The organism is bacterium (assembly GCA_035295165.1).
Taxonomy (GTDB): Bacteria; Sysuimicrobiota; Sysuimicrobiia; order Sysuimicrobiales; family Segetimicrobiaceae; genus JAJPIA01.
The window spans coordinates 1-55441 of sequence record DATGJN010000104.1 but is presented as its reverse complement, the minus strand read 5'-3'; the positions used below and the strand labels follow the sequence as shown (position 1 = coordinate 55441).

At 68.8% G+C, this 55441-nt stretch carries 61 protein-coding genes, 1 pseudogene and 1 riboswitch (1 of these 63 cut by a window edge); of the genes and pseudogenes, 21 read left to right on the top strand and 41 right to left on the bottom strand.

The features are described 5' to 3' along the window. From fabD to recG, 8 genes and pseudogenes are all read right to left on the bottom strand, one after another. Positions 1–385, bottom strand: partial view of an ACP S-malonyltransferase gene (gene fabD / locus VKZ50_18270; protein HLJ61674.1) — the 5' portion only. 575 nt of this gene lie to the left of the window's left edge; the window shows 385 of its 960 coding nt (coding positions 1–385); the start codon lies at positions 383–385; the stop codon falls past the left edge of the window. 88 nt (positions 386–473) lie between these two features. Beyond that, positions 474–1493, bottom strand: a complete 1020-nt coding sequence (gene plsX / locus VKZ50_18265) for a phosphate acyltransferase PlsX (GenBank protein ID HLJ61673.1) — start codon at positions 1491–1493, stop codon at positions 474–476. 41 nt (positions 1494–1534) lie between these two features. After that, complete coding sequence (gene rpmF, locus VKZ50_18260) at positions 1535–1735, bottom strand: 50S ribosomal protein L32 (GenBank protein ID HLJ61672.1); 201 nt, start codon at positions 1733–1735, stop codon at positions 1535–1537. Positions 1736–1738: 3 nt separating this feature from the next. Further along, complete coding sequence (locus VKZ50_18255) at positions 1739–2335, bottom strand: DUF177 domain-containing protein (GenBank protein HLJ61671.1); 597 nt, start codon at positions 2333–2335, stop codon at positions 1739–1741. A gap of 52 nt (positions 2336–2387) precedes the next feature. After that, positions 2388–2903, bottom strand: a complete 516-nt coding sequence (locus tag VKZ50_18250; GenBank protein ID HLJ61670.1) for a hypothetical protein — start codon at positions 2901–2903, stop codon at positions 2388–2390. A 6-nt stretch (positions 2904–2909) separates the two neighbouring features. Further along, positions 2910–3407 (bottom strand): pantetheine-phosphate adenylyltransferase, encoded by a 498-nt coding sequence (coaD, locus tag VKZ50_18245; GenBank protein HLJ61669.1) that lies wholly within the window; start codon positions 3405–3407, stop codon positions 2910–2912. Beyond that, positions 3407–3964: a 16S rRNA (guanine(966)-N(2))-methyltransferase RsmD gene (gene rsmD / locus VKZ50_18240; GenBank protein HLJ61668.1), complete on the bottom strand. Its 558-nt coding sequence runs from the start codon at positions 3962–3964 to the stop codon at positions 3407–3409. Before rsmD ends, coaD begins: the two co-directional genes overlap by 1 nt. Further along, positions 3964–6168 (bottom strand): annotated as a pseudogene (gene recG, locus VKZ50_18235) (ATP-dependent DNA helicase RecG). The gene rsmD and the pseudogene recG overlap by 1 nt, the downstream one beginning before the upstream one ends. Before the next feature lie 130 nt (positions 6169–6298). On the opposite strand from recG, the gene rpmB reads away from it, so the two are divergent. After that, positions 6299–6490 (top strand): 50S ribosomal protein L28, encoded by a 192-nt coding sequence (gene rpmB / locus VKZ50_18230; GenBank protein HLJ61667.1) that lies wholly within the window; start codon positions 6299–6301, stop codon positions 6488–6490. Positions 6491–6515: 25 nt separating this feature from the next. On the opposite strand, the gene hslO is transcribed toward rpmB, so the two are convergent. Next, on the bottom strand, positions 6516–7403 hold the full coding sequence (gene hslO / locus VKZ50_18225; protein ID HLJ61666.1) for an Hsp33 family molecular chaperone HslO: 888 nt from the start codon (positions 7401–7403) through the stop codon (positions 6516–6518). Between the two features lie 347 nt (positions 7404–7750). Between hslO and VKZ50_18220 the strand changes: the two genes are divergently transcribed. After that, complete coding sequence (locus VKZ50_18220) at positions 7751–10150, top strand: molybdopterin-dependent oxidoreductase (protein ID HLJ61665.1); 2400 nt, start codon at positions 7751–7753, stop codon at positions 10148–10150. A gap of 177 nt (positions 10151–10327) precedes the next feature. Here the strand turns inward: VKZ50_18220 and VKZ50_18215 are convergent, their stop codons facing one another. From VKZ50_18215 to VKZ50_18165, 11 genes are all read right to left on the bottom strand, one after another. Next, complete coding sequence (locus VKZ50_18215) at positions 10328–10684, bottom strand: hypothetical protein (GenBank protein ID HLJ61664.1); 357 nt, start codon at positions 10682–10684, stop codon at positions 10328–10330. A 186-nt stretch (positions 10685–10870) separates the two neighbouring features. After that, complete coding sequence (locus tag VKZ50_18210; protein HLJ61663.1) at positions 10871–11482, bottom strand: isochorismatase family protein; 612 nt, start codon at positions 11480–11482, stop codon at positions 10871–10873. A gap of 244 nt (positions 11483–11726) precedes the next feature. Continuing rightward, the gene (gene thiD, locus VKZ50_18205; protein ID HLJ61662.1) at positions 11727–12521 is read right to left on the bottom strand and encodes a bifunctional hydroxymethylpyrimidine kinase/phosphomethylpyrimidine kinase; all 795 of its coding nucleotides are present in this window, start codon (positions 12519–12521) and stop codon (positions 11727–11729) included. 24 nt (positions 12522–12545) lie between these two features. Beyond that, positions 12546–13544, bottom strand: coding sequence for a thiamine-phosphate kinase (gene thiL / locus VKZ50_18200; GenBank protein ID HLJ61661.1), 999 nt, complete (start codon positions 13542–13544; stop codon positions 12546–12548). Between the two features lie 13 nt (positions 13545–13557). Further along, positions 13558–14199: a thiamine phosphate synthase gene (gene thiE / locus VKZ50_18195; protein HLJ61660.1), complete on the bottom strand. Its 642-nt coding sequence runs from the start codon at positions 14197–14199 to the stop codon at positions 13558–13560. Next, positions 14196–15014, bottom strand: coding sequence for a hydroxyethylthiazole kinase (gene thiM / locus VKZ50_18190; GenBank protein HLJ61659.1), 819 nt, complete (start codon positions 15012–15014; stop codon positions 14196–14198). Before thiM ends, thiE begins: the two co-directional genes overlap by 4 nt. Then, positions 14999–15517 carry an energy coupling factor transporter S component ThiW gene (gene thiW, locus VKZ50_18185; protein HLJ61658.1) on the bottom strand — a complete coding sequence of 173 codons (519 nt, stop codon included), beginning with the start codon at positions 15515–15517 and terminating at the stop codon, positions 14999–15001. The genes thiM and thiW overlap by 16 nt, the downstream gene beginning before the upstream one ends. After that, positions 15514–16182 (bottom strand): thiaminase II, encoded by a 669-nt coding sequence (tenA, locus tag VKZ50_18180; GenBank protein HLJ61657.1) that lies wholly within the window; start codon positions 16180–16182, stop codon positions 15514–15516. The genes thiW and tenA overlap by 4 nt, the downstream gene beginning before the upstream one ends. A gap of 36 nt (positions 16183–16218) precedes the next feature. Then, positions 16219–17193, bottom strand: coding sequence for an ABC transporter substrate-binding protein (locus VKZ50_18175; protein HLJ61656.1), 975 nt, complete (start codon positions 17191–17193; stop codon positions 16219–16221). Between the two features lie 83 nt (positions 17194–17276). Then, positions 17277–18146, bottom strand: a complete 870-nt coding sequence (locus VKZ50_18170; protein ID HLJ61655.1) for an ABC transporter permease — start codon at positions 18144–18146, stop codon at positions 17277–17279. Then, entirely contained in the window at positions 18143–18949 is an 807-nt protein-coding gene (locus VKZ50_18165) for an ABC transporter ATP-binding protein (GenBank protein HLJ61654.1), read from the bottom strand. Before VKZ50_18165 ends, VKZ50_18170 begins: the two co-directional genes overlap by 4 nt. Before the next feature lie 41 nt (positions 18950–18990). Next, a riboswitch (TPP riboswitch) is annotated at positions 18991–19104 on the bottom strand. A gap of 395 nt (positions 19105–19499) precedes the next feature. Between VKZ50_18165 and VKZ50_18160 the strand changes: the two genes are divergently transcribed. Beyond that, on the top strand, positions 19500–20426 hold the full coding sequence (locus VKZ50_18160) for an ABC transporter ATP-binding protein (protein ID HLJ61653.1): 927 nt from the start codon (positions 19500–19502) through the stop codon (positions 20424–20426). Further along, positions 20416–21204 carry an ABC transporter permease gene (locus VKZ50_18155; protein HLJ61652.1) on the top strand — a complete coding sequence of 263 codons (789 nt, stop codon included), beginning with the start codon at positions 20416–20418 and terminating at the stop codon, positions 21202–21204. Before VKZ50_18160 ends, VKZ50_18155 begins: the two co-directional genes overlap by 11 nt. Here the strand turns inward: VKZ50_18155 and VKZ50_18150 are convergent. Then, complete coding sequence (locus tag VKZ50_18150; protein HLJ61651.1) at positions 21201–22208, bottom strand: AIR synthase family protein; 1008 nt, start codon at positions 22206–22208, stop codon at positions 21201–21203. The genes VKZ50_18155 and VKZ50_18150 overlap by 4 nt on opposite strands. Positions 22209–22285: 77 nt before the next feature. Between VKZ50_18150 and VKZ50_18145 the strand changes: the two genes are divergently transcribed. Next, the gene (locus VKZ50_18145) at positions 22286–22522 is read left to right on the top strand and encodes an Lrp/AsnC ligand binding domain-containing protein (GenBank protein HLJ61650.1); all 237 of its coding nucleotides are present in this window, start codon (positions 22286–22288) and stop codon (positions 22520–22522) included. A gap of 24 nt (positions 22523–22546) precedes the next feature. Here the strand turns inward: VKZ50_18145 and VKZ50_18140 are convergent, their stop codons facing one another. The 4 genes from VKZ50_18140 to VKZ50_18125 form a co-directional block, all read right to left on the bottom strand. Further along, complete coding sequence (locus VKZ50_18140) at positions 22547–23476, bottom strand: Gfo/Idh/MocA family oxidoreductase (GenBank protein ID HLJ61649.1); 930 nt, start codon at positions 23474–23476, stop codon at positions 22547–22549. A 10-nt stretch (positions 23477–23486) separates the two neighbouring features. Beyond that, positions 23487–24605 carry a DegT/DnrJ/EryC1/StrS family aminotransferase gene (locus VKZ50_18135; GenBank protein HLJ61648.1) on the bottom strand — a complete coding sequence of 373 codons (1119 nt, stop codon included), beginning with the start codon at positions 24603–24605 and terminating at the stop codon, positions 23487–23489. A gap of 157 nt (positions 24606–24762) precedes the next feature. After that, positions 24763–25206, bottom strand: a complete 444-nt coding sequence (locus tag VKZ50_18130; protein HLJ61647.1) for an SRPBCC family protein — start codon at positions 25204–25206, stop codon at positions 24763–24765. Positions 25207–25242: 36 nt separating this feature from the next. Next, positions 25243–26217: a TGS domain-containing protein gene (locus VKZ50_18125; protein ID HLJ61646.1), complete on the bottom strand. Its 975-nt coding sequence runs from the start codon at positions 26215–26217 to the stop codon at positions 25243–25245. A gap of 257 nt (positions 26218–26474) precedes the next feature. Between VKZ50_18125 and VKZ50_18120 the strand changes: the two genes are divergently transcribed. The 10 genes from VKZ50_18120 (at position 26475) to VKZ50_18075 (ending at position 36085) form a co-directional block, all read left to right on the top strand. Next, positions 26475–27704: an amino acid ABC transporter substrate-binding protein gene (locus VKZ50_18120; protein HLJ61645.1), complete on the top strand. Its 1230-nt coding sequence runs from the start codon at positions 26475–26477 to the stop codon at positions 27702–27704. Positions 27705–27776: 72 nt separating this feature from the next. Then, positions 27777–28646, top strand: coding sequence for a branched-chain amino acid ABC transporter permease (locus tag VKZ50_18115; GenBank protein HLJ61644.1), 870 nt, complete (start codon positions 27777–27779; stop codon positions 28644–28646). Next, entirely contained in the window at positions 28643–29668 is a 1026-nt protein-coding gene (locus VKZ50_18110; protein ID HLJ61643.1) for a branched-chain amino acid ABC transporter permease, read from the top strand. The genes VKZ50_18115 and VKZ50_18110 overlap by 4 nt, the downstream gene beginning before the upstream one ends. Next, positions 29665–30468, top strand: coding sequence for an ABC transporter ATP-binding protein (locus tag VKZ50_18105; GenBank protein HLJ61642.1), 804 nt, complete (start codon positions 29665–29667; stop codon positions 30466–30468). Before VKZ50_18110 ends, VKZ50_18105 begins: the two co-directional genes overlap by 4 nt. A gap of 13 nt (positions 30469–30481) precedes the next feature. Next, positions 30482–31162, top strand: coding sequence for an ABC transporter ATP-binding protein (locus VKZ50_18100; GenBank protein HLJ61641.1), 681 nt, complete (start codon positions 30482–30484; stop codon positions 31160–31162). 159 nt (positions 31163–31321) lie between these two features. Next, entirely contained in the window at positions 31322–32221 is a 900-nt protein-coding gene (locus VKZ50_18095; protein HLJ61640.1) for a fumarate hydratase, read from the top strand. A gap of 2 nt (positions 32222–32223) precedes the next feature. Beyond that, positions 32224–32829, top strand: a complete 606-nt coding sequence (locus tag VKZ50_18090) for a FumA C-terminus/TtdB family hydratase beta subunit (protein ID HLJ61639.1) — start codon at positions 32224–32226, stop codon at positions 32827–32829. After that, complete coding sequence (locus tag VKZ50_18085; protein HLJ61638.1) at positions 32819–34546, top strand: FAD-binding protein; 1728 nt, start codon at positions 32819–32821, stop codon at positions 34544–34546. Before VKZ50_18090 ends, VKZ50_18085 begins: the two co-directional genes overlap by 11 nt. Further along, on the top strand, positions 34543–35247 hold the full coding sequence (locus tag VKZ50_18080; GenBank protein ID HLJ61637.1) for a succinate dehydrogenase/fumarate reductase iron-sulfur subunit: 705 nt from the start codon (positions 34543–34545) through the stop codon (positions 35245–35247). The genes VKZ50_18085 and VKZ50_18080 overlap by 4 nt, the downstream gene beginning before the upstream one ends. Positions 35248–35254: 7 nt before the next feature. Beyond that, positions 35255–36085 carry a hypothetical protein gene (locus VKZ50_18075; GenBank protein ID HLJ61636.1) on the top strand — a complete coding sequence of 277 codons (831 nt, stop codon included), beginning with the start codon at positions 35255–35257 and terminating at the stop codon, positions 36083–36085. Between the two features lie 80 nt (positions 36086–36165). Here VKZ50_18075 and VKZ50_18070 read toward each other — a convergent pair whose 3' ends face one another. The 5 genes from VKZ50_18070 to VKZ50_18050 form a co-directional block, all read right to left on the bottom strand. Beyond that, complete coding sequence (locus tag VKZ50_18070; protein ID HLJ61635.1) at positions 36166–37131, bottom strand: hydroxymethylglutaryl-CoA lyase; 966 nt, start codon at positions 37129–37131, stop codon at positions 36166–36168. Continuing rightward, a complete protein-coding gene (locus VKZ50_18065) occupies positions 37128–37640 on the bottom strand; it encodes a biotin/lipoyl-containing protein (GenBank protein ID HLJ61634.1) in 513 nt (170 codons plus the stop codon). The genes VKZ50_18070 and VKZ50_18065 overlap by 4 nt, the downstream gene beginning before the upstream one ends. Beyond that, positions 37633–39183: a biotin carboxylase N-terminal domain-containing protein gene (locus tag VKZ50_18060; protein ID HLJ61633.1), complete on the bottom strand. Its 1551-nt coding sequence runs from the start codon at positions 39181–39183 to the stop codon at positions 37633–37635. The genes VKZ50_18065 and VKZ50_18060 overlap by 8 nt, the downstream gene beginning before the upstream one ends. 5 nt (positions 39184–39188) lie before the next feature. Further along, complete coding sequence (locus VKZ50_18055) at positions 39189–40796, bottom strand: carboxyl transferase domain-containing protein (GenBank protein HLJ61632.1); 1608 nt, start codon at positions 40794–40796, stop codon at positions 39189–39191. Positions 40797–40896: 100 nt separating this feature from the next. Further along, positions 40897–41064, bottom strand: coding sequence for a YciI family protein (locus VKZ50_18050; protein ID HLJ61631.1), 168 nt, complete (start codon positions 41062–41064; stop codon positions 40897–40899). 120 nt (positions 41065–41184) lie between these two features. On the opposite strand from VKZ50_18050, the gene VKZ50_18045 reads away from it, so the two are divergent. Next, positions 41185–41673 (top strand): DinB family protein, encoded by a 489-nt coding sequence (locus tag VKZ50_18045; protein ID HLJ61630.1) that lies wholly within the window; start codon positions 41185–41187, stop codon positions 41671–41673. 48 nt (positions 41674–41721) lie between these two features. Here the strand turns inward: VKZ50_18045 and VKZ50_18040 are convergent, their stop codons facing one another. Further along, a complete protein-coding gene (locus VKZ50_18040) occupies positions 41722–42612 on the bottom strand; it encodes a dihydrodipicolinate synthase family protein (protein ID HLJ61629.1) in 891 nt (296 codons plus the stop codon). A gap of 192 nt (positions 42613–42804) precedes the next feature. Between VKZ50_18040 and VKZ50_18035 the strand changes: the two genes are divergently transcribed. Beyond that, entirely contained in the window at positions 42805–43776 is a 972-nt protein-coding gene (locus VKZ50_18035) for a PrsW family glutamic-type intramembrane protease (GenBank protein HLJ61628.1), read from the top strand. An 84-nt stretch (positions 43777–43860) separates the two neighbouring features. Here VKZ50_18035 and VKZ50_18030 read toward each other — a convergent pair whose 3' ends face one another. Beyond that, a complete protein-coding gene (locus tag VKZ50_18030; protein HLJ61627.1) occupies positions 43861–44064 on the bottom strand; it encodes a hypothetical protein in 204 nt (67 codons plus the stop codon). Positions 44065–44210: 146 nt separating this feature from the next. Continuing rightward, positions 44211–44669, bottom strand: a complete 459-nt coding sequence (locus VKZ50_18025) for a hypothetical protein (GenBank protein HLJ61626.1) — start codon at positions 44667–44669, stop codon at positions 44211–44213. 221 nt (positions 44670–44890) lie between these two features. Here VKZ50_18025 and VKZ50_18020 point away from each other — a divergent pair, with 221 nt between their 5' ends. Continuing rightward, positions 44891–45196: a hypothetical protein gene (locus VKZ50_18020; protein ID HLJ61625.1), complete on the top strand. Its 306-nt coding sequence runs from the start codon at positions 44891–44893 to the stop codon at positions 45194–45196. A gap of 178 nt (positions 45197–45374) precedes the next feature. Here the strand turns inward: VKZ50_18020 and VKZ50_18015 are convergent, their stop codons facing one another. Then, entirely contained in the window at positions 45375–45737 is a 363-nt protein-coding gene (locus VKZ50_18015; GenBank protein HLJ61624.1) for a hypothetical protein, read from the bottom strand. Positions 45738–46260: 523 nt separating this feature from the next. On the opposite strand from VKZ50_18015, the gene VKZ50_18010 reads away from it, so the two are divergent. From VKZ50_18010 to VKZ50_18000, 3 genes are all read left to right on the top strand, one after another. Continuing rightward, positions 46261–46413 (top strand): hypothetical protein, encoded by a 153-nt coding sequence (locus VKZ50_18010; GenBank protein HLJ61623.1) that lies wholly within the window; start codon positions 46261–46263, stop codon positions 46411–46413. 46 nt (positions 46414–46459) lie between these two features. Then, complete coding sequence (locus VKZ50_18005) at positions 46460–46717, top strand: UBP-type zinc finger domain-containing protein (protein HLJ61622.1); 258 nt, start codon at positions 46460–46462, stop codon at positions 46715–46717. Between the two features lie 206 nt (positions 46718–46923). After that, positions 46924–47628, top strand: coding sequence for a methyltransferase domain-containing protein (locus tag VKZ50_18000; protein ID HLJ61621.1), 705 nt, complete (start codon positions 46924–46926; stop codon positions 47626–47628). Between the two features lie 197 nt (positions 47629–47825). Here the strand turns inward: VKZ50_18000 and VKZ50_17995 are convergent, their stop codons facing one another. From VKZ50_17995 to VKZ50_17965, 7 genes are all read right to left on the bottom strand, one after another. Continuing rightward, positions 47826–48014, bottom strand: coding sequence for a hypothetical protein (locus VKZ50_17995; GenBank protein ID HLJ61620.1), 189 nt, complete (start codon positions 48012–48014; stop codon positions 47826–47828). Between the two features lie 16 nt (positions 48015–48030). Continuing rightward, on the bottom strand, positions 48031–48204 hold the full coding sequence (locus tag VKZ50_17990; protein HLJ61619.1) for a hypothetical protein: 174 nt from the start codon (positions 48202–48204) through the stop codon (positions 48031–48033). Between the two features lie 265 nt (positions 48205–48469). Beyond that, entirely contained in the window at positions 48470–49081 is a 612-nt protein-coding gene (locus tag VKZ50_17985) for a LysE family translocator (GenBank protein HLJ61618.1), read from the bottom strand. A gap of 1193 nt (positions 49082–50274) precedes the next feature. After that, positions 50275–51141: an ABC transporter permease gene (locus VKZ50_17980; GenBank protein ID HLJ61617.1), complete on the bottom strand. Its 867-nt coding sequence runs from the start codon at positions 51139–51141 to the stop codon at positions 50275–50277. Next, a complete protein-coding gene (locus tag VKZ50_17975) occupies positions 51138–52115 on the bottom strand; it encodes an ABC transporter permease (GenBank protein HLJ61616.1) in 978 nt (325 codons plus the stop codon). The genes VKZ50_17980 and VKZ50_17975 overlap by 4 nt, the downstream gene beginning before the upstream one ends. Before the next feature lie 82 nt (positions 52116–52197). Continuing rightward, positions 52198–53826, bottom strand: a complete 1629-nt coding sequence (locus VKZ50_17970) for an ABC transporter substrate-binding protein (protein ID HLJ61615.1) — start codon at positions 53824–53826, stop codon at positions 52198–52200. An 82-nt stretch (positions 53827–53908) separates the two neighbouring features. Beyond that, positions 53909–55255: a serine hydrolase domain-containing protein gene (locus VKZ50_17965; protein HLJ61614.1), complete on the bottom strand. Its 1347-nt coding sequence runs from the start codon at positions 55253–55255 to the stop codon at positions 53909–53911. Between the last annotated feature and the right edge of the window lie 186 nt (positions 55256–55441).

Sequence of the window (55441 nt, the reverse complement as noted above, 5' to 3'; positions counted from 1 at the left end):
CCGCCATCATCGTGTCACGTCCCGCACACGCCTCCTGCATGTAGATGCCGCGCAGGCGCACCAGCTTTACTGCGTCCTCCATCTCCAGCGCGCCGGCGCAGACGAGGGCTGTGTATTCTCCGAGGCTCAGTCCGGCGGCACAATCCGGCTGGAACGGCATCGCAGCCAGGCACGCGAGGCTGGTGACGAGGATCGCGGGTTGCGTATTCGCGGTCGCGCGAAGTGCCTCCTCCGATCCGGCGGCGCACAACGCCAGCACGTCGAACCCCAGCGCCGCGCCCGCACGGTCGAACACCTCGCGCGCCGGCGTGCACCGCTCCGCCAGCTCCCGCCCCATGCCGACGTACTGCGCGCCCTGTCCGGGAAACACCGCGGCGAGTCGCACCGGCTAGGCCACCCCGCGAGTGCGCGGGGACACTGCGCGCGCTTGGGGACCCCGGGCGGGTTCGGAGGGGAAGGTCACCGATGCGCTCCTAGTCCGCGCGAATGCCCTGAGAGACCGCGGGCTCCGCGAGCCGGCCCACGTCCTCGCGAATCGCGTCGACCATCCGCGCGCGCACCGACTCGGCGGCCAGCGCGACGGCGTTGCGGATCGCCTTCGCCTTCGAACTGCCGTGGCTGATGATGCAGACGCCGTTCACGCCGAGCAGCGGGGCCCCCCCGTACTCGGTATAGTCCATGCGTCGTCGCACCGCCCGCAGCCCGGGCGCCGCGAGCAGGACGCCGAGCCGCACGCGCACCCCGCGGGTGAGCTCCTCCCGCAGCAGCGTGAAGATCCCCAGCGCCAGCCCTTCCCCGAACTTCAGCACCAGGTTCCCGACGAACCCGTCGCACACCACGACGTCGGCGACCCCGTCGAAGAACTCCCGCCCTTCGACGTTCCCGATGAACCGCAGGCCGGATTGCCGGAGGAGCTCGCCGGCCCGAATCACAAGATCGTTGCCCTTCGTCTCTTCGGTGCCGTTGCTGAGCACGCCGACCCGAGGCTCCGAGATGCCGAGGACGCGCGCGTAGACGCTGCCCATGACCGCGAACTGTACGAGATGCTTTGGCCGGCAATCGACGTTCGCACCGACGTCCACGAGAATGGCCCGTCCGCGGGTGGTGGGCAGGGCGGCCGCGATCGCCGGGCGGTCGATGCCCTCGACGCGGCCCAAGCCGAACAGGGCGGCCGCCATCGCCGCGCCGGTGTTGCCGGCGCTCACCATCGCGTCGGCCTCCCCGCGATGCACGAGGTCGACCGCGACGGGGATCGACGCCCGCCGTTTCCGACGGAGCGCCATGGCCGGCGCCTCGGCCATCTCGATGACCTCGGGCGCCTCCTCGATGCGCACTCCCTGCGATCCGCCCGCGTGGCGGAGCTCCTCCTCCAGCAGACGGGTCGGCCCGACGAGGGTCACGTCGACCCCGAGGGTCCGCGCTGCCTCGACCGCGCCCGCCACGATCTCGCGCGGCGCGTGGTCGCCACCCATCGCGTCGACTGCCACCCGCATTCCGCGTGCCCGCGTATTCATCGAGTCGACGGCCCGACCGCTCAGGCCTTCGACTTCTCCTCGTCCTCCCGCACCTCGAGGACCTGTCGCCCGGCGTACGTCCCGCACGTCGGGCAGACTCGGTGCGGCACCATCGGCGCATGGCACTTCGGACAGCGCACGAGGGTCACCGCGTGCACCTTGAAGTGGGCGCGCCGCTTGGCCGTCCTCGACTTGCTGAACCGCCGCTTCGTCAGTCCCATCGGTCACTCTCCTTCTCCGCGCCGGCGCTCGGTCCCGCGCGTCCGCTTCTTGTTGCCCGGAGACGAGCTCTCTGTCGTCCCCGCCCACTCCCGCAGCGCCTGCAACCGAGGGTCAATCTCGTCGGCCTCGCAGCCGCACGGTCCGGTGTTACGGTCGGCGCCGCACGTCGGGCAGAGCCCGCGGCAGGCCGGCGAGCACCGCGGGGCGATCGGAAGCGCGAGCGTCAGGTGCTGGCGGATCACCTCGGTCAAATCCACCACGTCGCCCGGTTCGATCGGGGAGACGAAGTCGTCCGGTCCAAGCGCCTGCTCGGCCGCGAGGTCGCGGTCCGCTCGGGCGGGGGGACGGGCAAACTCCTCATCGACCTCGACGTCGAGCGGCAGCGCAAACCGGGTCAGGCACGCACCACAGATCAGCCCGGCGGTCGCTTGCACCCGACCGTGCACGCGTACCGTGCGCCCGGTCCCGCTCACCACGAGCTCGCCCCGGACCGGGTCCGGCAGCGTCACCTCGTCGGACGGTGGATGCAGCCGTTCGCAGAACACCACCGTCCGCGCCGCGCCCGGCTCAACGAGCACGTCCCCGACGTACGCGCGCACGCCCCCACCTCACGCCGCGTGCCCGGGTATCGCTCCCGGGCACACCGGCTCATTATACGGACGCCATTTTCTCGTTGTCAAGGCGCCCCGACGCGGGACCGGCTCCGTTGCGGTCGCCCAGGATCGCCTTGCCGCGCTTGATCGTGGAGAGGACGCGCGACACCTCGGCGTCGAGCCGCTCGAAGATCTTGAGTGCGTACAGATCGGCCTGCCGCCGCACATCGTCCGCCTCGCGCCGCGCCTCCGTGCGGACCTCCTGCGCCTCGAGCTCGGCGCCCCGCACCACCTCCGCGTCCACCCCCCCGCGGGCGCGCTCCTGGGCCTCGAGGACGATGCGCCGCGCCTCGTCTTGGGCGCGCCGCAGCACGGCCTCGGCCTCCGCCTGCACCTGCTGGGCGCGCGCGGTCCCCTGAGACACGAGCGCGCGGAGCTCGGCGACCAACTGGCGCGCCTCGTCGGTGCGCGACCGGCGCCCGAAGATCGAGCCCCCGGACTCGAGCAGCGCCTCGAGCGCATCAAGACACTCGGTCGCGGACCGGGGCGACGGCGTACTCTTGGAAGTGGCCATGCGTCCTCACCTCGCGTGCGAAGATGTGATCCGGCGCAGGCGCCGCACGACGCCGGCCGGGACGAGTCCCGCCACAGATCCCCCGAACGCGGACACCTCGCGAATCAGCGTGGAGCTGAGGTATGCCAGTTCGGGGCTCGTCATCATGAACACGGTCTCGATCTCCGGACTCAACCGTTTGTTCATCGCGGCCATCTTCAGCTCGTACTCAAAGTCCATCATGGCCCGCAGCCCTCGCACAATCACGCGCGCTCCGACGCGCCGGGCGAACTCGACCGTGAGGCCGTGGAACGGCCGCACCTCGATGCCCGTCGGCCGGGTGATCGCGGCGCGCAGCATCGCGACCCGCACGTCGGCCGGAAACAGCGTGTCCTTCTCGATGTTCGTCAGCACCCCGACGATGACCCGCCCGAAGATTTGCCGGGCGCGCACGATGATGTCGAGGTGGCCGTTGTGTACGGGATCGAAGGTGCCCGGATAGAGCGCCGTCTGGGTTCGCGCCATCACGCGCCTCCGTCGGGTTCGTAGAACCACACGCCGGTTTCCCCGTAGCGCGCCGTCCGCGTCCGCCGCAACCCTGCGATTTCGCCGGGATCGTCGCGCCAGTGCCCCTCCGCGACGGCCACCGCGCCCTCGGCGAGCACGCCCGACGCGGCCACGGCCTCCAGCGCGCGCGCCTGCAATCCCTGCCCGTACGGCGGGTCCAGGACCACGACGTCGAACCGTTCCCCCTCGCGCGCAAGCGCCGCGACCGCGGTCAGCGCGTTGGCCCGCCGGACCGACGCACGCGCCTCGAGTCGGGCGGTGCGCAGGTTCTCGCGGATCACCGCCGCGCTGCGCGGGTCGCGTTCGACGAACACCGCGTCCTGCGCCCCACGGCTCAGTGCCTCGATGCCGAGCCCTCCGGTGCCGGCAAACAGATCCAGCACGCGGGCGCCCTCCAAACGGGGCGTGAGCGCGTTGAACACCGCCTCTTTGACCATGTCCGACGTGGGGCGCGTCGCGGCGCGTGCGGCCGTGCGGAGCCGCGTCCCCTTCGCGACACCTGCGGTGACCCGCACTAGCCCACCCTCGCGTTCTCGGGCCGCGCGGCCCCAAACCGCGCGTGCAGGGCGGACGCCACGTCTCGGTGCTCGGGGCGCCGTAGGGCCGGGTCCCGGGAGAGCAAAGCCGCCGCATCCTGGCGCGCCCGCTCGAGCCACGCGTGATCGCGCAGCAGATCGGCGACGCGGAGGTCGCTGACGCCGTGCTGCCGCCGATCGCCGAGCAGCTCGCCCACGCCGCGCAGCTCGAGGTCTCGCTGCGCGATCCGGAAGCCGTCCGTCGTGGCGACCATCGCCTCGAGGCGCGCCTGTCCGTCCTCGGTCTTCGGATCGCCGACGAGGATGCACGACGATTGGTGCGTGCCGCGGCCGACGCGCCCGCGCAGCTGGTGGAGCTGGGACAGGCCGAACCGATCGGCGTCCTCGATCACCATCACCGCCGCGTTCGGGACGTCGATGCCGACTTCGATCACCGTCGTGGCCACGAGCACGTCGGTGCGCCCGTCCCGGAGCGACCGCATCGCGCGGTCGCGCTCGTCCACCTTCATCCGCCCGTGGAGCACGTCCACGCGCACGCCGCGCAGCACCGTTTCCGCAAGACGCGCCCCGAGCGCGGTCGCCGCCTCGGCCTGCAGCTTGTCGGACTCTTCGATCAGGGGGCAGACGATGTAAGCCTGACGCCCGTGCGCGACCTGGTCCCGGACGAACTCATAGATCTTCGGACGCTGGGCCGTGGCGCGGGCGTAGGTGCGGATCGGCGATCGACCGGGCGGCAGTTCGTCTAGAACCGACACGTCCAGGTCGCCGTACAGCGTGAGCGCGAGCGTCCGCGGAATCGGGGTCGCCGTCATCACCAGCACGTCGGGCCGCTCCCCCTTGTAGCGCAGCGCGGCCCGCTGCGAGACCCCGAACCGGTGTTGTTCGTCGACCACCACCAAGCCGAGCCGGTGGAACGCGACGTCGCCCTCGATAAGGGCATGCGTGCCGATGACGATGTCGGCGCGGCCGTCGCGCACCTCCTCCAGCGCGTCCTCGCGCGCCGCGCGGCTGAGGCCGCCGACGAGCAGCGTGACCGTGAGTCCGAGCGGCGCCAGCAGGCCGCGGAGCGTCAGGTAGTGCTGGCCGGCGAGAATCTCCGTAGGCGCCATCAGCGCGCCCTGCGCCCCTCCGCCGACGCACCGCAACAGCGCGGTGGCCGCGACCACTGTTTTGCCGGAGCCGACGTCGCCCTGCAACAGGCGGTTCATCGGATGACGCCCATCCATGTCATGCAGGATGTCGGTCATCACCCGGTACTGCGCGCCCGTGAGCGTGTACGGGAGCCCTCGGTGAAACCGCGCGACGAGCTCGCGGGCATCCCCGTACGTGACGCCCCGGGGTTCCGCGTCCCGCGACGCCTTCTGCCGGAGGATCAACAACTGGAACAGGAGCAACTCCTCGTAGACCAGCCGGCCGCGGGCCTCGTCGTGGTCGGCCTGCGTATCCGGAAAGTGGGCCTGCCGGATCGCCCGCTCCAGCTCCGGCAGACCGTGCCGCGCCCGCAGCGCCTCGGGGAGCCACTCGCGCAGCGAGCGAGCATGGTCTTCCAACGCCCGGGCGACAATCGTGCGCATCGCGCGCTGACTGAGCCCTTCCGTGCCGGGGTACACCGGCACGATCCGCCCGACGTGGAGCGTGTCCTCCCCGTCCTCGATCGCCTCGAACTCCGGCGCGGTCATCTGGATCTCGCCAGCCTGTCGCTGCACGCGCCCGTGCAGCACCACGCGGGTCCCCGCCGGCAACTGCCGCACGATGTAGCCCTGGTTGTACCAGACGACGTGCAGGATCCCGGATCCGTCGGTGACGGCCGCCTTCACGATGACGAGGCGCCGCCGGCGCGGCCGGAACTGACGGATCTGTACGACGGTCCCCTGGACGGTCTCCACGGTCCCGTGCGCCAGATCATAGATCCGGCGGAGACGGCTGCGGTCTTCGACGCGCCGGGGCAACCGGTACAGGAGGTCACCGATCGTCGCGATGCCGAGGCGTTCCTCGAGCAGGCGCGCCCGCGCGGGGCCGACGCCGCGAGCGTACTGCACGGGAGAGGAGAGGCCGATGACGCGGGCCGCGGAGGACGCAGGCGCCTGGTCGAGCGTGGCCGACGCGGGGGCCGCCTGGCGAGGCGCGGCCAGGACCTTAGCCCTCCGGACGTTCGCCATGCCGCCCGCCTCCTGCGTCGTAGTGCGCCGTCGCTCCGGGGCGTGCCTGGCCGGATGCGCGTGACTGCGGAGGCACTTCTACGCCGGGCCCGTTGCCCCTGCTCACGGTCCTGTGGTACACTGATGCGCGGCACATTGAAGGGGAGGATCTTCCATGGCACGTCGTTGCGCCGTGTGCGGCAAATCGCCCAGCACCGGCTACCTTGTCAGTCACTCGCACCACAAGACCAAGCGGCGCTTTCTGCCGAACCTGCAGCGGATCCGGATCGTGCTCAAGGGCGCCCCGCAACGCGCCCTGGTGTGCACCGCCTGCCTGAAGTCCGGTAAGGTCAAGCGGGTCGCCTGATCGCGGCGTTCGGCACCGCGCGTGCTCACATGACACGCGCGGTGCCGCGCGTCAGGTCGGCAATCAGCGCTTCCAGCTCATCCCGCCCCAGCACGTAGCGGTCACCGCAGAACCGGCACGTCACCTCCGCCTGACCCTCCTGGTTCAACAGCGCTTCCAGTTCCTGTGCCCCCAAGCTGATGAGCATCTCCTCAACGCGCTGCCGTGTGCACCGGCAGTGGAACCTGACCGGGCTGATCTCCCCAAACGACGGATCCAGCCCGCCCAGCGCGGCCGTGAGGATCTCCTCGGGCGTGCGCCCGTCGGCCACGAGCTCCGTGATCGGGGGCATCCGCTTCGCCCGCGCCTCGAGATCGGCCACGACGCCGTCGGACGCGCCGGGCAACACCTGCACGCACAGTCCACCCGCCGCGAGGACGTGGAGGTCCGGCGCGACCAGCACCCCCAGCGCCACGACGGACGGCAGCTGCTCCGACCGGGAAAAGTACGCGGCAAGGTCTTCGGCGATCTCGCCCGAGACGAGCGGCGCCGATCCGTGATATGGGCTGCGCAGCCCGACGTCCCGCGTCACATGCAGCGTGCCCCGCTTCCCCACGAGCCCGCCGACGTCGAGCTTGCGCGCCGGCGTGTCGGGCAGATCCGCCTGCGGATTCATGGCATATCCGCGGACACGCCCGTGAGCGTCGGCCTGGGCGACGATCGCCCCGATCGGCCCGTCGCCCAGCACCCGCAGCAGCACGGAGTGGCCGTCCTTGAGACCTGCGCCCAGCAACGCAGCCGCGGTCAGGCTGCGCCCCAGCGCCGCCGTGGCGGTGGCGGAGGCCGTGTGCCGGATCCGGGCGTCCTCGACCATCTGGGTGGTCACGGTCGCGACGGCCCGGATCTGCTCGCCGGCGGCCGTGCCTCGAATCATGTAGTCGTCCAAGACGTCAGCACCCCTTCGCAAGAGTTCGTTTCCGACCAATTATATCAACGATATTCGCAATTCGGCTCATCCCCGCCCGCGTCGCTCGGGGGCGTCAGAGGCGGCTACGGTCCCGCGCGCCCCCAACGCCGCTTCCCCGCCCCAGCGCGCCAGTCAGCGCAATATCAGGTAGCGAGCGGATACCCGGGCGCACGGGCCGCCGATATTGTTGAAAGTGACGGTACGCGGGTCGGCGGCGTGACGCCGAGGGAAGCAGGGTCGGCGGCGCGGCACGCGCCGAAGGACGGCAGGCGACAAGCACCATAGCGCATGGCCCCTTGGGAGGGAGAACCGCGATGAATCCGATCACAAGACGGACGTTCCTCAGGCAGGCCGGGTTGACGGCGGGCGCTTTGGCGGCGGCCCCGTTAGTGAGACTGACGCCCGGCGAAGCCGCGGATGCCGCGACCAAGACCTCCCTCAGCGTCGCGCACTGGGGCCCGTTTGTGGCACAGGTCGTCGGGGGACGCCTCGTCCGCACGCTGCCGTTTGACAAGGATCCGGACCCGAACTCGATGGTCACGGTCCTGCCCGACCTCCTGTACGGGCCGAACCGTGTCAAATACCCGATGATACGACAGGGCTTCTATCGGAACCGGTCGCGCAGCGACACCACGATGCGTGGGGTGGAGCCGTTCGTGCGTGTGTCCTGGGACGACGCGCTCGATCTCGTCGCCGACGAGATCAAACGCGTGAAGACCCAGTACGGGAACCGCGCAATCTATTCGGCGGCGTCCGGCTGGCAGAACCCGGGCAACTTCCACGGTGCCGGCGCGGCGCTCCAGCGGATGTTCAACATGTACGGCGGGAACGTCTACCGCATCAACTCGTACAGCGCGCCCGTGTTGCCGGTGATCACGCCCTACATCGTCGGCGACCCGGCGCCCAGGCAGTCGGCCTGGCCGGTGATCCTCAAGAACAGCACGCTGGTGGTGTTGCTCGGCTACGATCCGCTAGTCAACGTCAAGATCCAAGCCGGCGCGAGCTTCCTCCATCTCGACATGGGCTGGCTCGCGCAGCTCCGGGACGCGAAGATTCCAATCGTATCGATCAACCCCATCGAAGGGTACACCGATCAGTATCTCCGCACAACACGGTTGGCGATCCGCCCGAACACCGACACGGCGCTGCTCCTTGGGCTTGCGCACGTGCTGTACACGGAGAATCTGTACGACAAGGCGTTCCTGGACAAGTACACGGTCGGCTTCGACAAGTTCGCCGAGTACCTCAGCGGGAAGGTTGACGGGCAGCCGAAATCGCCGGAGTGGGCCGCGCCGATCACCGATATTCCGGCGGCGACGATCCGCGACCTGGCCCATCGCATGGGCAAGTCCCGCACCATGCTGATCGGCGGGTATTCCCTGCAGCGCGCGTCTCATGGGGAGCAGCCGATCTGGATGATGATCACGCTCGCCGCGATGCTGGGGCAGATTGGGCTCCCGGGCGGCGGCGTGCAGACCGACTTTCCGGGGGGCCTGGGCGTGTCGGTGGGAACCGCGCCGAGGATGCCCGGGCTGTCTGGGGGGACAAACCCGGTCAAGGACTTCGTCCCCTTGAACCTCTGGGTCGACTTGGTGTCCAGCCCCGGCAAGAGCGTGACCTACAACGGGCAGACGATCACCTATCCCGATATCAAGATGATCTACTGGGCCGGGATGAACAACTTCAACCAGGCGCAGTACACGAACCGCGTGATCCAGGCGATCCAGCGCCCCGAGGTGATCATCGTCAACGAATACGCCTGGACCCCGACGGCGAAGCACGCGGACATCGTCCTGCCGGCGACGTCGCTGCTCGAGCGCAACGATCTGCTCGCCACCGATCGCTACATCGTGGCGATGCAGCAGGCGGTCGCGCCGGTGTTCGAGGCGCGGCACGACTTCGACATCTGCGCCGCGCTGGCCCAGCGCCTCGGGTTCGGGGCGCAGTACACCGAGGGCAAAGACGAAAACGCGTGGCTGCGACAGCTGTACGGCGTCGCCCAGCAGCAAGCACAGGAGCGCGGGCTGACCATGCCCGACTTCGATACGTTCTGGCGGCAAGGGTACCTTGAGTTTCCCGTTCCCGACAGTGCGAACCAGGCGGTGGCGTACGCCGACTTCCGCGCCGATCCCGCCAACCATCCCCTCGGCACCGCGTCGGGCAAGGTCGAGATCTACTCCGAAAAGATCGCGTCGTTCAAGTACGACGACACGCCGCCCCACGCCACGTGGGTTCCGCCGTCGGAGTGGCTCGGCAGCCCGCAGGCGGCGCAGTTCCCGCTGCACATGCTGTCTCCGCACCCCGTGGACCGGCTGCACTCGCAGCTCGACCAGACGCGGCTGCGCCAGCAGTACGAAGTCGGCGCGCGGGAGCCGATCTGGATCAACCCTGCGGATGCCTCTGCGCGCGGGATCGCGAACGGCGACATCGTCCGCGTGTTCAACGGGCGGGGTCAGACGCTTGCCGGCGCCGTCGTCACGGCGCGCACGCGCCGTGGCGTGGTCGTCTTTCGGCAGGGCGGGTGGTACGATCCGCTCGCGCCCGGCCGCGTCGGGACGCTCGACCGGCACGGCAACGCGAACAACCTGACCTCCGACGGGCCGAGCTCGCAACTCTCGGGCGGGAACCCGACGAACTCCGTCCTGGTACAGGTCGAGAAGTACGTTGGGACGCCACCCGCGATCACGGCGTTCGCGCCGCCTCAGGAAGGGTAGCCGAAGGAGGCCGGGCGCCGGCTCGCCGCGTAGCCAGGCTCGAGGCGCGTTGCGGCGCGCCCTCTGGATGGTCCGAACATGGCCGCGGCAAGACGGCGTTCGGCACGTCGCCGGGGGCACAAAGACGCCCCGAGCCGAGAGGCCCCGAGTGCCCGTCCGCAAGGGAACCGGTTGCCGTTAGATGACTTCGAACGGCGCGTCGACCGAGGCGGTCTGTGAGCCGCTCGTGCAGTCCACGTGCGCGTTGCGCTGTCCGGCCTTTCCCGCCGTTGGCCACATCCATGTGATTTGCCCGGTGGCGTTCGCTTTCCGGCTCGGCAGGTGGCCTAGTTCGGTCCCTCCTTTGCCCCCTGACGAGATGTATCCTTCACACGTGACGCCGGGCTGAGTCTTGATCACGAGCGTTGAGCGTTGGCCGTGGCTAACTTTAGGCGTGATCGACACCAGTGTCACCGTCAAGTCGGCGCCAAAGCTGGGCGGCACAATGGCGCTGCCCACGGCAAGGACCGCGGCCGCGATTGCCAGTGCACGCATGGACCGTCCCCCCTCCGCTGTGTCGTGTTGCCGGTGATGAAGCGCGCTGCGTTTTCGAAAAGTTCCTCGCTTCTCGCGGTAAACCTGCATCTCATATGGTTCAGCGAAACCGAGGCGGCCAACAGGTGGTTGAGCGGCGCATCGGATCGACAGAGGGAGTCTTGGCAGAGTGCGGCGGAGTAGAGACTACGCTTTGGCTGTGCGGGCCGACGGTCGCGACGCCTCCAATTCCTTGGCGATGGCGCTGATCGTGGTAATATGCGCAAAGCGGCCGCGGAGAACATATTCCGTCCGCTCGCGAATCGCGTCGACATCCAGTTCGTCCCCGGGCCGGTCGTGGTTCGGGATGGGAAACGTCATCGTCGCTTCGGTGACGAAATCTACCGCGTAACCAAGGTCGGCCCCGACGCGGGCCGATGTCTCGCAGCATTGCTCCATTTGAATGCCGGTGATCACGACGCGGCGCACACCTTTCTCCAGCAGGAGCGCCGGCAACCCCGTGCTCGTAAAGACATTCCGCGTCTCCTTGTGCACCACCGGCTCCGACGCCCGCGGCGCCAGGAAATCCATGAGCTTGTAGTAGGGGCTGGTCTTCTCGAACCCCGGGTCGCTATCGTTGTGAAGGAAGTAGACGATGGGTAGGCTGTGGTCACGGTAGAGGGCGATCAGTCGCGCCACGTTTCGTTCGAATTCGCGATTGTTGCGCCGCTCCCACCGGTCCGTTGCCTTGAATGAGTCCTGGGCGTCGATGACGAGCAGCGCGGACTCAGCGATTGGCACGTGCTTGTCGTAGAGCATGCCATCTCCCGCCCGTCCATCCGAGGCTTCCACCAAGCATTCTCAACCGCATACCGTCCTCCTGCCGCCGCTGTTGTCTGTCCGTCCTGACGCACCGACGCTGCTCCCGCGCGCTGGGAACCCAACCGAGGAACGACTCGGGGAATACTGGCGACGACCCCGGCGGATTGTGCCGTGTCGGTGCGGCCCGGCACGCGAAGCCGCTGGGCATTCGCATGGCCGCCGTCCGCGGTGTCTTCCCCTATCATCCCTCGCACGCCGCGTGCAGCGGGTTTGCCGGCCCGTGCCCGTGGCCCAGCGGCAGCGAGGTCTCGATCGCCCGCGTGATGAACTGTTTCGCCGTCCGCACCGCGTCGGGGACCTCCGCGCCGCGCGCGAGCAGCGCGGTGATCGCTGCGGAGAAGACGCACCCGGTGCCGTGCGTGTGGGGCGTAGCCACCCGAGGCGCCTCGAGCCGCTCGACCGCACGGCCGTCGTACAGCACGTCCACCGCCGCGCCTTCGAGATGCCCGCCCTTGACGACCACGTACCGGGGTCCGAGCGCGGCCACCGCGCGCGCCGCGTCTTCCATCTCGACAAGCGTCCGGATCTCGCGTCCAATCAACGCACGTGCCTCGTGCAGGTTCGGCGTCACCACGAGGGCGAGCGGCAGAATCTCCCGTCGCAACGCGTCTACCGCCTCGGGTTGCAGCAGCACGGCGCCGCTCTTCGAGATCATCACGGGGTCGACGACGAACGCGCGAATGCCGTGGCGCCGGATGCTTGACGCTACCGCCGCGATGATCGCCGCGTTGGCGAGCATGCCCGTCTTCGCCGCGTCCACCCCGATGTCCGTAACGACCGCATCGATCTGTGCGACGACCACGCCGGGCGGGATCTCCGCGACGGCGGTGACGGCCGTCGTATTCTGCGCCGTGACCGCGGTGATCGCCGTCATGCCAAACACGCCGAGCGCGGAGAATGTCTTGAGGTCCGCCTGGATGCCGGCGCCGCCGCCGGAATCCGATCCGGCGATCGAAAGCGCGCGTGGAATGTGCATCGGATCCCTCCCCCAGCGGCTCTGCTACAAACGCGTGCGTGCCTTCAGGTGATCCCAGCCGGCTGCGATAAGAGGCGTTCGCCGTCCGGTCGGTCCAATGACCCACCGACCGCCGCGGCTCGGCACGATCTCGCCGATCCGGGTCACCGGCACGCCAGCCGCGCGCGCGACGGCCGCCGCCGAGCGGTCAAACGACGGCCGCGCCGTGAACAGCAACTCAAAGTCCTCTCCGCCCCCGAGCGCCCAGGTGGACGGATCAACCCGGGCGGCGGCGGCCGCCTCGGCGAGCCCCGGCGGCACGGGCACGCGGCTCACGTCCAGCCGCACACCGACCCCGGATGCCTCCAGCACGTGGAGCAGATCGGCGGCGGTCCCGTCGCTGATGTCGATCGCCGCCGTCACCGCCGCGCTGGCTGACAGAGCCCGACCGGCCGCGACCCGCGGCACCGGCCGACGATAGGCGGCGCGGAGCGCGCGCCCGCCCGGCACCCGCACACGCGGGTGGCCCGCCAGGAACAACCCCGCCGCCGCCTTCCCCACGGACCCCGTGACCCACAGGCCGTCCGCCGGGCGCGCGCCGCCCCGAGTGAGCGTCCGCCCGGCGTTCCCGAGCACGGTCACGTCCACGACGATCGGCCCGTCGGTGCCAGAGACGTTCCCGCCGGCGACCACGACCCCGTAGGCCCGCGCCGCCTGACCCAACCCGCGGTAGATCCCCTCGATGTCGCGGAGCCGCGCCCGACGCGGCACCAGCAGGGAGACGAGCGCGTACCGCGGCGTTCCCCCCATGGCAGCGATATCGCTCACGTTGACGGCGAGCGCGCGCCAGCCGACGTCCGCCGGGGTGCTCAGGCCGAACCGGAAGTGGACACCCTCCACCTGCGCATCGCACGTGGCCAGCGCGCGACCGGGAAACGACAGCACCGCTGTGTCGTCGCCGACACCGGTCGTAACGCCGGGGCCAACGGTCGGCACCAAGCGGCTCAACCTGTCGATCAACGCGAACTCTCCAAGTCCGCCCATCGGGCGGCTCCGGTCAGCCGAGGAGCGCGGCATCGACGTGCTCCCGCAGCCTCCGGGTCGCCTCGACCATGTCGTCGGCGAGGGTGACCGCCGTAATCACCGCGACCCCGACGGCGCCGGCGCGGATCACGGCCGCCGCGTTCTCGATCGTGATGCCGCCGATGCCGACGATCGGCAGCGCGGTCGTCCGACGGATCTCCTCGATGCGGCGAAGCCCCACGGGCGCCCCCGCGTCGGCCTTCGTCGCCGTCGCGTAGACCGCACCCACGCCGAGGTAGTCCGCGCCGGCCCGCCCGGCCTCGTCCGCCTCTTCGCGGGTCGCCGCCGAGACGCCGAGCAACGGGCCGCGCCCGAGCACTGCCCGGGCCGCCGCCGCCGGGAGATCGTCCTGTCCGACGTGCACGCCGTCGGCCCCGGCGGCGATGGCGACGTCCACGCGGTCGTTCACGATGAACGTGACCCCGGCGGCACGACAGATCGAGGCGAGTCGGCGCGCCGTCTCCACCACCGTGCGGGCCGGTTCGTCCTTCATCCGCAACTGCAGCGCGGTGGCGCCGCCGCGCACGGCGGCCTCGCCAACGTCGAGGTGGGACCGCCCCCGTGCCCGCGGGGCATCGGTGATGACGTAGACCCGCCAGTCGCCGCGCACCGTCATGCCCGGATCCTCGCCGCGCGGGTGACGGCGGCGCCGTCGAGCGCCGCGAGCGCGTCAAGCAGCCGCACGCGAAACGTGCCGGGGCCGGGCGATGCCTCCGCGGCCCGCTCCGCGGCGACCTCGAAGCAGGTCAGTCCCGCCGCGGCTGCGTTCAGCGTGTCGGGCTCGACCGCGCAGAACGCACCGACGACCGCGGTGGCCATGCAACCGCTCCCCGTGATCTGCGCCAGCAAGGCGTGCCCGTTTTCGATCCGCACGGTGCGTCGGCCGTCAGTAAGCAGGTCCACCCGGCCGGTTGCGGCGACGACCGCACCCGTGGCGCGCGCCAGTGCGCGCGCCAGGTCGTCCAGCGCGTCCACCCGTCCCGCCGCGTCCACGCCCCGTACTCCCCCGGGACGTCCGGCCAACGCGGCCACCTCCCCCGCATTCCCCCGCACACAGGCGACGCGTACGGCGTCCAGCAGGCGGCGCGACTGCGCGGTACGGAACGCGGTGGCGCCCGCACCGACCGGATCCAGCACGACCGGCACCCCTGCGGCGTTCGCACGGCGTCCCGCCAACAGCATCACCTCGACGACCTGGGCGGTCAGCGTGCCGATGTTGAGCACCAGGGCGCCCGCGGCCGCCACCATCTCCTCGACCTCTTCCGCCGCATGCGCCATCACGGGGGATGCGCCCACCGCGAGGGTCACATTGGCGACATCGTTCACGGTGACGACGTTCGTAATGTGATGGACCAGCGGGTGCCGTTCGCGCACGCGCGCCAGCAGATCCGCCGCCGCGAGCGGCGCCGGCTCGGTCACGCCGCCCGCCATGCCTTCATCGCCGGCAGGCGACGGAGCGCCCGGAGCACCACGTAGCCGAGCAGCGTTCCAGGAATGCTCGCCGACAGAAATGCAGTCTGGAACCAGGCCCAGGTGTGGTGGGACCCTACCAGCGGCTGAAACATCAACGCCGCGATCGTCGCTCCGATCAGGCCGGTCCCGATCGGCTCGCACAACGCGGCCGCGTCGTTGCGGAAGACGCGGTACGCGTAGCCCACCACCAGCGCTCCGAACGGGCTGCCCGGAAACGCGAACAGCGTGCCGGTGTGGAGACTGTAGCGCAGCAGGGCCGTCACGAGTGCTGCGCCGGCGGCGTACCATGGGCCGAGCAGGACACCCGCCACCGCGTTGACCGTGTGCTGAAACGGGGCCACGCGCGCCGGGCCGACGGGAATGCTCAAGGGTCCGAGCGCCGTCGCGATCGCCGCAAACATCGCGGCGAGGACGAGCCGTCTGAGGTGCGATCCGTGATCCGCCGAATCCTGTCGTATCATATCGACCACTCCTCCATTCGCCATGCCATCTCCCAGAACAGGTACTCGTACCGCTGGCTCGTCAAAAACACGTCGCGCAACGCGGCCTCGCGCGACGACGGGAGGTCCGTGGCGAGCCGGTCGAACAGCCCGGCCATCCACTGGGCCATCGCCCCGTACTCCTCCGAGGTGTACATGCGGATCCAGTTCGCGTACAGCGGCTGCGTCTCGGGGAGCCCGCCCGTCCGCAGCCGACACGCGACTTCCCAGTACCCATAGGCGCACGGCAATACGGCGGCGAGGATCGCGGCGAGATCCCCCGTCTCCGCAACGACGCGGAGATGATTCGTGTACGCCTGGGTCGCGGGCGCGGGCCGCGTGTCTTCGAGCGCCTCCGGCGAGATGCCGGCGGCCCAGCAGCTCTCGCGGTGCAGGTCCATCTCGACGTTGAGGGTCAGGTTGAGAATGTCGGCGAAACGAGACGCGATGGCAAGATCGTCCGCCCGCGCGACCGCCAGCGCCAGCACGCGGCCGTACTCGCCCAGGAACCGGTAGTCCTGACGCAGGTAGAACTGGTAGCGGTCCCCGGGCAGCGTTCCGTCCCCGAGTCCTACGACGAACGGATGGGTCTGCACCTGCTCCCGAAGCGCCGCCGCGTCCTCCTGGAGCCGTGCAAACAGGCTCATGCTGCGTGGTCCCCCGTCTCCGCCACGTGCGCCTCGCTACGGCGTCAGATTGACGAACAGATCCGCCGCCGGTACCGCCGTGGCGATGACCTTGTGGGACGCCATCCACCGGCTGAACGTGTCCCACCGCTCGGCGCGTTGATCCTGCGTACGAGCGTAGTACGGAAGCGTCGCCTCGAACGATCGCCGGTTGAAGGCGTCGTTCAGCCTTGGGTTCAGACGCGCGTACTCCTGAAACGCCGCGTCGGGATGGGTCTCCGTGAACGCGAGGCCGCGCGCCACCGCACCGACGAACCGCTGGAGCACCCTCCGCCGCGACGCGATTTCGCCGTCGCGCGCGATCAAGACCAGCTCGTAGAACGTCGGCACGCCGTACCGCTCCGGTTCGAACATGCCCACCGTCTGGCCCTGCATCTCGATCTGCACCCGCTCAACGTTCCGGTAGGCGCCGACGACCGCATCCACCTTGTGGGTCAGCAGCGCGGGGACGAGGTCGAAGCCGACGTTGACCATCTTCAAGTTCGACTCCGCGGCGCCGTCGCTGTGCACGACCTGGTCGACGATCGCGTCCTGGTACCCCGTCACCGCAAACCCGACGCGGCGCCCGACGAGGTCCTTCGGCGCCCGAATGCCCGCGGATGCGAGGAACATGATGGTCGTCAATGGCTGCCCGATCAGGACGCCGATGCTCTTCACCGGCAACCCCTGCGCGCGCGCGATCACGACGTTCGGCTCGTAGTTCACAGCGACGTCCACGCGGCCGACCGCCGCGAGCTTCAGCGGATCGTCGGCGTTCGCGGGCACCTGCACCGCCACGCGGAGGCCGGCCTGTGTGAAGTAGCCCTGGCCGAGCGCAGCGTACAACGGGACGTGGTCCGGGTTCGGGAACCAATCGAGCATGAACGTGACCGGGTCCGGCGCCGTCGCCCGGCCCGGACCGGGGACCAGCACCATCGCTGTCGCGACGAGCGCGGTGAGGACCGCGACTCCCCTCACAGTCAATCCTGCCACCCTCCACCTCCTCGACCTGCCCCGCGACGTGACCGCCGCGGCGCCCTATGCGCCCCGCCGGGGGCTAGCGGCGAGGCACGATCTCAGCGCCCGCCCGCGCGCGCCGCGCGGTGCCACGGCAGCGCGACCCACTCCACCCCGGAGACGGCGCCGAAGAGTGCGAGCGCCATGGCGCTCAGGTACACGATCGCCGCGAAGACCCGATCGATGTGGAGTTGGGCGTTCGCGTGAATCATCGCGAACCCGAGCCCCTGCGTCGCCCCGACCCACTCGCCGATGACCGCCCCGATCACGCTCGTCGCGACCGCGATGCGCACCCCAGAGAACACGAACGGCAGCGCCGCCGGCACGCGGATCGTGAACAAGATCCGCCGGCGGTCCGCCCCGAGAATGCGCAGCAGGTTGACGAGATCTTCGTCCGCAGCCCGCAGGCCATCCACCGTGTTGACGACGATCGGAAAGAAGACGATCAGCGCCGCCATCGCCACCTTCGACGCCATCCCGTACCCAAACCAGACGATCAGGAGCGGCGCAATCGCAAACACCGGAACCGTCTGACTGGCAACGACGAGCGGATACACCGCCCGCTCCACCGTCCGCGACGAGAAGATCGCCAGGGCCAGGACGATCCCTACCGCGAACGCGACCGCGAACCCCGCCAGGACCTCCTCCAGCGTGACCGCCGCGTCCCCGAGCAACAGCGCGCGATCGGTCAGGAGCACTCCCGCGATCCGGCTCGGCGGCGGCAGAATGTACGCCGGAATGCTGAACGCACGCACCGCCCACTCCCACACGACGAGGAGCGCGACGAACAGCGCGGCCGGGGGGGCGATCCGTCCGCCCCAGCGGACGGATCGCCCGGCGACCGCGGCCGCCCACCCGGCGACGGTGCGGCCCCTGGCATGAGCCTCGTCGGACGCCGTCGCGACGTGGCGGGGATCCACGGCGCTCATCCGAGGGTCCCCGCCGGCTCGGCCCGTAACATGTCGAGGATCTCGCCCTTGAGGCGTACCACGCCCTCGTCCACCGGCCAGCGCGGCCTCGGTACCGCGACCGGTACCGTTGCGCGCACCCGGCCCGGGCGTCCCGTGAGCACGTAGATGCGATCCGACAGCAACACCGCTTCCTCGACATCGTGCGTGATGAACAGAACCGTCCGGCGGAACTCCCCGCGGAGCCGGAGGAGATAGTCCTGCATCGCCGAGCGCGTCATCGCGTCGAGGGCGCCGAACGGTTCGTCGAGCACCAGCATCTCGCGCCGACACAACAGGGTCCGGACCAGGGCGACCCGCTGACGCATGCCACCGGAGAGCGCAGACGGGTAGGCGCGCTCGAAGCCGTCCAGACCGAACGTGCGCAAGAGCTCGAGCGCCTCCGCGCGCGCGGCGGGCCCGCGCACGCCCTGCACCTCAAGGCCGAGCGTCGCGTTGTGGAGCACGGTGCGCCACGGTAGCAGGAGGTCTTTTTGCTGCATGTACGCGATGCGACCCCGCGTCCCGGCGAGCGGCGCCCCGTCGAGCCGCACCGTCCCCGCGTCGGCGGCATACAGCCCGGCGACGATGTTGCAGAGCGTGCTCTTGCCGCAGCCGCTCGGACCCAACAGCGTGACAAACTCGCGCTCCTCGACGTGCAACGACACGCCGCCGAGCGCCTCGATCCAGCCCCGACCCGCGCCGGCCGACAACGGACCGCCGCTGGCGCTTGCCGCCGCGGGAAACCGTTTGACCACGCCCTCGACTTCGAGTTTTGCAGGCATCTTCGTGTCCAAGACGCAACAGCGCCGCCCCCGGAATCGGGACGGCGCTCGGTCAACCTCCCTCCGCTGGCATTACCCAGATCAGGTTCCGGGGTCGATGGCGATCTCAGCCATCCTCTCAGCCTGGTCGTCCCAAGCTCCCCCACGCTATGTGGTTGTCTACGAGTCGAGTATACCATACGATCGCGCGCGCGCAACCGGCGGCACGGTTGCATGCGCGCGCGGAGCCCGCGGACGCCACGGATGACCCGGGGTCTTCCCGTTGTCGGGCCTGTGGGCGAACGGACCATCGGCCACCGTTGACTTCGACCGACCTCCATGCCAAAATCGTGCTAGTTATCCGTCCGCAGGAGGTGACGACATGCGCATGGGTCTTCGCAAACGTTTCGTCACTCCGGCCGGACGGTTGCGGTACCCCATCACGATTCCCCAGACCTGACATCCACCCCCGGCCGCGGGCGACGCTCGTGGCTCGTCCCGTCCGCTTGCCCAGGCGCCGCCCGGGCGGTGCGCGGCGTGTACGCCCAATTCTCGCGACAACGTGGTGCCCATGGACACGCTCCTCGAAGTACACAACCTGGTCAAGGTGTTCCACCGTGCGAAGGCCGTGGACGGTGTGTCGTTCACGATCCCGAAAGGACGCATCGTGGGGCTGCTCGGCCCGAACGGCGCGGGCAAGACGACGACGATCCACATGCTGCTCGGCTCGATCACGCCGACGTCGGGACGCATCGTGTACTTCGGGCAGGAATTCCGGCGGCACCGCAGCGCGTGTCTGCAGCGGATCAACTTCGCGTCGTCGTTCAACACACTGCAGGGACGACTCTCCGTATGGGAAAACCTCGAGGTGTTCGCCCACCTGTACGCGATTCGCCGGCCGAAGCCGAAGATCGACGCGCTGGCGTCCTACTTCGGGATCACCGAGCTCCTGCCCGCCCGCTATTGGGATCTCTCGGCCGGCCAGCGCACCCGCGTCAATCTCATCAAGGCGCTGCTGAACGACCCGGAGCTGATCCTGATGGACGAGCCAACCGCCGCGCTGGACCCCGACATCGCGGACAAGACGCTGGCGCTGATCGAAGAGATCCGGCGCACGTCAGGGGTGTCGATCCTGTACACCAGCCACGACATGCACGAGGTCACCCGGATCTGCGACGACGTGATCTTTCTCGACCGCGGCCGGATCTTCGCCCACGACACGCCGCTCGGCCTGACGAAGCGCATTCGCACCGCGACCCTCACGCTGACGTTCGACGGAGACCGCGCGGCCGTGGAGCGGTTCCTGATGGCACGCGGGCAACGCTTCCGGTTCACGCAGCCGTACGCGGTGTCGATCGAGACAACGGAACAGGCGCTCCCGAGCCTGATTTTCGACGTCGGCGAGACGGGGGTCTGGATCACCGACATCGACGTGAAGAAACCGACGCTGGAGGACGTGTTCCTCAGCATCGCGCGGGGAGGCAGCCGTGTGGAGTGAACGTATCAAGGCGGTGCTGCTGCAGGAAGTATACATCACCCGGCGGTCGCTCGAGGTGATCGTGGATCTATTCTACACGTCCCTGATTACTGTGGTGGTCTTCGGGTTCGTTTCGCGGTTTCTCGTCGGCGTCACAAACGCCAACACCGGATCCTACCTGATCCTCGGGTTGTTGTTGTGGGAGGTCATCCGCATCAACCAGTACTCGCTGACGGTGGGCAGCCTATGGAACATCTGGTCGCATAACCTGAGCAACATGTTCGTCGCGCCGCTGTCGATCCCCGAGTACATCGTGGCGCACATGCTCTCGGGACTGCTCAAGACGCTCGTGATCTTCTGTGGCATCTGCGCGATCGCGGCCTGGGGGTTTCACTTCGACATGCTGCGGCTGGGCGTTGTTAACTTGGCGCTGTTCTTCGCGAATCTCACGCTCTTCGCGTGGTCGGTCGGCCTCGTCCTGTTGGGGGTGATCTTCCAGATCGGCACCCGCATCCAGGCGCTCGCGTGGGGGATGGTCTTCCTCTTCCAACCCCTGACCGCGGCGTTCTTCCCGCTCTCGGCGTTGCCGCCGAGTCTCCGCGCGGTCGCGTACGCCCTGCCGCCGACGTTCGTGTTCGAAGCCGCGCGGCGGGCGCTCGACACGCCCGGTGTAAATTGGCGGTTCCTCGGCATCGCCGGCGCCGAGAACCTCGTCTACTTCGCGCTTGCCGCGGGCGCGTTCGCGTGGATGGTGGAGCGCTCGCGCAGCTCGGGGCGCCTCGCCCGGGCCGAGGGCTAGGCGCGCGCGGCCTCTTCGAGAATCCGCCACAGCTCGTCGCGGGCCGGCGGCGCGAGCGGCGCCTCGCGCCCCGCTCGACGCACCACCGGCGGCGCCGCTGCGCGGAATGCGCCGATGACCGCGGCCGGCGCGCCGGCCGCGGCGACGGCCGCGAGGACGCGCTCGGGGTCCGGTGTTGCGATGAGCAGCGCCCCGCTGCCGATCAGCGCCAATGGGTCAGCGCCGAAGTGCGCGCAGATCGCGGCGGTCTCCTCGGGCACCGGCACGCGGTCCGCGTCGAGCCACACGCCGATCCCTGACGCCACCGCCATCTCGTGCACCGCCCCGAGCACCCCACCCTCGGTGACGTCGTGCATCGCGCGGGCCCCCGCCCGCGTCGCGGCGCGGCCCTCCGGCAGCACGCTGATCCGGCCGCGGAACGCCCGCGCGCGATCCACGAGCGCGTCACCGAGCGCGGGCCGCAGGCGGGCCTCGAGATCCGCGGCGAGGATCGCCGTCCCTTCGATGCCGGCGCCCTTGGTCAGCACCAGACCGTCCCCGGCGTGCGCACCTCCGCTGCGGAGCACCGCATCGCGCGGCGCACGCCCGACCGCGGTCACCACCACGATGGTGCGGTCGATCCCGCTCGTCACCTCGCTGTGCCCGCCGACGATTTCGACCCCGAGCGACTCGGCGGCCCGCCCCGCATCCTGCATCACCCGGGCCAGATCCTCCACGGATTGTCCGGGCCGGAGGAGCACCGTCACCATCAGCGCGACCGGCTCGGCGCCCGCCGCCGCGAGATCGTTCGTCGCCACGCACACCGCGTACCACCCGAGGTCCTGCCCAACCCCCGTGATCGGATCGGTGGTCAGCACGGCGACCTCGTCGCCAAACGTGACCGACGCGCAGTCCTCGCCGATCCCCGCGCGTACGAACACGTCGGGGCGCCGTGAGCCCAGGTGCGGGTACACGAACCGCCGCAGCAGGTCGGGCGGCACTTTTCCAACCGGCAGCTGCGTCATCGCGGCACCTCCGTGCGGCGTCGTTGCCCGCGCCGCCCATAGGACTTCGTCACGGAACGGAGAATCACGACGACGGGATGCCCGAGACCGCGTTTCTCCTCATCAAACTTGAACGGAACACGCCCGCCGAGGTCGCGCGGCTGCTGCGTGCGTTGCCCGGGATCGACGAGGCCCACGCCGTCATGGGTGAGTACGACGTGCTGGCGGTGGTTCGGACGCACGCCACGCGCGAGATCGCCCTGCTCGTGGACGCGCACATCCGCACGATCGAAGGCGTCGCACGGGTCGTCACGTGCGTCACGGTGCCAGCGTAGCGCGCACCCGGCAGGGCGCGCCGGCTATACGGCGACTCGCGGGGTAATTAACGTCATCCGTTCGAGGATCCGCTGCGCGACCTCGAGCGCACGCAGACCGTGCTCGCCCGGGACCAACGGCGGCGCCCCGTCCCGAACGCAGTCCACGAAGTGCGTCAGCTCCGCCCGCAGCGGCTCCTCCCCCTTCACCACGGTCCGCCGCTGCGTCCCGCTGCGCCGGACGGTGATCTGCTGGCTGAGGTAGTTGAGGTGCACGAGCCCGTCCGGCAGCGTGATCTCGAGTTCCGCCGCCTTCACCGGGGAGATGCGGCTCGCAACGAAGCTTGCGAGACACCCGCTCTCGAGCGTCAGGTGCGCGACCGCGAGATCTTCATCGTCGCCGTGGATCGCGGCGCCGATCGCGCTGACCCGCGTCACCGACGAGCGCAGCAGCGTGAGGATGATATCGAGGTCGTGGATCATTAAGTCCAGGACCACGCCCACATCCATCACGCGTCTGGGATCCCACATCCGGACCCGGCGAACCTGCACGAACAGCGGCTCGGTCACCTGCTCGCGCAGCGCCTGCACCGCGGGCTTGAAGCGTTCGACGTGGCCGACGAGCAGGGTCAGGCCGCGCCGCTGCGCGATGTCGACCAGCTCCGCTGCTTCTTCCACCGTCGTGGTGATCGGCTTCTCCACCAGCACGTGCACGCCGCGGTTCAAGAACTCGCGCGCGATCTCATAGTGCAGCGCCGTGGGGACGACCAGGCTGACCGCGTCGACCTTGCCGAACAGCGCGCGGTAGTCTTCGTACCCCGGGATCTGGTACCGCCGAGAAAACGCGCCGACCTGGCGCGAGGCGGTGTCGACGATGCCGACCAGGTCGACGTCCGGTAGGTGATGGTAGATCCGCACGTGGTGTTGGCCCCACTGGCCGAGGCCCACGACCCCGACGCGGATCCCCCGGCTCATGAGCGCCTCCTCAACCGCGCGGGTCGAAGCTGCGGATCGTGCGGATCACCCGATCGAGCGCCTCGTCGTCGAGCGCGGGATGCACTGGGATGCTCACCACTTCCGCGGCGGCCCGCTCCGCCTCGGGGAACCGGCCGGCCCCGTAGCCTTCGCGTTCGTACAGCGGAGTCCGGTGGATCGGGACCGGGTAGTAGACGCGGTTGCCGATGCCGTGGGCGTCGAGATGCCGGATCAGTCGGTCGCGCACCCGCGGCACGCGGATCGTATATTGATGGAAGACGTGCCGGCACCCCGGCGGTTCGGACGGCAGCACCAGCCAGTCGAGGTCCGCGAGGCCCGCCCGGAGGCGGGCGCCGTTCGCGCGCCGCCGGGCGTTGCGCGCGTCCAGAAGCGGCAACTGGACCGTCCCGAGCGCACCGGCGATCTCGGTCATGCGGAAGTTGTATCCGAGGACCTCGTACACGTACTGGGTCCGGCTGCCGCAGTTGACCAGGAGCCGCGCCCGGTCGGCCACCGTATCGTCGTTCGTGAGCAGCATGCCGCCTTCGCCGGTCATCAGATTCTTGGTCGGGTACAGGCTGAACACACTCGCCGCCCCGAATCCCCCGACCCGCCGCCCCCGAAACTCCGCCCCGTGCGCCTGCGCCGCGTCCTCGATCAAGACGAGGCCGCGCGCCCGCGCCAGATCCAGAAATGCGTCCATTCGGCACGGCAGCCCGTAGAGGTGGACGAGCAGGATACCCTGCACGTCGGGTGACCGGTCGAGCTCCTCGGCGACGGCGTCAGGGTCGAGGTTGTAGGTCACGGGGTCGATGTCCACGAACACCGGGCGTGCGCCGCGGTGCAACAACGCGTTCGCGGTCGCCCCGAAGGAAAACGGCGTCGTGATCACCCGCGCCCCGGGCGCGATCCCCGTGGCCTCGACCGCAACCATCAACGCGGTGGTCCCGGACGACGTGGCCACGGCGTGCGCGGCCCCCACGTACGCGGCGAAGGCCCCTTCGAACGCTCGCACCCACCGCCCCGCGACAAGGTGCCCCGACTCCAGCACCTCGATCACCCGACGCTTCTCCTCATCGGTGACCTGGGGCTGCGCAATCGGCACGACTTGCTGCGACGTGGTCGGCATCATGATCCACCTTTCCGCGACCAATCCGCGGCAAGATTCTGCGCCAGGGGGGGATTTCCTTTCATCCCGCGACGCGGGCGCTCCGCGAATCGGCGGCCGCACCCTGTCCATCATAGCGCACGGCCGGCCGTGACGCCGCCGCGCGCAGGCCCGGCGATCAGCGCGGCGTCTCGAGTTGGCCGCGGAGCGCCGCAAGCATGCCGTCGAGATTTTCCTTCATCTTTACGCGGAGGAGCTGGCTGAGCAGCCCACCGATCAGCGGGATCCCGAACTCGAACTCCACCGCGATCGCGGTACGCGTGCCGTCGCCCTCCGGCTGAAAGGTCCACTCGCCCTCGTACCGCTCGAAATCGCCGTCCCGCTGACGGAACCGGCAGACGTGGCGCGCGTCGTCCCAGACGTCGTCCTCGATCCAGCGGATCTTGCGCCCCTCGACCACGCCCACCCACTCCGTCGCCGTGGGCACGTCGCCGGCGCGCTCGAGCACCGTCACGCGCTCGAGGTCGGGCATGAACCGTGGAAAGTCTTCCACGCGTTTCGCGACCGTGTACACCTGGTCGAGCGGGGCCCGAATCAGCGTCGAGGCTTCAACCCGTGCCATGCGCCACCATCCTCCCGATCCACACCGGCATGCCGGTCACGCGTGCAGCTCCAGCACGTCGCCGTCCTCGAGGACGTGCTCGCGCTGCACCATCTGGCCCTCGAACGTGCGCGCGCCCCAGATGCGGGCATACTTGAGCCGCTCCGCGAAGTCCTTGTGCACGGCCGCGGAAGCATCCGCCACCGTGGCGCCTCTCGGCAACACGAACGGGACCGACCGGTCGGCACGCTGGCCCGGCGCCTTCGTATAGACGCGGATCACGTGCAGCAGGTGAAACAGCTCGCGCCGCAGCGTTTCCAAGTTCGTCCCGGCCTCGGCCGACACCGCCAGGATCTCAAAGCGCTCGCCCCACGCTTCGCGGACGATGTCGAGCCGCGCCTCGGCGCCGTCGGCATCCAGTTTCGTTGCGACCATCAGGCTCGGGACGACGTCCTCGCCCGCGCCGCGCCGACCCAGCTGCACGCGGAACTGCGACGCGATGTCGAGCGCGGTCTCGATCGCCGACAGGACGTCGTCGTCGGCCAGGTCCGCGACCAAGAGCGCCCCGTCCGCCTGGCGCACCAGCGCCAGGAGCCACGGCTCCGCGGTCTCGTGCGCGATCGGCGGGAGGTCCACGAGCTGGACCTGCACGTCCTCGAACGGCACCATGCCGGGCAGCGGCATGCGCGTCGAGAAGGGATACGGCGCGACGACCGGGGTCGCGTGGCTGAGGGCCGCGAGCAGCCGCGACTTGCCGGCGTTCGGGGGGCCCACGAGCACGACCTGGCCGGCGCCCTCGCGGGGCACGTGGTGCCAGGTCGGCCCCTTCCCGCCGGCCGCCTTGCGGCGCGCGGCGTCGGTGCGCGTTTTGGCCATGCGGCGCCGGATATCGGCGCGCATGTGTTCGGTCCCCTTGTGCTTGGGGATCGTGGCCATCATCTCCTCGAGGGCGGCGAGCTGCTCCTCGGGGGTGGTGGCCTGGCGGTACCGGCGCTCGGCCTCGAGATACTGCGGCGTGAGATTCGCGGGCATCGTCTGCGCCTATTGTAGCAGAGGCTGGCGGGGCTGAACACGACGCGCGCCGCGACCGCGCCGACGCCCGAGCCCGCTCCGGCGCCCCGCGGCGGCCCGGCCACGGCAGGGATTCGGCCCCGGTGGGCGGAACTCACCGCAAGCCTTTCCCATATCGCGCATAACGGCTTGCAGGCGCAACGGGTGCACACGGGCCGGCGGCGACTGGGACTCGTCCGCCGGCCCGCGATCCTCACCAGGAAGTGGGGTGACGACGGATGCGGCTAACGCTCGGGAGCATCGCCGCCGCGGTAGCGCTGGTCTTGCTGGTGACCATCGGGTTCCAGGGAACGGCCTCCCCGCAGGACGTGAGCCACACGATCAGGCTGGGCGCGGCCATCTCGAACACGGGCAGCTTGGCGGCGGCCGGCAAGCTCACCACCGACGGCTACGACTTCGCCGTCGACTGGATCAACGCACACGGCGGGGTGAAGATCAACGGTGTGGCGTACAAGCTGGCCCCGATCAAGTACTACGACGACGAGAGCAAACCCGCCCAGTCCGCCGCGTTGATCGAGAAGCTCGTGACCCAAGACCACATCTCGCTGATCCTCGGGCCGTATTCGTCCGACAACACGATCGCGGCCGCGGCGATCAGCAGCAAGCTCGGCGCGGTCATGATGGCCGACGAAGGCGTCGCGAAGGTCATCTGGACGTCCGGCAACAAGAACGTGATCGGACCGATCATGTACGACTACCAGTACATGTACCCGATCGTGGACGCGCTCCTGGCGAAGCAAAGCGGTATTAAGACCGCGGTCATGATGCACGCCGACGACTCGTTCAGCGTCGGCGTCGCCGAGGGGGCGGTCGCGTACATGAAGAACAAGGGCATCCGGGTGCTCGGCGACTTCCAGTACCCGGCCGCCACGACGGACGTCTCCTCGCTCGTGGCCCAGATCAAGCCGCTGAACGCTGACGTGCTGATGAGTTCGGGGCACATCGAAGATGCGATCCTGATCACCAGGCAGGCGAAGCAGAACGGCCTCAACTTCAAGGCGCTGGCCTTCACGGTCGCGCCGCCCACGCCCGACTACGTCAAGGCGCTCGGCAAGGACGCCGAGTACGTGATTGGCCCGTCGCCGTGGCTGCCGCAGGTCAACTACACAGACCCGTACTTCGGGAACACCCAGCAGTTCGTCGCGGGGTTCAAGGCGAAGCGCGGGTACATCCCGGACTACCACGTGGGCGACGCCGCGGAGGGCGTCGAGCTCCTGGTGGAGGCGATCGCGAAGTCGAACAGCACCGACCCCGCGAAGGTCGGCGCCGCGTTCCTCAACACCACCTTCGCGACCATCGCCGGATTTGTGCACTTCGACAACAACTGGCACGAGGACAATCAGCTGGGGGCGGCGGTCCAGATTCAGAACGGGGCGCCCGTGCCGATCTGGCCGCAGAAGTACCTCGCCAACCTCAAGTTCCCGATGCCCAGCTGGGCCCAGCGCTGATCAGGCGCTCACCCGCCGGGCCGCGCACGGCGCGCGGACCCGGCGGGTCGGCCGCGGGCCGGTAGGCGACCGGTGGAGATCTGGCCGCAGATCATCGTCAACGGCCTCTTGCTCGGAGGAGTGTACGCCCTCAGCGCGCTAGCGTTCTCGCTCGAGTGGGGCATCCTCAACATCGTCAATCTGGCGCACGGGTCGTTCATCATGCTCGGCGCCTATCTCACGTGGATGCTGTTGACGTCCCCGCTGCACCTCGACCCGCTGCTCAGCATCCCGATCGACTTCGCCGTCCTCGCCGTGCTCGGGTTCCTGATGCAGCGGTACCTGCTGAACCGGGTGATGCGCGGCCAGTTCTTCCTGACCCTGCTCCTCACGTTCGGCATCGACTACGTGCTTGTGAACATCGGGATTCTCCTGTGGACGGCGGACCCGCGGGCGGTCATCACGTCGTACAGCGCGACCAGCCTCGCGATCGGTGCGCTCACGATCCCGTACACGCGGGTCGCCGTGCTCGCGGCCGCTCTCGTCATGACCGTCGCGCTCGCGCGGTTCATGCACCACACCCGGATGGGCCGCGCGATCAACGCCACGGGAATGGATCTGGACGCGGCCAGCCTGATGGGCGTCCGGCTTCCGATAGTGTTCGCGCTCACGATGGGTCTCGGCTGCGGCCTGGCTGGCGTGGCCGGCGCGCTGTACAGCGTGAATTTCCCCTTCTCGCCCCAGATCGGCGGAGGCCTGACGCTGCGGGCCTTCGTCGTGACGTGCCTCGGGGGCCTCGGCAACGTCTACGGCCCCCTGCTCGGTGGGTTGGTCCTCGGCATGGTCGAATCGGTCGCGTCCGTGGTCATCGGCTCCGGCGCGGTCGATGCCGCCGCCTTCATCATGCTCGTGTTCATCCTGGCGCTGCGCCCGCGCGGCCTGGGGGGCCGGGTGACCGCGTGAGCTTGCCCGCGAGATCGCCGGCGCCCGCGGACGCACTGCGTCCGGCAGCCGGCGCGGCGCGCCGGGCCGGACGGGCGGCCGTGCTGCGCGTCGCCCTCCCCGTCGGGTTCGGCATTGCGGTGCTGGCGACCCCGCTCGTTGCCTCCGGGTATCCCCTGCGCGAAGCGACGACGATTCTCATGTACATGGCGCTCGCGCTCTCCTGGAACCTGATCGGCGGGCTCTGCGGCTACCCCTCCGTCGGGAACGTGGCGTTCTTCGGGATCGGGGCGTACGTCACGGCCGCGCTCGTGGCTCACCTGCACTGGACGCTGTTGCCGGCGCTCGGCGCGTCCGCGCTCGCCGCGCTCGCCTTCGCGGCGGTCATCGGCCCGATCGTGCTACGGTTGAACGGCCACTACTTCGCGATCGCCACCCTCGGGACCGCGCAGGCCCTCGGCCAGATCGTCATCATGGTGCCGTGGGTCGGGGGCCCGAACGGCATCATTCTGCGCGTGCCGATCGGGGACACCGACGTCTACTACTTGATGGCCGCCGTCTTGGGGCTGGCGCTGCTCATCACCCACGTGATCCTCCGGGGCTCGTGGGGATACGCCTGCCGCATGATCAGGCAGGACGAACACGCGGCGGCGGCGTGCGGCGTCAACGCGACCTACTACAAGACCGCGTGCTGGGGCCTCTCCGCGATCGTGGCCGCCCTCGTGGGCAGCGTGTACGCGGTCTGGATCACGTTCGTGAATCCCCCGTCGGTCTTCGACCCGCTCTACAGCCTGACCATGGTGGTGCTCACGCTGGTCGGCGGCGCGGGGACGCTCTGGGGCCCCGTCGTCGGCGCGTTTCTCGTCGAGATCGTCGACCAGTACCTCTGGGCGAATCTGCTGACCGCCCACACGCTGTTCCTGGGAGTCGTCATCGTCGTGATCGTCCTGTTCCTGCCGCGCGGCGTCTGGCCGTATCTCACGGGGCAACAGGGCCTGTCGTGGCGTTCGCTGTTCGAGGGCACCCGGCGGCTTCGCGTATGAGTACGGCGCTCCGGCTCGAGGGCGTATCCAAGTCCTTCGGCGGGCTGCAGGCGGTCCGCGCGGTCTCGCTGGAGCTCAAGGCCCAAGAGATCCTCGGGCTGATCGGCCCGAACGGCGCCGGGAAGACCACGCTGATGAACCTGATCGCCGGCGCGTACCGGCCCACGGCCGGCCACATCTTTTTGGGCGCGCGGGAAGTGACGGGCCGGCCGCCGTTCGCCATCGTGCACATGGGGATCGCCCGGACGTTCCAGATCGTCCGGGTCTTCAAGGAGATGACCGTGCGCGAGAACGTGCTCGTGGGGGCGCTGTTCGGTGGGCGAACCGATCGCCGCGCGGCCGCGGAACGCGCTGACGAGGTGCTGGAGTTTGTCGGCCTCAGCGGGCTCGCCGACCGGACGACCGGCGAGATCGGCCTGGCCGAGCAGAAGCGCGTCCAGCTCGCGCGGGCGCTCGCCATCCGGCCGTCCGTGCTGCTCTTGGACGAGGCGATGGCGGGCCTCAACCCCGGCGAGATGGAAGCAGCGCTCGAGCTCGTCCGCGCCGTGCACCGCAGCGGGGTCTCCCTCATCGTCATCGAGCACCTGATGAAGGTCATCATGGGGCTCTCGCACCGCGTGGTCGTCATGCACCACGGACAGCTGCTCGCCGAGGGCAGCCCGGCGGACGTCGTCCGCGACCCGCAGGTCGTCGCCGCCTACTTCGGCGAGCACTACTCCCGTCGCCGACAGCGGAGCGGCCCGTGGGCCCATCGAGCTCCGCGGGCCGACACCGGGAGGGACGGCGATCGCGCTCCTTGAAATCCGGGACCTCATGGCCGGCTACGGGGCGATCCAGGTCCTGTGGAACGTGACGTTGGACGTCGCCCAGGGCGAGATTGTGACCCTGCTCGGCAACAATGGGGCCGGGAAGACGACGACGATGCTCGCGCTGACGGGCCTCGTGCCGCCGTGGGGGGGCGCGGTCTCGCTCGCCGGTAGGCCGGTCGCGGGGCTCGAACCGCCGGATGTCACGGCGCGCGGACTGACGCTCGTGCCCCAGGGCCGGCGGTTGTTCGGCTCGATGACGGTGGAGGAGAATCTGCTCATGGGCGGGTACCTCCGGCGCGACGCCGGCATCCCGGCGACGCTCGCACATGTCTACGAGATCCTGCCGCGGCTGCACGAACGGCGCCGCCAGTTGGCCGGCACCCTCTCCGGGGGCGAGCAGCAGATGTGCGCGATCGGTCGGGCGTTGATGTCCCGCCCGAAGGTCCTCTGCATCGACGAGCTGTCGTTTGGGCTGTCGCCGCTTGTCACGGCGGCGATGCTGGACGTCCTCGTCCAGATCCGCGCCGAGGGGACGAGCGTGCTGCTGGTCGAACAGGACGTCGAGAACGCCCTCGCCGTGGCGGACCGCGCGTACGTCATGGAGGGGGGACGGATCGTGCTGTCCGGATCGGCGGCGGAGGTGTACGATGACCCCGGCGTGCGCGCCGCGTACATGGGACTGTAGACGCGGGCGCGCGCAGGCGGTGTATCGGGAACGGACCGCAGGCATGCGCGCACCCTCACCGAGCACGCGCGGCACCGACGGACCGGCGAGCGCGTCGCGGCCGGCGCGGGGTCCAAGCGGACATGAGAACGGCACCGAGAGGATATGAGGAGTCCACTCATGATTGATCTGTCGCTCGACACGCCCGAACGCGATGCCCTCTTCGAGGAGATTGGGCGCCGACTCTACGTGGACGCGCAAATCGACATCCCCCCCGACATCCGTCAGGGGCTGCGAGACGCCCAGACGCGCGAGTCAAACCCGGTGGCGCGCGGGATCCTTGGCACGATGCTCAAGGCGATCGAGGTGTCGGACCGCAAGCAGACGCTGGTGTGCCAGGACACGGGGATCCCGATCTTTTGGATCACAATTGGGCGGGGCGTGTCGATCGACGGCGTTCGCATGATCGATGCGCTGCGCCGCGGGGTGGAGCGGGCGACCACGGAGACGCCGCTGCGATCGAGCATCGTCTCTCCGATCCGTCGGGAGAACCGACAGACGAGCACCGGAGAGAGTGTGCCGGTCGTGCACGTGGAGTTCTCCGACGCGATCGACCATATCGACATTCTGATGATGCCGAAGGGATCGGGGTCGGAGAGCATGTCCTTCTTGAAGATGCTGCTGCCCGCCGACGGAATCGCCGGCATCAAGAAGTTCGTGCTCGAAACCAGCGTGGGCGCCGGCGGTCGACCGTGCCCGCCGACGATCATCGGGGTCGGCATCGGCGGGTCCTCGGATCTCTGCGTGACGCTCGCGAAGAAAGCGACGCTGCGGCCGATCGGCCAGCGCCACCCCGATCCGGAGGTGGCCGCGCTCGAGTGCGAACTGCTCGACGCGATCAACAGCACGGGCATCGGTCCGATGGGCCTGGGAGGCGATACCACGGCGCTCGATCTGCACATCGAGACGGCGTGGACACACATCACGCTGAACCCGGTGGCGATCAACATGCAGTGCTGGCGCGGCGAACGCCGACGCGCCCGCGTGTACCGCGACGGGCGCGTGGAGATTACGTACTAACGATGGAGCACCGGCTCGAGACCCCGCTCTCCGAGGACGCGGTGCGGGCGTTGCGCGTCGGCGACACCGTCCTGCTTGACGGCATCGTCTGGGGGATTCGCGACGCCACGTTGATCCGCATGTTTGATCAGGCGCAACCGTCGCCCGTCGACCTGCGCGGAGGCGCGCTCCTACACGTCGCGCCGAACGTCCGTCGCAGCGCGACGGCGGCGAGCGGGTACGAAGCGATGACCGTGGGGACGACGACCAGCATGCGGATGGACCGGTTCACCGAGGATGTGCTGCGCGTCTGCGGCGTCCGCGCGATCATCGGGAAAGGCGGCCTCTCCGACGAGAGCAGCGCCGCCCTGACGCGCCATGGCGGCGTCTATTTGGCGATTGTCGGCGGCGCCGCGTCCGTGGAAACCGAACAGGTCGAGGCGATCGAACACGTCTACTGGGAAGATCTGATGCCGGAGTGCCTCTGGCAGTTTCGCGTCCGGGCGTTCGGTCCGCTGATCGTCGCGATGGACGCGCACGGCGAGAGCATGTACCGCGACGTTGCGCAACGGGCCCACGCGCGCCTGGCGGATGTTTACCGACGATTGGGGCTCCGCGATGAGCCGTGAGTGGGAAGAGCTCCGGTGCGACGTCCTGATCCTCGGCAGCGGCGGGGCGGGCCTGCTGGCCGCCCTGCACGCGTACGACCTGGAACCGCGACTCGACATCACGGTCGTGGCCAAGGGCTTGGTCGGGAAGAGCGGATGCACGCGGCTCGTGCAGGGCGGGTTCAACGCCGCCTTGGACCCGCGCGATTCGGTCGAGCGACACTTTCGCGACACCCTTGCGGGAGGCCAATTCCTCAACAACCAGGATCTCGCCTGGGCTCTTGTCTCCGAGGCCCCCGACGTCATCCGGAAGCTGGAGACGAAGGTCGGGTGTTTTTTCGATCGCCGCGAGGACGGGCAGATCCATCAGAAGGCGTTCGCCGGCCAGTCGTTCGACCGGACCGTCCATCGCGGGGACCTGACCGGGATCGAAATCGTGAGCCGGCTCCACGACCAGCTGTTCGCGCGGCGGATCCGCGTGCTCGATGAAACGCGTGCGGTGGAGCTGATCCACGACCGCGCGGGGCATCGGATCACCGGCGCACTGCTGCTGCAACAGCAGACGGGTGCGTTTGTCCTGGCCCGTGCCCGCGTGGTGCTGCTCGCCACCGGCGGGGGACCGCGGATGTACACATACTCCGCGCCGTCGCTGGAGAAGACCGGGGACGGCTACGCCATGGCGTACCGGGCCGGGTGCGACCTCATTGATATGGAGATGATGCAATTCCACCCCACCGGGTTGCTCGCCGGCGCGTCGCGGCTGTCCGGCATGGTGTTGGAGGAGGGTCTCCGAGGCGCCGGGGCGTGGCTGCTCAACGCGCAAGGCGAGCGTTTCATGGTGCGGTACGACGCGCTGCGAATGGAGCGCGCCACCCGGGATCTCGTCGCGCGGGCGAGCTACCTGGAGATCATGGCTGGCCGCGGCACCCCCGCGGGCGGAGTGCTGCTGGATGCGTCCCCGCTGGGTGCCGAGTTCGTCGCGCGCAACTTCCCCGGCATGGTGAAGCGCTGCGCGGAGGTCGGCTACGACCTCTGCGCCGGCCCGGTGGAGGTGATCCCAACGGCGCACTTCCACATGGGCGGTGCGCGGATCGACGTGGACTGTCACGTGCCGTCCCTCCCGGGACTCCTGGTGGCGGGCGAGGATGCCGGCGGGGTGCACGGGGCGAACCGCCTCGGCGGCAACGGAGTGGCGGACTCGTGTGTGTTTGGATCGCGGGCGGGCCGCACCGCCGCGCGGATGTGCGCCGAGTGGTCCTTCGCGGATCCGGACGAGACCGAGGCCGCGCAGGCCCAGCGCGAGGCGATCGCGCCGTTGGCGCGGGAGCGCGGCGAGAGCCCGTTTCAGATCCGCGACCGCCTCCAGCGGGTCATGTGGGACCATGTCGGGCTCGTCCGCGACGCGCCGGGGCTCGAGCGCGCGCTGGCGGAGATCGCCGAGCTGGAGGATCGCGCCGCGCACGTGGCGGCTCCGCCCGGCGCCCGGTGGAACCTGACCTGGCAGCAGGCCCTCGATGTGCGAAGCTTGCTGACGGCGGCTCGCCTGACGGCTACCGCGGCGCGCCATCGACAGGAGAGTCGCGGGTCGCACGCGCGGCGCGACTTCCCCGACCGCGACGATACCCGCTGGCTCGTCAACATCTGCCAAGCGCGGGACCGCACGCCCTGGACCGAGCCGGTGCGCCTGAACCGCCTGACGCCTGACGATCTCCCGACCCCGCACGCCGCGCGGCCGTGATCTTCCGCGTCAGGCGCTTCAACCCCGATGCCGACGCGCGGCCCGCGTGGCGGTCGTACACGGTCGAGATCCAGCCACAGATGAGCGTGCTCGACGGCCTCTTTTGGATCCTGGAGCACGCAGACGGCAGCCTGGGGTTCCGCTACTCGTGTCGTGCGGGGATGTGCGGATCGTGCGCGGTCCTGATCAACGGCCGCGAAGATCTCGCGTGCCGCCGGCGGCTGGACCGCCTGAGGAGCCCCGTCCACGTCGAACCCCTGCGGTCGCTGCCGGTGATCAAGGATCTCGTCGTTGACATGGCGCCGTTCTTCGCCAAGTACAAGGCCGTCGACCCCTTTTTTGCGGCGACGGACGCTTCCATGATGGGGCGCGACGGCACGCCGGCCGTGGTCCGTCCGGACTCGCGGGTCCGCGACGTCGTGGATCGGCAACTCGGATGTATCTCCTGCGGCGCCTGCTATTCCGCTTGTCCCGTCGTGGCCCTGAACCCCGCCTACCTCGGACCCGCGGCCTTGAACCGCGCGTACGTGTTGAGCGCCGACGTCCGTGAACCCATCGAGAAGAACCGCCTGCCCCTCCTCTTGGGAGACGGCGGGGTCCACGCGTGTCACGACGTAGGCAACTGCGTGACGGCGTGCCCGGTCGCGATCAATCCGCTGCTCTCGATCCAGTTGCTGCGGAAAGGGGCCGCCGATCGCTAGTCGCCCCGTGCGCGGTCGCGACGCCCTCACGTGGTACTACCTGCGTGTGAGCGGCGCGCTCATGGTCGCCTTTGTGCTGGGACACCTGTTTGTCATGCACTACCAGCATGCGCCGTCCGCGACAGGCGCGGCGTTCGTGAACCGGCGGTGGGGCAGCGCATCTTGGCGAGTGTTCGACTGGATGCTGCTCGTCCTCGCCTTGACGCACGGTCTGGTTGGGGTGCACGGGGTGCTGCGCGACCACCTGCGCCGCGCGCGGGCGGTGGTCGACGGCGTCTTCGCGGTGGGAGGCCTCGCGTTTATCGCGCTCGGCACGATCGCCATCGGCGCGGGAGCGCGGGGCGAACGCGGTGGCCCCCTGGCCGGGGCGGATTGGATCCCCACCGTCCTGATCGCGAGCCTGGTGGTGCTGGCCTCGCTCACCTACCTCGCAATCCTCGCGACCGCGAGCGTGTTGGTCACGTTCCTGCTCCGCCGCCGCCCGCTCGGATGGTGGAACTACCCGGGGCAATGGGCGTTCGCCCTGAGCCGAGTCGCCGGGATCGGGATCCTGGGCTTCTTGCTCCTTCACATCCTGGACATCGCCCTCGTGCCCTTCGCTCCCGGTCTGTACGAGCGAACCGTCACCGGCTATGCGTTGCCGTACCTCGTCCCGATGGAAGCGCTTCTAGTCGCAGCGGTCGTGTACCACGCCCTGAACGGCGTGCGCCTCATGGTCCTCGATGCCCTCGACCGGCGCGCCACGGCCGCGCGCGGCCCGTCGGTGGTGGCGGTCATTGTCGTCACGGTGTTGCTGGTGCTCCCGAGCGTCGTCATGTTGCTTCGCACCCATCCCTGATCCCCGACGCGGGCGTACACGAACCGAGGAGCGCCGGCTCGACACGACCGGCCCCGTCCCCCGTCGACTGAACGTTTGAATCAGCCCGCCGGCGGCGGCCCGGCCTGGAGATAGCGGGACGGCAGCGCGCGGCCGACCAGCAGCGCAAGCGGTCGCGACGCCTCGACCAACCGGGCGAGGTCCACCCCGGTGTCAATTCCCATCCCGTGCAGCATGTAGACGAGATCCTCGGTCGCCAAGTTGCCCGACGCGCCGGGCGCGTACGGGCAACCGCCGAGACCGCCGGCCGCGGCGTCGATCGTGGTGACGCCCTGCAACAGCGCGGCAAGGACGTTCGCAAGCGCCGTCCCCCGCGTGTCGTGGAAGTGGACCGCCAGGGCGCCTCGGGGCAGATCGCGCGCCAGACCGTCCAACAACGCCGCGACGTCCGCCGGCGTCGCCGCGCCGATCGTGTCCCCCAACGAGATCTCCCCACACCCCATCTCGAACAGGCGTCCCGCGACCCGGCGCACCGCATCCGGATTCACGCGTCCGTCGTACGGGCACCACCACGCCGTGGACACGTACGCGCGCACACGCATGGCGCGCTCGGCCGCAAGCGTCAGGACCTCGCCGAACCGTGTGAGCGACTCGTCGATCGTCATGTTGATGTTGTGTCGCGCAAACGCCTCTGACGCCGCGGTGAACACCGACACGTCGCGCAGACCGCACGCAATGGCGCGCTCCATACCGAGCCGGTTGGGCACCAGCGCGGACAGCGCGACGCCGTCCAGCGATCCGAGTCGACGCACCACGGCGTCGGTGTCGGCCATCTGCGGCACGCGGTCCGGGCGCACGAACGCGCCTACCTCGATCGTCCGAAGTCCCGCCGCCGCGAGGCGCCTGACGAACGCGACCTTGTCGTCGATCGAGAGCCTGGCGGCCTCGTTCTGGAGGCCGTCGCGCGGGCCGACCTCAACGATCCGCACCCGGCGGGGAAGCCCCGCGAACGGCGCCGCCAGGCCGTCTGGGAGCGGGTCGCGTGCTTCCCCGGCCTTACCCGTCACGGCGTGTCGCCGGGCATGACCGGAGCCAACTCCGCGACGACGGCTCCCCCATCCACCTGGTCTCCGGCGGCGACGCGCACGGCGCGCACCACCCCGGGGCCGCCGGCGCGCACGACATGCTCCATCTTCATCGCTTCGACGATGAGCAGCGGCTGCCCGGTCCGGACGGTGTCCCCGACCCGCACCAACACCTGGGTGACCACACCCGGCATCGGCGCGCGGAGGTCGCCGGTATCGTCTGTCGCGCCGCCGCCGCGCTCGCCACCCCGCCGCACGGGCTCGAAGTCCAGGGTCACGCCGTCGAGGTGCACGAAGGTGCGTCCGCCCGCCGCCGCCGCATGCAGGAGGTGCGTCCGTCCGTCAGACTCGACGAGCGCCACCCCGGACTCGAGGAGGGTGAGTCGCAGGCGGTGCGTACGGGGCCCCACCCGCACGGTCCACGCGTCCCCGTCCCGCGATACCTCGTACCGCGCCGCGACGCCACCGGCCCGAAGGACGACCTCACTCATGCGCGCCCGGCGGTCCGGACATCCCCATGCGCCAGGGGCCGACCCGCAACCATGGGTCCCAATCCCGGCCCGGGCTACCGGCAGGCGATCCTCCCTCCCCTGGGGCTGCAGTCGCCTCGGCCGTACCCGCGTCGCGCACCTGCGTCAGCACCGCGGCGGCCGCGGCGGCGAGCCCGTCCGCCTCGCCGGTCCACGCCCCGAAATGGCGCTCCAGGAACCGCGTCGTCGTTTCCCCGTCCCGGAAGGCGTCGTGCCGCACCACCGCGCGCAGGAATTCCAAGTTCGTCTGGCATCCCAGGATGACGTAGCGTCCGAGCGCGTCCGCCATCCGCGTTGCGGCGTCCTCGCGCGTCGCGGCGTGGGCGATGACCTTCGCGAGCATCGGATCGTATTCGACGGGCACGCGCCATCCCGCGCGCAACCCCGAGTCCACGCGCACCCCGGGCCCATGCGGCTCCACCAGGGCGAGAATGGGTCCCGGCGTCGGGCGAAACCCGTGCGCGGCGTCCTCCGCGCACACCCGGCACTCGATCGCGTGACCCCGCGCCCGCGGGGCCCGCGAGCGCCCGCTGCCGTCCGCCGGCAGCCGGTCACCGGCGGCGAGGTGCAGCTGCGCTTTGACGAGATCCACGCCGGTCACCATTTCGGTCACGGGGTGCTCGACCTGCAGCCGCGCATTCACCTCCAGGAAATACCAGCGGCGGTCGGCGTCTACCAGGAACTCCACGGTGCCCGCGTTGACGTACCCGGCCGTTTCCGCGATCGCCACGGCGGCGCGTTCGAGCTGCGATCGCAGCTCCGCGGTCACGAACGGCGACGGCGACTCCTCGATCAGCTTCTGGTGTCGGCGCTGCACGCTGCATTCGCGCTCGCCGAGGGCCATGGCGACCCCCGTGGCGTCCGCCAGAACCTGCACCTCCACGTGGTGGACCTCGTCGAGGTGGCGCTCCAACAACAAGGCGTCCCGGCCAAACGCCGCCCGCGCCTCGCGCCGGGCCGACGCGAGCGCTCCCGGGAGGTCGCTGGCCTCATTCACGCGCCGCATGCCCCGGCCGCCGCCGCCCGCGGCGGCCTTGATCATCAACGGAAATCCGATCCGGCCGGCCGCGGCCGTCAGGTCCGCGTCCGACGTCTCCTCAGCGTCACATCCCGCCACCACCGGGACCCCCGCTCGCCTTGCGAGCCGCCGCGCCTCCGTCTTGTCCCCGACGCGGGCGATCACGTCCGCGGGCGGACCGACCCACACCAGGCCCGCCTCGCGGACCGCCGCGGCGAACTCCGCCGACTCCGCGAGAAACCCGTACCCAGGGTGCACCGTGTCCGCGCCCGAGCGCCGCGCCGCGTCGAGCAGGCGACCGACGTGCAGGTACGTGTCCAGCGGGTCCGAGGCGCCAAGAGGCACCCGGTCGTCGGCCAGCCGCGGGTAGAGGGCGTCCCGGTCGGGATCCGCGTATACCGCGACCGTCCGAAGACCCAGCTCACGGCACGCGCCGATGACACGGACGGCGATCTCGCCGCGATTGGCGACCAACACGGTCCGCATCGGCGCTACATGCGGAACACGCCGGGCCGCATCCCGCGGACCGGTGCGTTGAGGGTGGCGGACAGCGCGAGCCCCAGCACCGTGCGCGTGTCGACGGGGTCGATCACGCCGTCGTCCCACAGGCGCGCCGTGCTGTAGTACGCATTGCCCTCCTCCTCGTACTTCGCGAGCACGGGGGCGGCGATCGAAGCCTCCTCGGCCGGGCTGAGCGTCTGTCCGTCGCGCGCGCGCTGGTCGCGCTTGATGGTGGCCAGCACCGCGGCCGCCTGCTCGCCGCCCATGACCGAGATCCGGGCGTTCGGCCACATCCAGAGAAACCGCGGCGCGTACGCCCGTCCGCACATCGCGTAGTTGCCGGCGCCGTACGAACCGCCGATGATCACGGTCAGGCGGGGCACGCCGCACGTCGCGACCGCGTGCACCATCTTGGCGCCGGCCCGCGCGATTCCCGCGGCCTCGTACTCGCGGCCGACGATAAACCCCGTGATGTTCTGGAGGAACACGATCGGAATCCGCCGCTGCCCGCACAGCTCGATGAAGTGCGCGCCCTTCTCGGCGCTCTCGACGAACAACACCCCGTTGTTCGCGACGATGCCGACGGGGATCCCGTGGATCCGCGCGAATCCCGTGACGAGCGTCGTGCCATACAGCGCCTTGAACTCGTGAAACCGGCTCCCGTCGACGACCCGGGCGATCACCTCGCGGACGTCGAACTGGCGACGGAGGTCGCGAGGCAGCACGCCGTACAGCTCGCGCGGGTCGTACCGGGGGTCCTCGGCCGCCGCGAGGTCGAGCGCGGGCGCCTTGACGCGGTTCAGCGTGCCGGCGATGTCGCGCACGATTGCGATCGCATGCGCGTCATCCACCGCCAGATGGTCCGTCACGCCGCTGCGGCGGCAGTGCACGTCGGCGCCCCCCAACTCCTCGGCGGTCACCTCCTCGCCGGTCGCGGCCCGCACGAGCGGCGGACCGCCGAGGAAGACCGTGCCGGTACCCCGCACGATCACGGCCTCGTCCGACATCGCCGGCACGTACGCGCCGCCGGCGGTGCAGGACCCCATCACCGCGGCGATCTGCGGGATGCCTTTGGCGGAGAGTCGAGCCTGATTGAAGAAGATCCGGCCGAAGTGGTCGCGGTCCGGAAACACCTCGGCCTGCAGCGGCAGAAATGCGCCGCCGGAGTCGACGAGGTAGATGCACGGGAGCCGGTTCTCGAGCGCGATCTCCTGGGCGCGGAGGTGCTTCTTGACCGTGAGCGGATAGTAGGTGCCGCCCTTCACCGTGGCGTCGTTCGCCACGATCATGCATTCACCGCCGTGCACGCGGCCGATGCCCGTGATGATCCCCGCGGCGGGGGCGTCACCGCCGTACATCCCCCACGCCGCAAGCGGCGCGATCTCGAGGAACGGCGATCCCGCGTCGAGCAGGGACTCGATGCGCTCGCGCGCGGTCTTCTTCCCCTGCGCGCGCTGACGTTCGCGGGCCCGGGCGCCGCCGCCCTCACGCACCCGCGCCAGCCGCTCGGCCAGGGTCCGCGCGAGCCCTTCGTGGTGGGCGCGGTTCTCGTCGAACTCCGCAAAACGGACGTCGACATGCGACTCGAGGACGCTCATCGACGACTGGTATTCCCCTCCTGTCGCGAGCGCACCTCCGGCCAACCGCGAATCCCGCGAGTCGCGCTCACCGGCGACGGCCCCGAAGCAGAACGACCCGCTAGCGCTGGAGGACCGCCCTGAACACGCCCCGCGTGGCCGCCGGATCGCGCTGTATGATCCCTTGGGCGGTATCCTCGTCGACCGCGTCGAACACCACGATGCCGCGGGACTGGTCCGTCGCGAGCGCCCGTCGGGTCGACCAGCTTGCCCGGCCGCGTCGGCTCAAGCAAATACGCGAACTCCTCCCCGTTGCTCCTCCTCTTCCGCGGTGAGCGGCGGCCGCGCAGGGCCCCGCCGTCCCGTCCGCGAACCTCACACGGTCAAGTCGTCACCGCCGGGAGCATCGATGCCGACGCCGGAACGCATCGCCGAGCTGATTCGCGCGTACGCCGACGGCCCGCGCCTCTTGGAGGCCGCGGTCGCCGGCATCCCGAGAGACGAGCTGGCCTTTCGTCCGGGCCCGGGGCACTGGAGCATCCACGAGAACGCCGTGCACGTCGCCGACACGGAGTTGGTCGCGGCGGTCCGGATGCGGTTCGTGCTTGCCGAGCCGGGCGCCACGCTCGTCGGGTTCGATCAGGGGCGCTGGGCGCAGACCCTCGGATACGCGTCGGCGTCGCTCGACGCCGCGCTCACGCTATTCCGAGCTGTGCGTGCGCCGACGGCGGAACTGCTGCGGCAGGCCCCCGCGGAGGCGTGGACCCAGACCGGCCGCCACACGGAAGCCGGGCTCGTGACGCTGGAGTGGCTCGTCGAACACTTCGCCGACCACGTGCCGTACCACCTCAAGACGATCGCCAAGCGCCGGGGGCAGTACGCCGCTTCCCACGGGTAGCGTGTCCCCATCGCGCGCGCGGGAGCGGCGGCGCGCTAGGGAATCCGATCAGTCGATCGGACCGCCCGCGTGCGCGAGCGCTGCGCGAAGCTCTTCCCGGGCGTCCGGGCTGAGCGCGGGCACGGGCGGGATGGGATCGCCGACCTCGAACCCCTGAAGCTCGAGACCGGCCTTCACGCACGCCGCGAGCGCGTGGCGCTGAAACACCTCGTTGAGCGACCACAACCGCCGCTGCAAGCGGTCGGCCTCGTCCCAGCGACCCTGCTGCGCCAGATCGTAGAGCGCGACGCACCGCTCCGGCAACAGACAGGCGGGTCCCGCCATCCACCCGACCCCGCCGAGCTGAAAGACGAGCAGCGGCACGTGCGCGGAGGCACTGAACACCTTCACGCGGTCGCCGGCGCGGTTGAGGACGGTCAGGATCTTTCCGGTTTCCCCCGAGGCATCCTTGAAATACTGGATGTTCGGGATCTCGCTGAGCGTCACGACCTGTTCCGGGGTCAGTTCCGCCCCGAGCAGCCTCGGGTTCGAGTACAGCACGATCGGGCACGGCACAGCCCTCGCGGTGGACGAGAAGAACTCGAAGACGGCAGACCGGGGCAGCGGAAAGTAGGTCTGCAGAATGAGGACGATCCCGTCCACCCCGAGGTCGACCATCCGGCGCCCCTGCGCGATCGCATCGTGCGTGGCGTACGCGGCCACGCCTGGTACGACCGGGACGCGTCCTCCCACCGCGCTCACCGTGATCCGCACGATCTCCTCGCGCTGCGCCGGGGTCAGGTACGGAAACTCCCCGGTGCTTCCGAGCGGGCTGATCCCATGGACGCCCTGGCCGACGAGGTGCTCGACGAGCCGCCGGAGCACGCCTTCCCGCACGCGGCCCGTCGCGTCCACCGGAGAGACCAGGTACGGGAAAATGCCGTGAAACGACCGCTCCATCGATCGCGCTCCCGGGTCCGTGCGTGACCGCTCGTTGCGTTGACCGTGCGTTTCGAGCGATGCGCTGTCTTCCATCCGCTTCGACCGGGTTCCTCCGCAACGGCGGAGACTGAGGCCATACGAACGGGAGCGCCGCACCCGTCCCGCTGCGCGACGGAGGAGTTGCGGTGGGGGCGGCGAACCCCGCGGCCGATGCCCCTGGGCTTGCCCGTCCTCGCCACCATCCTTCTCATCGTCGTGTTCACCGGGTGCTATGTCGTGCTGCTGTGGATTGCCGACCCGTACGAACGCGAGCCGATCAACCATCTTGTGGTGATGCTCACGCTCAGCGCCGCGGTGACGCCGATCCTGATCCGACTGGTGGAGGCGGCATCGGGCCTGCCCGACTCCATCTTCCCGCCACCGCTGCAACGCTACATCCCCCTTAGCCCGTGGACCGGTCTCGTGGAGGAAGCGGCCAAGGCGGCGATTGTGCTCGGGGTGTTCCTGTCCGCGCGACGCGTCTTCAGCGACGCGCTCGACGGCATGGTTGTCGGCGCGACGGTCGGCGCAGGGCTCGCCCTCGCCGAGTCGCTCGCGTACGTGCGCGAGATGGCGGCGGGGGGCCAGATCGCGCGCTTCGCGCCCGCCCCGGCGTTGAGCCTCCTCATCGGCGGCCTGAGCCAGGGCCTGTTCACGAGCCTGTTCGGGGCGAGCCTCGGCTACGTGCGCGGCACGGCGCCGCGCCTGTGGATCCTCGCAGCCGCCGGTTTCGGCGCGGCGGTCCTCTGCCACACGGGCTACATCGCCGCAACGGGGCGTGCCGCAGGGATCGTACGAGAGGCTGCGGACTGGGGAGGGGCGTGGCTCATCCTCATCGTGATGGGGTGGGGATGGGAACGGGAGCGGTACGTGTTACGTCACATGCTCGCGGACGAGACCGCCACCGGGGCCGTCACCATCGAGGAGTTGACGCGTCTCATCACCGTCCACCGGCTCGCGCGACCGCTCCAGGCGCTGAGGACCGCGGGACGGTCCCGGTATCGGGCCACCCGCTCGCTTCAGAACGCTCAAACAGTCCTGGCGTTTGCGAAGTGGCGCCGCGCGCGCAATGTCGGGATAGACCGGGACATCGAGAACGCCCGCGATGCGGTCCGGTGGGCGCGCGCACTGCTCCACGGCTAGCCGGCCAGACCCGCACCGAGAATACGGCCGGCGGGCGTTAGCCCACCGGCCGTGTCGCCGTATGAGCCGCGGGCGCGGGTAACGCTATTGACCGTTGCCGTCGCCCTGACCGTTCCCCTGAAGGTAGACAGGCGGCTGCAGATCGGCCGGCGCGAGGTCAGCGCCGTGGACCTGCACGGGTCCGACCGCAGGTGCCGTGTCGTCTGAGGTTGTCGATTGCGCCATTGCGGCGGCCGGCGCCAGAACTGTCACCACCCCAATGGCGAGCATTGCGAGAACTCGGCGCATGGCTGTATCCTCCTCCGCGCTCGTCGCTTGAATTGGCAGTCTCCCATGACTCGCACGATCGTGGACCGCGGCGAACCCGCGTGGCGCACATCTCTCGCAGTGTTGTCCACGAGGCCAGCGACGCGGTTCGAACTCGGGGCCCGCCGTCAGCGGTCCGACGGCGAGGCCGCCACGGGAGGAGGCAGCGCAAGCCTCGCGAGCTGGGAGCGAGGCGGGACACGATTGGCGTCGGGCGCGGCGGTGACGGGAGCCCACGTGCGAAGCGTCTCGGGTCGGTCGAACGCGGGAGCCCGGCCCGCTGGCGCCGCCACGACCGTATCGGAGCCAACGAAGCGATCCACGGCGGGCAGGAGCACCGGAGGCAGCAGCGACGATAGATGCCCCGGGCTGGCCGCCCCTCGCATGAACAGCACGCCCGCCAGACAGCAGACGACCAGGAGAACGTCGACGCGACGCGCCAACACCCTGCGATCGTCCTGTGCGCGCTTCCACTGGGGCCCGTCGATCGACGCGCGATGGAACCGTGCTGCAGCGAGACACTTCACGATCACACTGTACCCAGGACCGTTGAAGAATCTGTGAATGTCGTGTAAACCTCGTGCCACAGAAATTCTCCAAAATTGCCTCCGATACGCTGCCGATGTTGCGCCATAGCGCCGAGCGTCTTGGCCCGTTCCAACGGCCGATCGGCCGCTCCGGAGCGCCCGACCCATGTCTAACGGACCGGGGCGCTGGGCATCTCCCCGATTGCGCCCGTTCGGGCGGCGAACTGTCGCCCCCCCTTTCGACGTACGACGATCAGACCGCCAGGGCGCAGGAGGCAGACGTGGCAAGCCAAGTGAGGTCGCGGCTCAGCAGACCGGCGGAAGTGATTCTTGTCAGCGCGTATCGGGCGAAGATCCGCTACGGCAAGGTCTTCCGCCACGTCGGTCCAAAATCGGGGCAGGTGGTCGCGGTGGGGCGGCTGCGGAAGGAAGGCCCCGAGTGGACTCGCGCGCTCGCGGAGTTGGAGCGAAAGCAGTACGTGTCTCGCAAGAGCGATACGTGCTATGAACTGACCGCGCGCGGAACCGAGCACGCGGCGATGCACTCGGCTGCTTTCGGAGACAGTCGCCAATCGGACAAACGATAGGGGAAAGCCGGCACGGAAGACGGGACCCTAACTAGTGGGCGCGGATCCGTGGGCACGGCGTGGTCAGATTCCCCCCCGCCACGCCCACCACGGATCTCGCGCCCCTTGTGCGTCGTCCGCCCCCTGGCCGGGCCGGGATGTGTGCGGAACGAGGCGGCGGACAGACGAGTACCTGTACCTAGTGAGACGTGGGACTCTCACACGTGTCGGCGATAGCGATCATCGTCACCGCAGCCATCTGGGCACCCGCGCTCTGGGGGTGCGCCACAAGGTACCGCCCCACAATCTCCTGAAGCTGGTCCGCGGAGACGCGCGGGCCGCTGTACCGCTGCTCGAGACAAGCACGCGCCGCGACGGTGTCACTTGGCGAAACCCGCAACGCGTCCGCGACACCCGCGACGTACGCCTGCTGCTCCACCGGTGTGCGCACCCGGTACGTACTCCCGTTCAGGAATCCCCAAAGCAGTCCCTGGGCCAGCGCCATCGTTACCACGCCCAGGATCAACCCCACCACGAACCCGGCCAACAGTCCCCTGTTCATGGTCCTTCCCCCCACAATGAGCCGCGTGGGCACCATCCGAAGCGACCAACACACCTTCCAGTACGACGATATCTTCAGGACGGCGGCGTGGGGTATCGGGCAGTGGACCTATTTTCGGCCGGATCCGGAAAGGCGCGGGACACCCCCGTCCGCTGCGTACTGGAAGGACCGTCCCGCCATTGGACAACCACCGGGGCATCACGGAAGGAGAGAGCCGCCGGGCCGCCGATTGAGTACAGATCTGGGACCGTCCGATGAGATGCGAGGCAACGACAACGGCCCGGCACTCAGTATATGCCCAGAAGTGGACTCCGGAGTGACGCCGGTTAGGGCTCTTCCGGGTGTTGCGCTCCCCCCCACCCCGGGCATCGCGACCGTGCACCGGTCGACGGAGGCCGTCGCCCGCCCGAGCTGGCCGACCCCGGCACGCGGAACGCGCGGAGCCGCCGCACGGAATGACGTCCGACGTCCGGACCGTTATCGGAACGGACGCGTCCGTGGGGCGCGCGTGAGGAGGTGGCTGATGACTCTCCAGCTCGGTGATACCGTACCGAACTTTGACGCGGACACCACAGAAGGCCGTATCAGCCCTCACGCGTGGATCGGCGATGCCTGGGCCGTGCTGTTTTCCCATCCCAAGGACGTTACGGCAGTCTGCACCACTGTGCTTGGTTAGCGGAGCATCAACGAGTGCACTGCACCCTGTCGAGATCGGAGGATGTATGGCGACGACCTGCACGCATCTGGATCAAATTCGGAAGGTGACGCCGTCCGGAAGAGGGTGCAAGGAATGCCTGGAACTGGGCGACACCTGGGTGCACCTCCGCCTCTGCTTGACCTGCGGACACGTCGGGTGTTGCGATGACTCAAAGAACCACCACGCGACCAAACACTTTCATGTCACCCGCCACCCCATCATCCAATCGTTCGAACCTGGAGAAGACTGGCGTTGGTGTTATATCGACGAGGCAATACTCTGAGCACGTCGGTGCGGTCCTATCGCCTGTCCGCGCGCCTGTCATGAACGTGACCGCGATGCACGCCCACGGAGTCGACGCGAGCGGAGGAGAAACCGGATCGGTTGCACCGATGGCAGGGCGTTCGAGAACCTGAGCGGAATTTCGGGTTCATAGGGGATCGGGCGTGTTTCTCGGAAAGACTGGTGGCGGGATTCGGAGGCCGTTCTGTGCAGACTACCCCCTGGCTGTTTGATGAGCTAGCCCACGCTGGCGACGAACATGTCGATGCGACGTACATTGCCGGCTATGAACGCAAGGCCGATTATGACCCCAGCGACGACGTGGCGCGATTGCGCGAACTCGGCCTCGGCCGAACCGACACCCTCGTTGATCTGGGAGCGGGTACCGGTGCCCTCGCGGTGGCCGTCGCACCGTTCTGCCGCCGGGTGGTGGCGGTGGACATCTCCGCACCGATGCTCGCTGTCGCGGAGGCGCGAGCGAAACAACGAGGCATCACGAATCTCGGGTGTGTCCGGTCGGGCTTCCTTACCTACGTCCATCAGGGAGAGCCGGCAGACTTCGTCTGCTCCCGTCACGCCCTGCACCACCTGCCGGACTTCTGGAAGGCCGTCGCGTTGGTGCGGGTTGCCGCCATGCTCCGACCGGGGGGCCTGTTCCGCGTGCGTGACCTCGTGTACTCTTTCGCCCCGAGCGAGACGGAGCGCGTGCTCGAGCAGTGGCTCGCCCGCGCGTCCCAGCGACCGGACATCGGCTGGACACGTGCAGAACTGGAAACGCACGTGCGCGAAGAGTACAGCACCTTCACCTGGCTCCTGGAGCCCATGCTCGAGCGAGCCGGCCTAGAGATCCGAGAGAGCGAATACAGCGAGTCCCAGATCTACGCGGCCTATACTTGCGTGAGGGTCCCCTGATCCGATGGAGGAGCCTGCGCGGCCGCGAGAAGGAACCGACTATCGGAAGTGGCGGAGAGGGCTGAGGCCAGTTCTCACAAGCGCGACGTAGACCAATACGCGAAGTGCGACAAAGATAAGCCACGTCTCGTTTGACATTTCCGTACCCCCGCAAGACCTTGCGCTGCATGGCGTACCCTACCAGGGGTGTGGTTTCGTCACCCTCGCTGACGCACCACGACAGTATAATTCGGAATTTCCATTATCTGTTCCAGAAGCACCTTCTGCCGAAGAAGCCCATCGTAGTGGTTCATGAGTCGGTCGAGGTCCTTCTCGCAGATAGCGCGTATTTGATCGGTGATGGGTTGACGAAGTTCGTCGAGTGCTTTGGCGCTCTCGGCGGTCATCGTCGTGGCAGGCTCCCTACGACTTGTGGAACGACGCGGCGATGAATGCGCTGACCATTCCGAGAGCGAACCCGAAACAAATCAACGCCACGCTCCGCACATGCTCGCCCGAGCCCGAAACGCGAGCGGCGCCCAAGATGATCGCCCACACTACAATGACGCCGATCACGTACCCTCTTCGAGTACTCATCGTTGTTGGTCGCTTCCACTTGGCCCGGACGTGTCCTGCAGCGTGATGCAGCGCCCGCACCCGGGCGTGGGATGCCGCTCCCTATCTGTGTCTCTGAGTGCCCGAAGACGTCTCGAGCCGGCGACTCCGCTCCGCCCGCTAGGACTTCGGGGGCGCGTACTCCCATCGGCTCCAGTGGTTCGTCCATCGCGCCCAAGAACGCACCGTTCGAGGAGTAGGCGTAATTGGACACACCAGTGTCACGACGTGCGACGGAAAGACGTGTTCAGCGATGGGCAAACGCGAGTTTCGCGCCGAGCGCGACGAACGCGCCAGCGAACGTACGGCGCATCCACGTCAACACGCGGGGGCGTGAGATCACGTGGTTCCGTATCGACGCAGCGAACAGACCGTACCCGACGAAAACGACGAAGGTCATCAGCATGAACACGCCGCTGAGCGCGAACATGCGCGAAAGTGGATGTGGGTCATTCGCGCTCACAAACTGCGGCAGGAATGCAAGAAAGAAGAGCGACAGTTTCGGATTGAGGATGTTGATCAGGATAGCGGTAATGATGACCCGCGTGGCCGACCGGGACCCTACTTGCTGTTCCACCTGGAGTGCCCCGTGCTCCTTCAGCGTGTTCCGGGCGAGATAGAGGAGATAGGCCACGCCGAGGTATTTGAAGCTCTGGAACGCGACCGCGCTCGTATGCAACAGCGCTGCGAGGCCCATGATCGCGGCAACCATGTGCGGGACGATGCCGAGAGTGCATCCAAATGCCGCGACGACGCTGGCGCGGGATCCCCGCGAGAGGCCAGCCGCCAGCGTATAGAGAACGCCCGTGCCGGGTGAAACAACCACGATCAGGGAGGTAACGAGGAAGTCGATGCCCACGGCGGCCCTCCGTTGCGCGTCCCTGCTACCTGCGATGTCGCGGCGGTCCAATCGAACCAAGATTCCGTGTGCTGATACGGGAACTCCTTCCGTCGTGGGAGCCGTCCTCTCGCCAAGTCGCGGCGTCGCTCTTCAACCTTCGCCCCCGGCCCTCCCCGCCCTCGTTCCGTCTGTTTGTCTGGAACGCGGCCCGGACGCCGGTGGTCGAACTCCCGGCCCACGATATGTTCTGGCGGCGCTCAAGTTTCTGGTAACGGACGGTGCTTAACGAGGGGTCCCGGTATCGGGGTTCCTGGGCCGAGCCGGTGAACTCACCCGTTCGGCTGCCCGCTGGGCGGGTCGAGATCTCCTGAGCGGCGATCGCGTTGTTCAAGTACCATGACCCTACGACGTCCCGGCCCAATCACATGGAAATACTGCATTCACCCGATGGACCTCTTCGAGCGTGTACCGTACCCTGATCTGTGGCTTCATCAAAATAGAATCAACTAATCGCGGGGCAGGGAGATGGGATTGCTCGGCACTGACTACTGGGGCGGCTACGCGTTCACGGTACTGCTGAGGCAGGTGGATGCCACATTTGTCTGGCGCATCGTGCGTACGGGGAAAGGATCGATTCTCACCGTGATGGAGGGTTCGGCGGTGACGCCCATCGAGGCAATGGACCACGCAACAACTGCCCGCCGCAAACTCATCGACAGTCTCTCTGACGCGGCTCGACTGGCGCACACCCCCCTCCGGGCACACCATACCGAGCCAGATACTAGAGCGACATAACGCCAGCGACTGCGCGGCTCCAAGAGCATACTGCATGCGGGCCACGGTGAGCGCGCACTGGTGCCGCGCATCGGTGAAGGACCCTGCCGTCCACTCCGCATCGTATGCGGCCTTGTGCGCATGGTCGCAGGCTGCGACCCGTCAGTGGGACGCCTTGACACCATCTACCGCCGCTTCATCCGCGATCTCCCCGACCACGCGGTGGCGACCCAGTTGTAGTCATCATGCTTGGACGGCATATCAGCTGCCGAGCACGCTGGCATGAACGGACATCGTACCTCGAATGTGTCACGGACGTCGTGCAGTTCTGCGACGTGGCTCCTGTCGGCGCGCCGGCCGGGGCACGCGCTGCTGGGCGAATGAGCCGCGGCTTCCGGCATGGACGCGGAGTTGCGCACCGGGGTGCCGCCGAGCGCTCATCGCGTCACCGACATCCTCACGTCAAAGGCATCCCGCAGCCCGTCTCCCACGAACATGAACGCCATCACGGTCGCGGTGATCAAGATCCCGGGGAAGATCGCGATCCACGGCGCGCTGAAGAGGTACGTTTGGGCCCCGATGATCATGTTGCCCCACGTCGCCTGCGGAGGCTGGATCCCGACGCCGAGAAAGCTCAACGCGGACTCGAGCAGGATCGCATTGCCAACATTGAAGCTAGCCGTCACGATGACCGGGCCCAAGATGTTCGGCAACAGATGGAGGATGATGACGCGCGCCGCCGGTGCGCCCATCGCCCGGGCGGCCTGCACGTACTCCGTCTCCTTCTCGCTCAGCACCAACCCGCGGACGAGACGGGCCACCACCATCCACGAGGTGAGCCCGATCAGGACGACCAACCCCACGGCCCCCGGGTGGAAGATCATTTCGATCACAACGATAACGTAGAATAGCGGCAGGGAGAGGACAAAATCCACTGCCCGACTGATCGCCTCGTCGGTGTACCCCGCGACGTAGCCGGCGACGCTCCCCACCACCGTGCCAACGACCACGGAGATCGCCATGGCCGCGAGGCCGATTGCCATGGACACACGGCCGCCGTAGAGAGCGCGCGCCAGATAGTCGCGGCCCACGTTGTCCGTGCCAAACCAATGCTGCGCGTCCGGCGGCACCAGGCTGTGGGTGAGGTCCACGTCATTCGGTGTGCGGCTGGTGAGGAGACCCGGGCACAGCGTGACCACGGCGAGCACGATCAGCACGCCCAACCCGACCACGGCGCGACGGTTGCGTCGGAAGCGGCGCGCGCCGAGGCGTACGCGTGTAGGCGACCGCGGAGGCGCCGTCATCGCGGCTTCGCTGCGGGAAGACGGACCCGAGGATCGACCACCGTGTGCAACAGGTCCGCGAGGAAGTTGCCGGCCAAGGTCAGGACCGCCGATACCATCAGGATCGCCATGACCACGGGGTAGTCGCGATTGTCGACGGCCGAAATCCCCAAATAGCCCATTCCCGGCCACGAGAAGATCGTCTCCACGATGTACGATCCTGCGATCAGGCGAGTCAGCGACAGGCCGAGCAGCGTGACGATCGCGACCAGCGAGTTCGGCCAGGCGTGCCGAAACACCACCACGATGCCGCGAAGCCCCTTCGCGCGGGCGGTGCGAACGTACTCCGCGGTCAACTCCTTGAGGAGACTATCCCGCTGGTATCGCTGCCAGTAGGCGACCTCGTTGACCGCGAGGGTCGCCGCCGGGAGGACGAGATGGACTGCCACGTCGCGAGTCGTCGGGCTGAGCGCATACGCATTCATCATGCCCGACGACGGCAACATCGGCCACACGTAACTCAACAGGTAGATCAGCACCAACCCCACCCAGAACTGAGGGACCGCGAACCCCACGGCCGCAAAGCTGGCCAACACGGTGTCGGCGGCGCCATTGGGCCGCAGGGCCGACCACACGCCGAGCAGGATCCCCGCGAGCAGCCCAAACCCCGTGGCGACGCTCATGAGCAAGAACGTCTTCGGCAGGGCATCGGCGATTTCACCGGCGACGGCCGCGTGGGTCACCAGACTGTATCCCATATCCCCGCGCAGAAAAGCGGCGAGCCAGCGCCCGTACTGCACGTAGGTGGGTTGGTCGAGCCCGAGTTGATGCCGCACCGCCGCGATCACGGCGGGCGGCGTTTGATGAAAGGGCTCCGACAGATACATCTCCACCGGGTCGCCGGGGGCGGCCCGCAAGATCCAGAACGACGCAAGGCTGACCGCGAAAAGGATGAACAGACTCTGGACGAGGCGTCTGGTGAGATACGCAGCCATCACAGGCTAGCGATCGGGCGCGCCCAGGACGCGCCGGAAGACTGGCGCCCTCGCGAGGGTGCCAGCCTCCGGCGCGAGTGGGTCAATGACGGTTCAGGGTCAGATCCTGAACCCGGTAGAAGATGCCGGTGTTGTTCGGATCCGCGCCCGACGGCTGCGGGACGCCGCCGACGACATCCTGGATGCCCACGTGTCCCCGATAATAGTATAGGGGGATCATTGGCACGTCCCCCGCGACCTGCTGCGCAATCTCGTCCAAGGTCGCCTTCCGCGCCGCTCGATCGGGCGTCGTGTTCGCCTTGTCGATCAACGCATCAAGCCGCGGTGACGCGTAGCCCGTGGGATCGGCGGACTTGGTCAGCCAGAACGCGCTGACGTCCGGCACGAAGGAATAACCGTCCCACCAGAGGTAGGCGTCAAAGTCGTGGTCGTTCAGCAGCTTCGGCTGCAGGGACGCGCGGTCGAGCTGCACGATGTTCACCTTGAAACCGACGTCGGACAACTCTTTCTGAATCGCGACGGCGAAGGGCATCGGGTCGGAGTCCGTCGCCCTGGCCTGGATGGAGATGGTAAGCGTCAGTGGCTTGCCTGCCTTCTCGAGCACACCGCCTCCACCGGCGGCCTTCCACCCATCCTGAGCCAGGAGCGCCTTCGCCTTCGCGGGATTGAAGCCGTACGTCGTCACGCCTGCATCGTACTGCCAGGTGCCGGGCGGTCCGATCAACGATGTCGCAACCGTGGTGTCCGCGCCGGCGATTGTCTTGACGAGTTGTTGCCGATTGATGGCGTAAGCCACCGCCTGTCGCACGCTCTTGTCGTTGAGCGGGGCGCGACGCACATTGAATACCAGCGCGAAGATCCATCCGGCGTCGTACCCATGGATCTTGACGTGCGGCATCTTGGCGGCGGCCGTCAGCGCGGCTTTCCCGCCCAACCCCGCTGCCGTCACCTCGCCGCTGCCAAGGGCCGCGAGCGCGGCGTTCTGATCCTCCAACTCCTTGAACACCCAGTACTGGATCTTCGGCGCGCCCCCGAAATAGTTGGGGTTGGCCTTGAGGATCACCTGTTGCTTCGGCACGTACTTGACCACCATGTACGGCCCGGTGCCGATCGGCTTGAGATCAAACGGGGTCGTTTGCAGATCGACGCCAGCCAAGAGGTGTTTCGGCACGATCACGCTGTTCTGCCGCCACATCATGAAAAGAAACGTGTTCGACGGTTGCGGGAGATCGAAGCGGACCGTGTCGGCGTCGACTTTCGTCACCGTAACCGGCTTCCCGGCGACCATGAACGCGGGCGCCATGTATGACTTGTTCTTGGGATCGAGCGCCGCCTGGACTGTGAACACCACGTCGTCTGCGGTGAACGGCTGCCCATCATGCCACGTCACGCCCTTGCGCAAATGGAACACGTATGTCTTGCCCCCGTTGCTGACGTCCCAGGACTGCGCCAGGGCACCGTGCGGCTCGAGGCTGCCGTCAAAGGACACGAGCCCGTCGAACGTCCACAGCGGCACGCGGTCGAGATCCATGTCCAAGAGCGGGTTCGTCTTATCCATCACCCGCGACGCCCACACAAAGGTATTGTTCGGTCCGGGCGGCGCTTCCGTCGCGGCCCCCCACCCTCCCGCCGTTGACAGCGAGAGCCCGATCAACGCGACCACCACCGCGCAGCGAAGCAACACGCGAGTGTGCCGTGCCACGTTCGTCATCACCACATTCCCCCTTTCACCCTGGTCGAGCGTGCCGCCACGTGGACCGCGACGCACGTGGCGGTGTCGATCTGTGCCGATCTCAGAGGCGACGCATGCGCGACCCTCCGAACGAAAACTCGAGGACGGTCCCGTCCGAGGCCCGTTCATTCACCACGAGGTCCTCGCCGACAGCCCGTCCCGCCAAGATGCGCAAGCGGCCCGGTGCGATTGGCGCGAGGGGCACACCCGCGCGTGCATCCAGGCCGCTCGAGAACACCAACTGGCGGCCGTCGTATCCTATCGTCGCCTCGTACCACCGATGCATGGCATAGTGGCCGAGCAACGGGCGAAGGTCTGCCGGCACCGTGTCGGCGCCGAGCGAACCCGCGGCGCGGGCCTGCGCGGTTCGTACCGCGTCGACGAAGTCCATCGCCAGCTCGATCGGTGCGTCGCTCCCGCCGACGGTGGAAAACACCGCGGCGGCGACACGGTCCTCGCATGAGATCTCAAGCGCGCACCGATTGCCGAGATACGATCCGCTGTGCCCGATATAGACACGCTCACCCCGGCGCAGTTGTCGCCAGCCCAGGCCGTATCCGACTTTCCACCCGGGGACCTCAGGATCGATGAGGTGCACGCGGCGCGCCTCGGCCGCCACCCCAGGCGACAGCAGCGAGGGCGGCGCCCACTGCGCCTTCGCCAGCGCCAGCACATCCGTCGGCGTGGACAGCAACATACCGCAGGCCGAATACGCGCGGAGTTCCTGGTGCGGCGTCGGTTCAAACCGCCGCTCCAACGGAGGTATGAAATGTCCCTGGGCAAACGGCTGGCCTGCGTCGCCGGTCAGATGAAAGCGCGTCGCGCCCATGCCGAGCGGGCGCACGATCCGATCCAGCACGAACGCTTCGTACGCGCCACCGGCCGCCGCCTCGACCACCAACCCCAGCATGGAAAAAGCCGCATTGGAGTACTTCAAGTGCATCATCGGAGCGGCGACCGGCTGAAACGTCGCGATCATGCGGCGAAACTCGGCTTCGTCCGGAAAGATGCCGGACTCCCAGACATTGCGTCCGCCCTCGGCCGGGATCTCCGAACCGTGACACAGGATGTGCCGCAATGTCACGGTCGGTCCCGACGGTCGAAACTCGGGCAGCCACTTCGAGACAGGATCATCGATGTGCAGTTTCCCCTCATCGTGGAGAATGAGGATGGCATGCGCGGTGAACAGCTTCGTAATGGACCCGATGCGGTGCAGATGCTCGGTGGTGAGCGGTTCGGTCGGGTCAAACCGAGCCACGCCGGCGGCGTGGGTCCAGACCACGTCGCCGTCGACCAACACCGCGGCCTGGAGCCCCGGCGTCGGCCACTCGACGAGCGCGCTCGCCATACGGCGCTCGAAATCCGCGATCGTGGTCGGGGTGAGTCTGTGCTGGACCTGTCGCTCCATTACACGCTCCTTTGACGTCCGTGACCGGCACGCACGCGGCCTAGTGTGTACTGTTTGGACGTAGTGTTAACACTTGGAGGGCTACCTCCCGTGACAGCAAGAGGGTCACAGTCCAGCCTCCGAATACTCCAACCGAGACCTGGCGGGTTTCGGAAGGAGGGAGACGGACGTGACCCTCGAGGACAG

What these genes read in the sequence shown, in the direction of transcription:
- plsX (HLJ61673.1), bottom strand. Translation starts at nt 1,493, where the DNA reads ATGCGGGTGGCAGTCGACGCGATGGGTGGCGACCACGCGCCGCGCGAG.
- rpmF (HLJ61672.1), bottom strand. Translation starts at nt 1,735, where the DNA reads ATGGGACTGACGAAGCGGCGGTTCAGCAAGTCGAGGACGGCCAAGCGG.
- VKZ50_18250 (HLJ61670.1), bottom strand. Translation starts at nt 2,903, where the DNA reads ATGGCCACTTCCAAGAGTACGCCGTCGCCCCGGTCCGCGACCGAGTGT.
- coaD (HLJ61669.1), bottom strand. Translation starts at nt 3,407, where the DNA reads ATGGCGCGAACCCAGACGGCGCTCTATCCGGGCACCTTCGATCCCGTA.
- rpmB (HLJ61667.1), top strand. Translation starts at nt 6,299, where the DNA reads ATGGCACGTCGTTGCGCCGTGTGCGGCAAATCGCCCAGCACCGGCTAC.
- hslO (HLJ61666.1), bottom strand. Translation starts at nt 7,403, where the DNA reads ATGATTCGAGGCACGGCCGCCGGCGAGCAGATCCGGGCCGTCGCGACC.
- VKZ50_18220 (HLJ61665.1), top strand. Translation starts at nt 7,751, where the DNA reads ATGAATCCGATCACAAGACGGACGTTCCTCAGGCAGGCCGGGTTGACG.
- VKZ50_18215 (HLJ61664.1), bottom strand. Translation starts at nt 10,684, where the DNA reads ATGCGTGCACTGGCAATCGCGGCCGCGGTCCTTGCCGTGGGCAGCGCC.
- VKZ50_18210 (HLJ61663.1), bottom strand. Translation starts at nt 11,482, where the DNA reads ATGCTCTACGACAAGCACGTGCCAATCGCTGAGTCCGCGCTGCTCGTC.
- thiD (HLJ61662.1), bottom strand. Translation starts at nt 12,521, where the DNA reads ATGCACATTCCACGCGCGCTTTCGATCGCCGGATCGGATTCCGGCGGC.
- thiL (HLJ61661.1), bottom strand. Translation starts at nt 13,544, where the DNA reads ATGGGCGGACTTGGAGAGTTCGCGTTGATCGACAGGTTGAGCCGCTTG.
- thiE (HLJ61660.1), bottom strand. Translation starts at nt 14,199, where the DNA reads ATGACGGTGCGCGGCGACTGGCGGGTCTACGTCATCACCGATGCCCCG.
- thiM (HLJ61659.1), bottom strand. Translation starts at nt 15,014, where the DNA reads ATGGCGGGCGGCGTGACCGAGCCGGCGCCGCTCGCGGCGGCGGATCTG.
- thiW (HLJ61658.1), bottom strand. Translation starts at nt 15,517, where the DNA reads ATGATACGACAGGATTCGGCGGATCACGGATCGCACCTCAGACGGCTC.
- tenA (HLJ61657.1), bottom strand. Translation starts at nt 16,182, where the DNA reads ATGAGCCTGTTTGCACGGCTCCAGGAGGACGCGGCGGCGCTTCGGGAG.
- VKZ50_18170 (HLJ61655.1), bottom strand. Translation starts at nt 18,146, where the DNA reads ATGAGCGCCGTGGATCCCCGCCACGTCGCGACGGCGTCCGACGAGGCT.
- VKZ50_18165 (HLJ61654.1), bottom strand. Translation starts at nt 18,949, where the DNA reads ATGCCTGCAAAACTCGAAGTCGAGGGCGTGGTCAAACGGTTTCCCGCG.
- VKZ50_18160 (HLJ61653.1), top strand. Translation starts at nt 19,500, where the DNA reads ATGGACACGCTCCTCGAAGTACACAACCTGGTCAAGGTGTTCCACCGT.
- VKZ50_18150 (HLJ61651.1), bottom strand. Translation starts at nt 22,208, where the DNA reads ATGACGCAGCTGCCGGTTGGAAAAGTGCCGCCCGACCTGCTGCGGCGG.
- VKZ50_18145 (HLJ61650.1), top strand. Translation starts at nt 22,286, where the DNA reads ATGCCCGAGACCGCGTTTCTCCTCATCAAACTTGAACGGAACACGCCC.
- VKZ50_18140 (HLJ61649.1), bottom strand. Translation starts at nt 23,476, where the DNA reads ATGAGCCGGGGGATCCGCGTCGGGGTCGTGGGCCTCGGCCAGTGGGGC.
- VKZ50_18135 (HLJ61648.1), bottom strand. Translation starts at nt 24,605, where the DNA reads ATGCCGACCACGTCGCAGCAAGTCGTGCCGATTGCGCAGCCCCAGGTC.
- VKZ50_18130 (HLJ61647.1), bottom strand. Translation starts at nt 25,206, where the DNA reads ATGGCACGGGTTGAAGCCTCGACGCTGATTCGGGCCCCGCTCGACCAG.
- VKZ50_18125 (HLJ61646.1), bottom strand. Translation starts at nt 26,217, where the DNA reads ATGCCCGCGAATCTCACGCCGCAGTATCTCGAGGCCGAGCGCCGGTAC.
- VKZ50_18120 (HLJ61645.1), top strand. Translation starts at nt 26,475, where the DNA reads ATGCGGCTAACGCTCGGGAGCATCGCCGCCGCGGTAGCGCTGGTCTTG.
- VKZ50_18105 (HLJ61642.1), top strand. Translation starts at nt 29,665, where the DNA reads ATGAGTACGGCGCTCCGGCTCGAGGGCGTATCCAAGTCCTTCGGCGGG.
- VKZ50_18100 (HLJ61641.1), top strand. Translation starts at nt 30,482, where the DNA reads ATGGCCGGCTACGGGGCGATCCAGGTCCTGTGGAACGTGACGTTGGAC.
- VKZ50_18095 (HLJ61640.1), top strand. Translation starts at nt 31,322, where the DNA reads ATGATTGATCTGTCGCTCGACACGCCCGAACGCGATGCCCTCTTCGAG.
- VKZ50_18090 (HLJ61639.1), top strand. Translation starts at nt 32,224, where the DNA reads ATGGAGCACCGGCTCGAGACCCCGCTCTCCGAGGACGCGGTGCGGGCG.
- VKZ50_18085 (HLJ61638.1), top strand. Translation starts at nt 32,819, where the DNA reads ATGAGCCGTGAGTGGGAAGAGCTCCGGTGCGACGTCCTGATCCTCGGC.
- VKZ50_18065 (HLJ61634.1), bottom strand. Translation starts at nt 37,640, where the DNA reads ATGAGTGAGGTCGTCCTTCGGGCCGGTGGCGTCGCGGCGCGGTACGAG.
- VKZ50_18060 (HLJ61633.1), bottom strand. Translation starts at nt 39,183, where the DNA reads ATGCGGACCGTGTTGGTCGCCAATCGCGGCGAGATCGCCGTCCGTGTC.
- VKZ50_18055 (HLJ61632.1), bottom strand. Translation starts at nt 40,796, where the DNA reads ATGAGCGTCCTCGAGTCGCATGTCGACGTCCGTTTTGCGGAGTTCGAC.
- VKZ50_18045 (HLJ61630.1), top strand. Translation starts at nt 41,185, where the DNA reads ATGCCGACGCCGGAACGCATCGCCGAGCTGATTCGCGCGTACGCCGAC.
- VKZ50_18040 (HLJ61629.1), bottom strand. Translation starts at nt 42,612, where the DNA reads ATGGAGCGGTCGTTTCACGGCATTTTCCCGTACCTGGTCTCTCCGGTG.
- VKZ50_18035 (HLJ61628.1), top strand. Translation starts at nt 42,805, where the DNA reads ATGCCCCTGGGCTTGCCCGTCCTCGCCACCATCCTTCTCATCGTCGTG.
- VKZ50_18030 (HLJ61627.1), bottom strand. Translation starts at nt 44,064, where the DNA reads ATGCGCCGAGTTCTCGCAATGCTCGCCATTGGGGTGGTGACAGTTCTG.
- VKZ50_18015 (HLJ61624.1), bottom strand. Translation starts at nt 45,737, where the DNA reads ATGAACAGGGGACTGTTGGCCGGGTTCGTGGTGGGGTTGATCCTGGGC.
- VKZ50_18010 (HLJ61623.1), top strand. Translation starts at nt 46,261, where the DNA reads ATGACTCTCCAGCTCGGTGATACCGTACCGAACTTTGACGCGGACACC.
- VKZ50_18005 (HLJ61622.1), top strand. Translation starts at nt 46,460, where the DNA reads ATGGCGACGACCTGCACGCATCTGGATCAAATTCGGAAGGTGACGCCG.
- VKZ50_17995 (HLJ61620.1), bottom strand. Translation starts at nt 48,014, where the DNA reads ATGACCGCCGAGAGCGCCAAAGCACTCGACGAACTTCGTCAACCCATC.
- VKZ50_17990 (HLJ61619.1), bottom strand. Translation starts at nt 48,204, where the DNA reads ATGAGTACTCGAAGAGGGTACGTGATCGGCGTCATTGTAGTGTGGGCG.
- VKZ50_17980 (HLJ61617.1), bottom strand. Translation starts at nt 51,141, where the DNA reads ATGACGGCGCCTCCGCGGTCGCCTACACGCGTACGCCTCGGCGCGCGC.
- VKZ50_17975 (HLJ61616.1), bottom strand. Translation starts at nt 52,115, where the DNA reads ATGGCTGCGTATCTCACCAGACGCCTCGTCCAGAGTCTGTTCATCCTT.
- VKZ50_17970 (HLJ61615.1), bottom strand. Translation starts at nt 53,826, where the DNA reads ATGACGAACGTGGCACGGCACACTCGCGTGTTGCTTCGCTGCGCGGTG.
- VKZ50_17965 (HLJ61614.1), bottom strand. Translation starts at nt 55,255, where the DNA reads ATGGAGCGACAGGTCCAGCACAGACTCACCCCGACCACGATCGCGGAT.